This window comes from Photobacterium pectinilyticum (assembly GCF_024357955.1).
In the GTDB taxonomy this organism is placed as follows: domain Bacteria; phylum Pseudomonadota; class Gammaproteobacteria; order Enterobacterales; family Vibrionaceae; genus Photobacterium; species Photobacterium pectinilyticum.
Genome location: NZ_JANEYT010000024.1, coordinates 1 through 57,671, shown reverse-complemented (window position 1 = coordinate 57,671; position 57,671 = coordinate 1). Strand labels below are relative to the sequence as shown.

General features: G+C 50.3%; 56 protein-coding genes, 1 pseudogene and 1 riboswitch (1 of these 58 running past the window's edge). Of the genes and pseudogenes, 21 read left to right on the top strand and 36 right to left on the bottom strand.

From position 1 onward, the window contains the following. On the top strand, positions 1-642 hold the 3' end of the coding sequence (locus NHN17_RS12250) for a TrkH family potassium uptake protein (protein WP_255042842.1). It extends 804 nt beyond the left edge of the window; the window shows 642 of its 1,446 coding nt (coding positions 805-1,446); the start codon falls outside the window, past its left edge; it ends in the stop codon at positions 640-642. A gap of 94 nt (positions 643-736) precedes the next feature. On the opposite strand, the gene trhA is transcribed toward NHN17_RS12250, so the two are convergent. The 3 genes from trhA to NHN17_RS12235 all read right to left on the bottom strand — a co-directional run bounded on the left by trhA (position 737) and on the right by NHN17_RS12235 (position 3,161). Next, positions 737-1,396 (bottom strand): PAQR family membrane homeostasis protein TrhA, encoded by a 660-nt coding sequence (gene trhA, locus NHN17_RS12245; RefSeq protein ID WP_255042841.1) that lies wholly within the window; start codon positions 1,394-1,396, stop codon positions 737-739. Between the two features lie 135 nt (positions 1,397-1,531). Beyond that, positions 1,532-2,320, bottom strand: a complete 789-nt coding sequence (locus tag NHN17_RS12240) for a sporulation protein (RefSeq protein ID WP_255042840.1) — start codon at positions 2,318-2,320, stop codon at positions 1,532-1,534. Positions 2,321-2,483: 163 nt separating this feature from the next. Then, complete coding sequence (locus NHN17_RS12235) at positions 2,484-3,161, bottom strand: FadR/GntR family transcriptional regulator (RefSeq protein WP_255042859.1); 678 nt, start codon at positions 3,159-3,161, stop codon at positions 2,484-2,486. A 343-nt stretch (positions 3,162-3,504) separates the two neighbouring features. On the opposite strand from NHN17_RS12235, the gene NHN17_RS12230 reads away from it, so the two are divergent. The 5 genes from NHN17_RS12230 to NHN17_RS12210 all read left to right on the top strand — a co-directional run bounded on the left by NHN17_RS12230 (position 3,505) and on the right by NHN17_RS12210 (position 7,567). Then, positions 3,505-3,684 (top strand): hypothetical protein, encoded by a 180-nt coding sequence (locus NHN17_RS12230; protein ID WP_255042839.1) that lies wholly within the window; start codon positions 3,505-3,507, stop codon positions 3,682-3,684. 142 nt (positions 3,685-3,826) lie between these two features. Beyond that, complete coding sequence (locus NHN17_RS12225; RefSeq protein ID WP_255042838.1) at positions 3,827-4,093, top strand: YihD family protein; 267 nt, start codon at positions 3,827-3,829, stop codon at positions 4,091-4,093. Between the two features lie 271 nt (positions 4,094-4,364). After that, entirely contained in the window at positions 4,365-5,789 is a 1,425-nt protein-coding gene (gene ccoG, locus NHN17_RS12220; protein WP_255042837.1) for a cytochrome c oxidase accessory protein CcoG, read from the top strand. A 110-nt stretch (positions 5,790-5,899) separates the two neighbouring features. Next, positions 5,900-6,892 (top strand): serine/threonine protein kinase, encoded by a 993-nt coding sequence (locus NHN17_RS12215; protein ID WP_255042836.1) that lies wholly within the window; start codon positions 5,900-5,902, stop codon positions 6,890-6,892. A 72-nt stretch (positions 6,893-6,964) separates the two neighbouring features. Continuing rightward, positions 6,965-7,567 carry a DsbA family protein gene (locus NHN17_RS12210; protein ID WP_255042835.1) on the top strand — a complete coding sequence of 201 codons (603 nt, stop codon included), beginning with the start codon at positions 6,965-6,967 and terminating at the stop codon, positions 7,565-7,567. A 102-nt stretch (positions 7,568-7,669) separates the two neighbouring features. Here NHN17_RS12210 and NHN17_RS12205 read toward each other — a convergent pair. Beyond that, a pseudogene (locus NHN17_RS12205) lies at positions 7,670-9,198 on the bottom strand (YifB family Mg chelatase-like AAA ATPase). A gap of 415 nt (positions 9,199-9,613) precedes the next feature. Here NHN17_RS12205 and ilvG point away from each other — a divergent pair. From ilvG to ilvA, 5 genes are all read left to right on the top strand, one after another. After that, positions 9,614-11,260, top strand: coding sequence for an acetolactate synthase 2 catalytic subunit (ilvG, locus tag NHN17_RS12200; RefSeq protein ID WP_255042834.1), 1,647 nt, complete (start codon positions 9,614-9,616; stop codon positions 11,258-11,260). After that, positions 11,260-11,508 (top strand): acetolactate synthase 2 small subunit, encoded by a 249-nt coding sequence (gene ilvM / locus NHN17_RS12195; protein WP_255042833.1) that lies wholly within the window; start codon positions 11,260-11,262, stop codon positions 11,506-11,508. The genes ilvG and ilvM overlap by 1 nt, the downstream gene beginning before the upstream one ends. Positions 11,509-11,528: 20 nt before the next feature. After that, a complete protein-coding gene (gene ilvE / locus NHN17_RS12190) occupies positions 11,529-12,464 on the top strand; it encodes a branched-chain-amino-acid transaminase (RefSeq protein ID WP_255042832.1) in 936 nt (311 codons plus the stop codon). Positions 12,465-12,534: 70 nt separating this feature from the next. Further along, on the top strand, positions 12,535-14,376 hold the full coding sequence (gene ilvD, locus NHN17_RS12185; RefSeq protein WP_255042831.1) for a dihydroxy-acid dehydratase: 1,842 nt from the start codon (positions 12,535-12,537) through the stop codon (positions 14,374-14,376). Positions 14,377-14,382: 6 nt separating this feature from the next. Continuing rightward, entirely contained in the window at positions 14,383-15,936 is a 1,554-nt protein-coding gene (gene ilvA, locus NHN17_RS12180; protein WP_255042858.1) for a threonine ammonia-lyase, biosynthetic, read from the top strand. Between the two features lie 61 nt (positions 15,937-15,997). Here ilvA and NHN17_RS12175 read toward each other — a convergent pair whose 3' ends face one another. The 27 genes from NHN17_RS12175 to NHN17_RS12045 all read right to left on the bottom strand — a co-directional run bounded on the left by NHN17_RS12175 (position 15,998) and on the right by NHN17_RS12045 (position 40,358). Continuing rightward, positions 15,998-16,387 carry a helix-turn-helix transcriptional regulator gene (locus NHN17_RS12175; protein ID WP_255042830.1) on the bottom strand — a complete coding sequence of 130 codons (390 nt, stop codon included), beginning with the start codon at positions 16,385-16,387 and terminating at the stop codon, positions 15,998-16,000. Positions 16,388-16,615: 228 nt separating this feature from the next. Then, entirely contained in the window at positions 16,616-16,996 is a 381-nt protein-coding gene (locus tag NHN17_RS12170) for a helix-turn-helix transcriptional regulator (RefSeq protein ID WP_255042829.1), read from the bottom strand. Between the two features lie 318 nt (positions 16,997-17,314). After that, positions 17,315-19,147 (bottom strand): glutamine--fructose-6-phosphate transaminase (isomerizing), encoded by a 1,833-nt coding sequence (glmS, locus tag NHN17_RS12165; RefSeq protein ID WP_255042828.1) that lies wholly within the window; start codon positions 19,145-19,147, stop codon positions 17,315-17,317. An 18-nt stretch (positions 19,148-19,165) separates the two neighbouring features. Then, positions 19,166-19,933: a DeoR/GlpR family DNA-binding transcription regulator gene (locus NHN17_RS12160; protein ID WP_255042827.1), complete on the bottom strand. Its 768-nt coding sequence runs from the start codon at positions 19,931-19,933 to the stop codon at positions 19,166-19,168. A 196-nt stretch (positions 19,934-20,129) separates the two neighbouring features. Continuing rightward, on the bottom strand, positions 20,130-21,488 hold the full coding sequence (gene glmU, locus NHN17_RS12155; RefSeq protein WP_255042826.1) for a bifunctional UDP-N-acetylglucosamine diphosphorylase/glucosamine-1-phosphate N-acetyltransferase GlmU: 1,359 nt from the start codon (positions 21,486-21,488) through the stop codon (positions 20,130-20,132). Positions 21,489-21,692: 204 nt separating this feature from the next. Beyond that, positions 21,693-22,115, bottom strand: a complete 423-nt coding sequence (locus NHN17_RS12150) for a F0F1 ATP synthase subunit epsilon (protein WP_255042825.1) — start codon at positions 22,113-22,115, stop codon at positions 21,693-21,695. A 17-nt stretch (positions 22,116-22,132) separates the two neighbouring features. Beyond that, on the bottom strand, positions 22,133-23,539 hold the full coding sequence (gene atpD / locus NHN17_RS12145) for a F0F1 ATP synthase subunit beta (protein ID WP_107351512.1): 1,407 nt from the start codon (positions 23,537-23,539) through the stop codon (positions 22,133-22,135). 32 nt (positions 23,540-23,571) lie between these two features. Next, positions 23,572-24,438 carry a F0F1 ATP synthase subunit gamma gene (gene atpG, locus NHN17_RS12140; RefSeq protein ID WP_255042824.1) on the bottom strand — a complete coding sequence of 289 codons (867 nt, stop codon included), beginning with the start codon at positions 24,436-24,438 and terminating at the stop codon, positions 23,572-23,574. Positions 24,439-24,482: 44 nt separating this feature from the next. Next, complete coding sequence (gene atpA, locus NHN17_RS12135) at positions 24,483-26,024, bottom strand: F0F1 ATP synthase subunit alpha (RefSeq protein WP_255042823.1); 1,542 nt, start codon at positions 26,022-26,024, stop codon at positions 24,483-24,485. A 16-nt stretch (positions 26,025-26,040) separates the two neighbouring features. Then, the gene (gene atpH, locus NHN17_RS12130) at positions 26,041-26,574 is read right to left on the bottom strand and encodes a F0F1 ATP synthase subunit delta (RefSeq protein WP_255042822.1); all 534 of its coding nucleotides are present in this window, start codon (positions 26,572-26,574) and stop codon (positions 26,041-26,043) included. A gap of 16 nt (positions 26,575-26,590) precedes the next feature. Further along, the gene (gene atpF / locus NHN17_RS12125) at positions 26,591-27,061 is read right to left on the bottom strand and encodes a F0F1 ATP synthase subunit B (protein ID WP_255042821.1); all 471 of its coding nucleotides are present in this window, start codon (positions 27,059-27,061) and stop codon (positions 26,591-26,593) included. 49 nt (positions 27,062-27,110) lie between these two features. After that, positions 27,111-27,368 carry a F0F1 ATP synthase subunit C gene (gene atpE / locus NHN17_RS12120; RefSeq protein WP_005302247.1) on the bottom strand — a complete coding sequence of 86 codons (258 nt, stop codon included), beginning with the start codon at positions 27,366-27,368 and terminating at the stop codon, positions 27,111-27,113. A gap of 66 nt (positions 27,369-27,434) precedes the next feature. After that, positions 27,435-28,223, bottom strand: coding sequence for a F0F1 ATP synthase subunit A (atpB, locus tag NHN17_RS12115; RefSeq protein ID WP_255042820.1), 789 nt, complete (start codon positions 28,221-28,223; stop codon positions 27,435-27,437). A gap of 8 nt (positions 28,224-28,231) precedes the next feature. Then, complete coding sequence (locus tag NHN17_RS12110) at positions 28,232-28,621, bottom strand: F0F1 ATP synthase subunit I (protein ID WP_255042819.1); 390 nt, start codon at positions 28,619-28,621, stop codon at positions 28,232-28,234. Positions 28,622-28,800: 179 nt separating this feature from the next. Continuing rightward, positions 28,801-29,688 (bottom strand): ParB/RepB/Spo0J family partition protein, encoded by an 888-nt coding sequence (locus tag NHN17_RS12105; RefSeq protein ID WP_255042857.1) that lies wholly within the window; start codon positions 29,686-29,688, stop codon positions 28,801-28,803. A 15-nt stretch (positions 29,689-29,703) separates the two neighbouring features. Further along, positions 29,704-30,498, bottom strand: a complete 795-nt coding sequence (locus NHN17_RS12100; RefSeq protein ID WP_255042818.1) for a ParA family protein — start codon at positions 30,496-30,498, stop codon at positions 29,704-29,706. Between the two features lie 16 nt (positions 30,499-30,514). Beyond that, positions 30,515-31,135: a 16S rRNA (guanine(527)-N(7))-methyltransferase RsmG gene (gene rsmG, locus NHN17_RS12095; RefSeq protein WP_255042817.1), complete on the bottom strand. Its 621-nt coding sequence runs from the start codon at positions 31,133-31,135 to the stop codon at positions 30,515-30,517. A 9-nt stretch (positions 31,136-31,144) separates the two neighbouring features. Further along, positions 31,145-33,034, bottom strand: coding sequence for a tRNA uridine-5-carboxymethylaminomethyl(34) synthesis enzyme MnmG (mnmG, locus tag NHN17_RS12090; protein ID WP_255042816.1), 1,890 nt, complete (start codon positions 33,032-33,034; stop codon positions 31,145-31,147). Between the two features lie 433 nt (positions 33,035-33,467). After that, on the bottom strand, positions 33,468-33,911 hold the full coding sequence (gene mioC / locus NHN17_RS12085; protein ID WP_255042815.1) for an FMN-binding protein MioC: 444 nt from the start codon (positions 33,909-33,911) through the stop codon (positions 33,468-33,470). A 172-nt stretch (positions 33,912-34,083) separates the two neighbouring features. After that, positions 34,084-35,451: a tRNA uridine-5-carboxymethylaminomethyl(34) synthesis GTPase MnmE gene (gene mnmE / locus NHN17_RS12080; protein ID WP_255042814.1), complete on the bottom strand. Its 1,368-nt coding sequence runs from the start codon at positions 35,449-35,451 to the stop codon at positions 34,084-34,086. A 136-nt stretch (positions 35,452-35,587) separates the two neighbouring features. Further along, a complete protein-coding gene (yidC, locus tag NHN17_RS12075; RefSeq protein WP_255042813.1) occupies positions 35,588-37,195 on the bottom strand; it encodes a membrane protein insertase YidC in 1,608 nt (535 codons plus the stop codon). Positions 37,196-37,197: 2 nt separating this feature from the next. Beyond that, complete coding sequence (gene yidD, locus NHN17_RS12070) at positions 37,198-37,455, bottom strand: membrane protein insertion efficiency factor YidD (RefSeq protein WP_107351526.1); 258 nt, start codon at positions 37,453-37,455, stop codon at positions 37,198-37,200. Continuing rightward, positions 37,422-37,778 carry a ribonuclease P protein component gene (gene rnpA, locus NHN17_RS12065; protein ID WP_107351527.1) on the bottom strand — a complete coding sequence of 119 codons (357 nt, stop codon included), beginning with the start codon at positions 37,776-37,778 and terminating at the stop codon, positions 37,422-37,424. Before rnpA ends, yidD begins: the two co-directional genes overlap by 34 nt. A gap of 13 nt (positions 37,779-37,791) precedes the next feature. Continuing rightward, positions 37,792-37,926 carry a 50S ribosomal protein L34 gene (gene rpmH / locus NHN17_RS12060; protein ID WP_006233350.1) on the bottom strand — a complete coding sequence of 45 codons (135 nt, stop codon included), beginning with the start codon at positions 37,924-37,926 and terminating at the stop codon, positions 37,792-37,794. Between the two features lie 184 nt (positions 37,927-38,110). Further along, complete coding sequence (locus NHN17_RS12055) at positions 38,111-38,848, bottom strand: amino acid ABC transporter ATP-binding protein (protein ID WP_255042810.1); 738 nt, start codon at positions 38,846-38,848, stop codon at positions 38,111-38,113. Further along, entirely contained in the window at positions 38,845-39,516 is a 672-nt protein-coding gene (locus tag NHN17_RS12050) for an amino acid ABC transporter permease (RefSeq protein WP_255042809.1), read from the bottom strand. Before NHN17_RS12050 ends, NHN17_RS12055 begins: the two co-directional genes overlap by 4 nt. An 86-nt stretch (positions 39,517-39,602) precedes the next feature. Continuing rightward, on the bottom strand, positions 39,603-40,358 hold the full coding sequence (locus tag NHN17_RS12045) for an amino acid ABC transporter substrate-binding protein (RefSeq protein ID WP_255042808.1): 756 nt from the start codon (positions 40,356-40,358) through the stop codon (positions 39,603-39,605). A 307-nt stretch (positions 40,359-40,665) separates the two neighbouring features. Between NHN17_RS12045 and dnaA the strand changes: the two genes are divergently transcribed. The 5 genes from dnaA to ibpA all read left to right on the top strand — a co-directional run bounded on the left by dnaA (position 40,666) and on the right by ibpA (position 47,465). After that, entirely contained in the window at positions 40,666-42,093 is a 1,428-nt protein-coding gene (dnaA, locus tag NHN17_RS12040; RefSeq protein ID WP_255042806.1) for a chromosomal replication initiator protein DnaA, read from the top strand. Between the two features lies 1 nt (position 42,094). Next, complete coding sequence (gene dnaN / locus NHN17_RS12035; protein ID WP_255042805.1) at positions 42,095-43,195, top strand: DNA polymerase III subunit beta; 1,101 nt, start codon at positions 42,095-42,097, stop codon at positions 43,193-43,195. Positions 43,196-43,199: 4 nt separating this feature from the next. Then, entirely contained in the window at positions 43,200-44,279 is a 1,080-nt protein-coding gene (recF, locus tag NHN17_RS12030) for a DNA replication/repair protein RecF (RefSeq protein WP_255042801.1), read from the top strand. Positions 44,280-44,298: 19 nt separating this feature from the next. Beyond that, a complete protein-coding gene (gene gyrB, locus NHN17_RS12025) occupies positions 44,299-46,713 on the top strand; it encodes a DNA topoisomerase (ATP-hydrolyzing) subunit B (RefSeq protein WP_255042800.1) in 2,415 nt (804 codons plus the stop codon). Between the two features lie 311 nt (positions 46,714-47,024). Continuing rightward, a complete protein-coding gene (ibpA, locus tag NHN17_RS12020) occupies positions 47,025-47,465 on the top strand; it encodes a small heat shock chaperone IbpA (protein WP_255042799.1) in 441 nt (146 codons plus the stop codon). A 331-nt stretch (positions 47,466-47,796) separates the two neighbouring features. Here the strand turns inward: ibpA and NHN17_RS12015 are convergent, their stop codons facing one another. From NHN17_RS12015 to glyQ, 3 genes are all read right to left on the bottom strand, one after another. Then, positions 47,797-49,047 carry a valine--pyruvate transaminase gene (locus NHN17_RS12015; RefSeq protein ID WP_255042798.1) on the bottom strand — a complete coding sequence of 417 codons (1,251 nt, stop codon included), beginning with the start codon at positions 49,045-49,047 and terminating at the stop codon, positions 47,797-47,799. 421 nt (positions 49,048-49,468) lie between these two features. Next, entirely contained in the window at positions 49,469-51,538 is a 2,070-nt protein-coding gene (gene glyS / locus NHN17_RS12010; RefSeq protein ID WP_255042797.1) for a glycine--tRNA ligase subunit beta, read from the bottom strand. 9 nt (positions 51,539-51,547) lie between these two features. Continuing rightward, positions 51,548-52,459, bottom strand: coding sequence for a glycine--tRNA ligase subunit alpha (gene glyQ, locus NHN17_RS12005; protein ID WP_255042796.1), 912 nt, complete (start codon positions 52,457-52,459; stop codon positions 51,548-51,550). Between the two features lie 286 nt (positions 52,460-52,745). On the opposite strand from glyQ, the gene NHN17_RS12000 reads away from it, so the two are divergent. The 3 genes from NHN17_RS12000 to NHN17_RS11990 all read left to right on the top strand — a co-directional run bounded on the left by NHN17_RS12000 (position 52,746) and on the right by NHN17_RS11990 (position 54,711). After that, on the top strand, positions 52,746-53,435 hold the full coding sequence (locus tag NHN17_RS12000) for a YiaD family glycine zipper/OmpA-like lipoprotein (protein WP_255042795.1): 690 nt from the start codon (positions 52,746-52,748) through the stop codon (positions 53,433-53,435). 87 nt (positions 53,436-53,522) lie between these two features. Next, positions 53,523-53,624, top strand: a riboswitch (yybP-ykoY riboswitch). A gap of 93 nt (positions 53,625-53,717) precedes the next feature. After that, a complete protein-coding gene (locus NHN17_RS11995) occupies positions 53,718-54,275 on the top strand; it encodes a TMEM165/GDT1 family protein (RefSeq protein ID WP_255042794.1) in 558 nt (185 codons plus the stop codon). Between the two features lie 175 nt (positions 54,276-54,450). Continuing rightward, entirely contained in the window at positions 54,451-54,711 is a 261-nt protein-coding gene (locus tag NHN17_RS11990; protein WP_255042793.1) for a hypothetical protein, read from the top strand. 63 nt (positions 54,712-54,774) lie between these two features. Here NHN17_RS11990 and tusA read toward each other — a convergent pair whose 3' ends face one another. After that, a complete protein-coding gene (gene tusA / locus NHN17_RS11985; RefSeq protein ID WP_255042792.1) occupies positions 54,775-55,023 on the bottom strand; it encodes a sulfurtransferase TusA in 249 nt (82 codons plus the stop codon). Positions 55,024-55,162: 139 nt separating this feature from the next. Between tusA and NHN17_RS11980 the strand changes: the two genes are divergently transcribed. Together NHN17_RS11980 and NHN17_RS11975 are read left to right on the top strand one after the other, a co-directional pair. Next, positions 55,163-55,345, top strand: a complete 183-nt coding sequence (locus tag NHN17_RS11980; protein ID WP_255042790.1) for a hypothetical protein — start codon at positions 55,163-55,165, stop codon at positions 55,343-55,345. A 114-nt stretch (positions 55,346-55,459) separates the two neighbouring features. Next, positions 55,460-56,401, top strand: coding sequence for a LysR family transcriptional regulator (locus NHN17_RS11975; RefSeq protein WP_255042788.1), 942 nt, complete (start codon positions 55,460-55,462; stop codon positions 56,399-56,401). Between the two features lie 71 nt (positions 56,402-56,472). Here the strand turns inward: NHN17_RS11975 and acuI are convergent, their stop codons facing one another. Then, positions 56,473-57,453: an acrylyl-CoA reductase (NADPH) gene (gene acuI / locus NHN17_RS11970; RefSeq protein ID WP_255042787.1), complete on the bottom strand. Its 981-nt coding sequence runs from the start codon at positions 57,451-57,453 to the stop codon at positions 56,473-56,475. Positions 57,454-57,671 lie beyond the last annotated feature (218 nt).

Genomic DNA, 57,671 nt, shown 5'->3' with positions numbered 1-57,671 from the left:
CAGGTGAGGGGGTTTACCCTCTTGGTATTCAGCGCAGGTCTTGCCGTGGCACTGTGGCTTACCTGGCAATTAGATTACCGCTTCATTGACGCGTTTAGAGTCTCGTTATTCAACATCATATCGGTGGTAACCACTACCGGTTTTGGGCTGGATGACTTTACCGCCTGGGGGCCGTTCCCGACGATCGTGTTTGCCTTCATCATGCTGGTCGGAGGGTGCTCGGGTTCGACCGCCGGCGGGATCAAAATCTTCCGTTTCCAAGTCGCCTTTGCCCTGCTGCGCAAGCAGATGATGCAGTTGATCCACCCGTCAGGAGTGTTCATCCAGCGCTACAACGGCCGACCAGTTACCGATGGGATTGTCCGCTCAGTGGTGGCCTTCGCCCTGACGTTTGTCCTGACCATCGTGGTAGTCGCCGCGATTCTCAGCATGCTGGGACTTGATGCCATCACCAGTATTACCGGCGCCGTCACAGCTGTCGCCAATGTTGGCCCCGGAATGGGCAATGTGATCGGCCCGACTGGCAACTTTGCGACCTTGCCTGACTTGGCCAAGTGGACGTTGAGCTTGGGTATGCTGATGGGTAGGCTGGAAATCCTGACCGTCTTGGTGGTGTTCTTCCCTGCGTTCTGGCGCAACTAATCCAGCAGCAAAGGCACCATAAAGAAAAAAGAGAGCCGCTTTGGCTCTCTTTTTCATATATGAGTATGTTTTTAGTGCAGGAGACTGATGCCAATTACACCGGTTTAACGTAGAAATAAATCGCCAGAAAATGGCAAACCGTTCCACCCAGTACAAACAAGTGCCAAATCGCGTGGTTATAAGGGATACGTTTATTGACATAGAACACCACCCCCACCGAATACACGATACCCCCCGCCGCCAGCAAAACCAGACCACCGGTGGCTAGAGACATCGCCAACGGGTACACCGCAATTAACGACAACCACCCCATAGTTAGGTAAGTCGCCAGTGACAAGCGCTTGAAGCGATAGACAAAAGCAATTTTCAGCATAATACCTACCAGGGCTATCCCCCAAATCACTGCCATCAGGGTGATCGCCAGTGGCGTACGCAGGGAAATCAGGAGAAACGGGGTATAAGTTCCGGCAATCAGTAGATAAATGGCACAGTGATCAAAGGTCTTCAGTGCCCGCTTGGCCCGCTCAGACGGGATCGCGTGATAGAGGGTTGATGCCAGATAGAGCAAAATCATACTGGCACCATAAATACTCAAGCTGGTAATGCTCAGCGCATCAGCACCGGCACTAACGGCCTGAATCAGTAACAAAACCAAACCAATGATCCCAAACACCATGCCAAGACCGTGGCTGATGCTGTTTGCCACTTCCTCCGTGACCGAATACTCCGAGCCGGTCGCCAACTGCTCTGCCATTGCTGTCGTCCTCAATATAGAGTTTATGCTCAATAGATCAGCAGTATGGCACATTTGGCTTACAGGTGTAAGCTGAAACAGCTATTTTTCATCAATCGCTCTTATTACGGGAGCGAGACAGCAACTTACACCGAGTTAGGTGGCTTGATCTAAAAAGGCCAATACCCGCTCACCCGCCTGCTGCGGATGTAAGCAGGCCGGAATTTCACAATAACGCTTGAGCTCGCCACGGCCAAGCAAGCCTGACAACAGGCCGTTAAAACCACGCTGGCGACGGTCGATTTCAAACCACATCTGCAAACCCGATTCATCACGGTAGACCACCACTTCCAGCTCACGCCAGCGGCCATGATAAGGCCCGGACACCGGCACGAATTCAAACTCCTGGACAAACGGCAGGGCAAACCCTTTGGCCGCCTCACATTCGACTTGGCGGATCCGAAGCCCGGCTAGCTCCAGCGCCGAAAAAACGCCGTCCAACAGCGGGTCGGGTCTAACTGTCAGCAAATCTTTATCTTTGGCATCAAAGGCCAACGGCATATCGAGGTGGGTCTCGAGCCAAACATGGGAGTCACCGATGGTGATAGGGGTATTGAAGGGCAGCGGCAAACTCACATTGAAGTAGCGCTCTTCATTGGCGCCAATAACGAACGAGTAGGGCAGTGACCATTCGGCCAAGCGACAGGTTTGGGTGATCTTTTCCTTGCGGTGCTGGCTATCTCCCCGGCTGGTCTCCACTTCCTCTTCGTAGCGGCAACACAAAAACAGGTAAATATTATCGATGTGCTGCTCCACCTTTCCGCCATGCACCAGCACATCGACCGCCAAGGGATCACCCGGGATCAACACACCCTGCGGCAGCACAGTATCGACCCGAGCCGAACCAATGCCAAGGCTGGCCAAGCTTTTGCGGAATAATGACATCAGAGCATCTCCTTTGCTGCATGCATATAACCTTTATCATCATATGCACCCTATGAATATGAAATGATACTTATATTGCAGTGAACACCCTGTTGTCGCAAGAGCAGACTTAGCGATCTGGTGCACAAACAAAAAAACGAAGCCTTTGCTTCGTTTTCCTGGTTTAGCGCAGCAGTTCGATAGTAGCCTGTCTGGCTGCTTCCGGATCGCGGGTCATAATGCCGTCGACCACTTGCTGATGCAATTCAAGCTTGAGCAGCTTCTCGCGGGTGATCACCCTGAAATAGCTCTCGAACACCGCTTTGAACAAAATACCGAATGGACTGATAAAGTGATTACCTGAGGCAAAGTAAATCAACTGGTGATAACGGGTATCGACTTCGACCCAGCGGTCTTGGTCAAACTTTTCGCCCAAGGCGTGCATCTCTGCCATCAGGCTACATAACTCTTCGCGATCAGCTTCATTGGCATTGACAGCTGTCAGGGCGGCAGCCTCAGGCTCAAGCGATATCCTTACCCGTTGGAACTCAGAGACTAAATCACTTTGCTGTTCGAAGTTAAGCCAAGCCAGCAGGTCTTGATCCAGATAATTCCAGTTTCTCTTCGGCAATACCCGGGTACCAATACGAGGGCGGGGTAGTACCATCCCTTTGGCCGCCAGCATTTTGATGGCTTCACGGATAGCGGTCCGGCTGACACCATACATTTCGCCCAGTTCCACTTCACCCGGTAGGATTTCTCCCGGTGCGGTTTCCCCACGCAAGATCTGTTGCCCGATAGACTCTGCCAGTTTATAGGACAAGTTACGGCTGGTAACCCGTCGCTGCTGATCGTGATCCATTAACTCCCTCCAGAGGCTGTAGTTATTGTCCTGACTGTGCTTGCCAGACAGGCTCTTATTGCCAGCAATGGCTGCATTAGACCACAAAGTGAAACCAGATAAACGGCTTATCTTCACAGATGACGAGACGGGTAACATTTCGCTTGTAAGGCCCGGTAAAAAACAAGGGGTAAGCACCTTAACGGCGGTCAAATAACACTCGACTTAATGATAGGTTGTTGCTATTCTCGCCGCGAAAATTAAACACCATTTTATTTCCGCACAGGAACGGCCCTGCCAACAGTAAAGATGCTGAAATAATGTATTCAACCGGCCACGGAAGCGCCTGACCAATAGGTAAAACATGCGCACAGCCTCGTTTGTCAGGTACAACACACCTCGCAGCCCATCTCGTCTGCGTAGTACCTCGCACGCCCCAACACTAAAAAGCAAAACAACCAAAGCCGCAGTTCAGTCCCTACCGGTGATCCCAGCCCCTCATCAGGCCGACATCACCAGCAGCGACAGTGAAAAAGCAGCGTAGTAACACTTCGCATTCAGGGCAGCCTTCGGGCTGCCCTTTTATTTATATCCGCCTATTTGTATCCATCCGTGCTTTGTTATAACGTTACCCCACTAAAAATAATAACCATATAGTTAACCAGCCTTTACTAAGCGGAGTTGTTATGAAGACCCATCGCGTCAATGAAATGATCGAGCTCATCCACCCAGAATGGCTCAAAGAACCAGAAATGAACTTAGTTGAGTTCTTGCTGAAACTGGCACAAGAAGCTAAATTCGAAGGCAAACTGGAAGATCTGACTGATGATACCCTTATCTATCACCTGAAGATGCGCAACAGCGAGAAGCAGGAAATGATCCCAGGCATCGCCAAGGATTGCGAAGACGACTTCAAAACCGCAATCTTGCGTGCTCGCGGCATCCTCAAATGATCTCAGTGCTGGGCTGCTCAGGCCCAGCATTTTCGTCTTCTTTGCGACTAAGTCTTCCCTTCTTTATATTAGCCACTTCATCCCCGTGACCTCACACTCTGCGGCATCCGTTGCCTAAATTATGACCTCGCTAGAGTATTCATGCTCTCGGCTGGGATATACTTTGCCGGTAACATTTATTTACCAGTTCCAACTTTACGATTACAACGTACTGGCCGGCAACGTACTGGCCGCGCGCTGCCTGTGAGGCAGCATCCAAGGAAGTAATGTCATGACCCAAGAGAAAATAAAGATTAAGGATGTCACCCCGCCCACGGTTAATCCCAAGACCCACAAAGGGGGAGCGGATCGCTTCAATCCCGGCAACCGGATATATGTCCGGGCCGCCAAAGGGATTTACCAACAGCTGCGCCGTCGAATGGGCTGGCTGCTGATGCTGCTATTTATGGGACTACCGTGGATCCCCTACGGCGACCGCCAGGCGATCTTGCTCGATATCGGCCAGCAGCAATTCCACTTTTTCGGTACCACCCTTTGGCCCCAGGATCTGACCCTGCTGGCTACCCTGTTTATGATTGCCGCTTTTGCCCTGTTTTTTATCACTACCTTTCTTGGACGAGTTTGGTGCGGCTACTTCTGTCCCCAGACCGTTTGGACATTCATCTATATCTGGTGCGAAGAAAAACTCGAGGGACCAGCTAACAAGCGCCGCAAGCAAGACAGCATGAAACCCACCGCCAAGCTCATTGGCCGTAAAATCCTCAAGCATATTGCCTGGCTGGCCGTTGCCCTTGCGACCGGCCTAACCTTTGTTGGCTACTTCCTACCCGTCAAATCCTTGGTGATTGACTTCTTTACCTTCGGTACCAGCTTCTGGGCTGGCTTCTGGGTACTATTCTTTACCGGCTGTACCTATGCCAACGCTGGCTGGATGCGATCGATAGTCTGTATCCACATGTGCCCCTACGCTCGCTTCCAGTCAGCAATGTTCGATAAGGACACCTATATCGTTGGTTATGATGTTGCACGGGGTGAAGCACGTGGCCCCAGACCACGCAAGAAAGATCCCAAAACGCTCGGCCTCGGTGACTGTATCGACTGCAACCTCTGCGTGCAGGTCTGTCCGACGGGGATCGATATCCGCGACGGCCTGCAATATGAGTGCATCAACTGCGGCGCCTGTGTCGACGCCTGTGATGAGACCATGACGCGAATGGGCTATGACAAACGCCTGATCAGTTATACCACCGAGCATAAGCTAGAAGGGCATAGCACCCATGTTATGCGGCCCAAGCTGCTCGGCTATGGCGGTGTGATGGTGGCGATGGTCGGCCTGTTCTTCTATCTATTCGCGTCCGTTCAACCTATGGGGCTGGATGTGCTCCGCGACCGCAGCCAGCTATTCCGGATCAACAACGAAGGCTTGGTGGAAAACACCTATACCCTAAAAATCCTCAACAAAACCCAACAAGATACCCGCTATACCCTCGCGGTCAGCGGTATCGAAGAGATTGAGTGGTACGGTCCACAGCAAGTCAGTGTTACCGCCGGAGAGATCTTTACCTTGCCAGTGAGCCTGGGAGTGGACCCATACCTGCTACAAGGTAATATTGCCGATATCATCTTTACCCTCACGCGGGAAGGTGACGGACACCAAGTCCAGACCGAAAGCCGCTTTATCGGTGAACTTCGCTAGCTCGGTACCCACCTAGCCAGTGCAAAATAATGTAAAGGGGGGGCCACCAAAGGCCCTTTCTTATTATGGTGTTATAATTGCGTACAATCTGTACCTAGTGGAAAGTCACGATGACACAACAACACGGCTTCAACTTTGCCGACCTGAACCCAGACTTATTGCTTGATGCCCTTGACAGCATTGGCATCCGTGCTGAATCCGGCCTGCTTCCGCTCAACAGCTATGAGAACCGGGTTTACCAGTTTGTCGCCGAAGACGGTGCCCGCTATGTCACCAAGTTCTATCGCCCTCAGCGCTGGACCAACGAGCAAATCGATGAGGAGCACCAGTTCACACTGGAGCTGGCCGAACAGGAGATCCCCGTTGCTGCACCGATCAAGATTGATGGTCGCACACTGCATCCATTTCATCAGTACCACCGTTTAGCCTTATTTCCAAGCATGGGTGGACGCCAGTTTGAAGTCGACAACTTTGACCAGTTGGAGTGGGTCGGTCGTTTCCTTGGCCGGATCCACCAGGTTGGCCAGCGTACGGCCTTTCAACACCGCCCAACTATCGGCCTTGATGAGTACCTCTATCTGCCTCGTCAGGTTCTCGAGCAATCTGCGATGATCCCCGATCACCTCAAGCACGTTTTCTTCTCCGATCTCGATACCCTGATCCGCGAACTCGAGCAGCAATGGCATACTGACTGGACGTCAATCCGTCTCCATGGTGACTGCCACCCCGGTAATATCCTCTGGCGTGACGGCCCACTGTTCGTCGACTTGGACGATGCCCGCAATGGCCCGGCAGTCCAGGATTTGTGGATGCTGCTCAACGGCGATCGCCACGACCAACTGGCCCAGTTGGATACTATTCTGGAAGCCTATTGTGAGTTTGCCGATTTCGATCAAAAACAGTTGCAACTGATCGAGCCTTTGCGCGGTCTTAGAATGGTACATTACATGGCATGGTTGGCACGACGCTGGGAAGATCCCGCTTTCCCACACGCCTTCCCGTGGTTTGCCGATGCCAAGTACTGGGAAGGGCAAGTGCTGGCATTCAAGGAGCAGCTGGCCGCCCTCAATGAGCCGCCATTGCAACTGATGCCACAATGGTAATAATACTAATCACAATATAAGAGAAATAACCGCGTTATTTCAGATCTTTGATTTAAGGGAGTAATTTGATTCATGTTTAAGAAAATCCTAGCTTTTGCCAGCGTGGCACTGCTGTCGCTATCCGTACAGGCAGCCAAGTTTACTGAAGGGGAATATTACAAGGTATTGGAACTGCCAAAATCCAGCAGCCCAGTGGTCACCGAGTTCTTCTCATTCTACTGCCCACACTGTAATAGCTTCGAGCCGATCATCCAGCAGCTGAAGCAAAACCTGCCGGATAATGCCAAGCTGCAGAAGAACCACGTATCGTTCATGGGCGGTAACATGGGTAAATCAATGAGCAAGGCCTATGCGACCTCAGTGGTGCTTGGTGTCGAAGATAAAATCACACCAGTGCTGTTTGCCCGCGTCCATGACATGCAAAAGCCACCACGCAACGATGATGAACTACGCCAAATATTCATTGATGAAGGGGTTAGCGCAGAAGACTTTGACGGTGCTTTCAACAGCTTTGCAGTGAATTCGATGGTCAACCGCTTCAACAAGGCCTTCCAGGACAGCGGCCTGACTGGCGTTCCTGCCATCATCGTCAACAACAAGTACCTGGTTGAGGCTGGCAAGGTCAAATCCGTTGACGAGTACTTCGAGTTGGTGAACTACCTACTGACCAAGTAAGCCTGCTCAACAATACGCGATAGAAGACAAAAAGGCCTACGGGCCTTTTTTGCTTTCTATCCCTTGTTTTCACACTCTCCTTATCTCTCCCCCACTATCACGCTACACAGCCTGTGCCGTCAACTGGCGCAATAACCTGTCCATCGCTCGGTAGCCCAATGCTTCGGCAAGGTGCCTACGCTCAATGGCCTCACACCCAGCGAGATCGGCGATAGTCCTCGCCACTTTGATGATCCGGTGATAGGCACGAATAGATAACCCGAGCTGGTGCAAGGCCGTTTCGAGAAACTCAGCATCTTGCTTGCCGAGCTTACAGAAGGTATCCAGTTCGCGCGTTCCCAGCAGAGCATTGACCCGGCCACTGCGTTCAACCATGACCTCTCTGGCGGTCCATACCCGCTCGCGGATCACCGTACTGGGCTCGCCCCGATCGCCACCATCGGCCAAGGTCCCTCTTGGCAAAGCCGGGATCTCAATCGACATATCAAAGCGGTCCAGCAACGGACCTGACAACCGACTAAGATAGCGCAGTATGGCCTGGGGATTGGTGCGCGACTGGTTACCTTCATAAAAACCGGTCGGGCTTGGATTCATGGCTCCGATCAACTGAAACCGGGCCGGGAAGGTGGTCTTACTGGTGGCGCGGGAAATCACGATTTCTCCCGATTCCAATGGCTCACGCAGCGAGTCCAGCGCCTTGCGCTCAAACTCCGGCATCTCCATCAAGGAATAAGATTCCGTTGTGGGCTAGGGATATTTCACCGGGGCGAGGCACCGAACCGCCACCGACCAAGGCCGCCATCGAACTGGAATGATGGGGAGTGCGAAAGGGCCGTCGGCGCCAGTTACCTTCATGGATATGCTGTTGAGTTAGCGAGGCCACCGCCGCCGTTTCCATCGCCTCCTCGATAGACATCGCTGGCAGCAAATCACACAACCTCGAGGCCAGCATCGTTTTCCCGGTTCCGGGCGGACCAAGAAATAACAGGTTATGGCCACCTGCTGCCGCAATCTCCAGTGCTCGCTTGCCCTGTTGCTGGCCGATGATATCTTGCATATCCCGCTCTGGTGCCACCCTATCTTCCACACCGAGGGTTGCTGACTGCGCCAGAGCAAGCTCACCCTGCCCATGCAAATGGCCACAGACCGCCAACAAGCTCGGTGCCGATTTATGGCACTCTTTGCCAACCAACGCGACCTGATCACCATTGCCATCGGGCACCACCAAGCAACGCTTGGCCTGCCCGGCAGCTAAGGCTGCGGGTAGGGCCCCTTTGATCGGGCGCAACTCACCGGATAGCGCCAACTCTCCTAAAAATTCAACGTTATGAAGCTTATTGGCCGGTATTTGCTCCGAAGCGGCAAGGATCCCAAGTGCGATAGGCAAATCGAACCGGCCACCTTCCTTGGGTAAATCGGCTGGTGCCAAGTTAACCGTAATACATTGACGGAAACTCGAACCCGGCATTAACAATGGCACTGCGCACCCTGTCCTTGGCTTCCTTAACACTGGTTTCCGGCAGGCCAACTAATGTTAAGGCTGGCATACCATTACTGATATGCACCTCAACGGTGACGGCAGGGGCCTGTACCCCTACGCAGGCACGGCTGTGAATAATGGCAAGGTTCATCTGTAGTCATCCTGCTGTTATTTCAAACAAAAAAGTTAAATATTTTCACTGAATACGTTTCATCAATAGCCTATTTATGCAGTCTAATTGAAAATTAATTTTAAATTTTTTCTTGTCATGCGAGCGATGTCTGTGTTACCACTAGGTCAACACAACGTCTAAACATAAAAACCGGACAGACAGTCAATGCAATTTATGGCCAACGCCCTCCAACTCATTATCAACGTCATCGTGGTGCTTATTTCACTACGAGGGGGACAGGCAGGCGTAAATTAGCTGACAAGCACAACAAACGCAGAAAAGCCCCCTAAGCCAACAGGCCAGGGGGCTTTTTTTTGGACTATCTAATGAAATATGCCGATTAAACCAACAACCAATCAGCATGTCGCAGGCAAGGAAACAGGGGAGAGCAGCGATGACGGGAGCAGAGTTAGTCGTAACGGCGCTGCAGAAGCAGGGGATCAAAACGATATTTGGCTATCCGGGTGGTGCCATCATGCCCATTTATGATGCCCTCTATGACGGTGGCGTCGAGCACATTTTGTGCCGCCACGAACAAGGCGCAGCCATGGCCGCTATCGGTATGGCCAGATCAACACAGGACGTGGCAGTATGCATGGCCACGTCAGGCCCCGGCGCCACCAACCTGATGACAGGACTGGCCGATGCCTTCCTCGACTCTGTGCCGATTGTCGCCATCACAGGGCAAGTTGCCAGCTCGCACATCGGCACCGACGCCTTCCAGGAGATGGATGTGATCGGCATGTCGCTAGCCTGTGCCAAGCACAGCTACCTGGTGACTGATATAGACGATCTAATCCCCACCTTGGCCGAGGCATTCGAAGTCGCCAAAGCCGGCCGTCCTGGCCCGGTGGTGGTCGATATCGCCAAAGATGTCCAACTCGCCCAGGCACCTGATGGGGATTTGACACCGATCACCCCACCAGCACTGCCAGTAGCTACCACCGAGCAGGTAGCCACTGCCCAGCAGCTACTGTCTGAAAGCCAGCGCCCGGTGCTTTACGTGGGTGGCGGTGTCCAGTTAGCCAAAGCCACCAACACCGTGCGCACTTTCCTTACCATGAACCCGATGCCGTCGGTCAGCACCCTCAAAGGACTGGGCACCATTGAACGCCACGACCCGCACTACTTAGGTATGCTGGGGATGCACGGCACCAAAACCGCCAATTTGGTGGTTCAGGAGTGTGACCTGCTGATTGTCGTCGGTGCCCGCTTCGATGACCGAGTCACCGGCAAACTGGATACCTTCGCCCCTCACGCCAAGGTGATCCATATCGACATCGATGCTGCCGAGTTCAACAAATTACGCCATGCCCACGCCCCGCTGCGCGGAGATATTAATGTCATCCTGCCGCAGCTGGAGCTAAGCCAAAACATCAATGACTGGGCTGATTATACCGCCAGCCTGCGTCAGCAAAACAAGTGGCGCTATGATCATCCGGGCGACTTAATCTATGCCCCACTGCTAATGAAACAACTGTCTGACATGATGCCTGACAGCGCCATGATCTCAACCGACGTTGGCCAACACCAAATGTGGGCAGCCCAGCATATGCAGCCCCGCGAACCGCAGAATTACATCACCTCAGCCGGTCTCGGCACCATGGGCTTCGGCCTGCCGGCAGCAATGGGCGCCAAAGTCGCCCGTCCGGATGACGAATCCATTCTGATCACCGGTGACGGCTCGTTCATGATGAACATCCAGGAATTGGGTACCCTCAAACGACGCCAGATCCCGGTCAAGATGGTCCTTATCAACAATCAGCGTCTGGGTATGGTGCGCCAATGGCAGTCCCTGTTCTTCGATGGCCGCCACAGCGAAACCATCCTCGATGACAACCCTGATTTTGTGATGCTGGCCAAGGCCTTCGATATCCCGGGTAAAACCATCACCCGTAAAGAAGATGTGGAGCCGGCCCTGAAAGAGATGCTGGCAAGCAAGACGGCTTATTTACTCCATGTATTGATCTCTGAAGAAGACAATGTATGGCCCCTCGTACCACCTGGCGCAGCGAATCAAGATATGCTGGAGAATACTTAATGGACAGATATTTACTCGACATCAAAGCGGATGATAAGCCAGTATTACTAGAACGTATCTTGCGGGTGATCCGTCACCGTGGTTTTGTGATAAAACAAGTGAATGCAACTCAAAACCACGAAAGCAAAATCGCCAGTATCGAAATCCTTGTCGACAGCGACCGCCCAATAACGACGCTGATCGATCAAATCGAGAAACTTTGGGATATTCGTACCGTAGAAACCACACTCGTAGCTAACCGAGATTAGATTTTAAGGAAGGAACAAACATGGCCAACACAGCGGATTTTATTTGGTTCAACGGTGAAATGATGCCTTGGGGCGATGCCAAGGTACATGTGCTAACGCATGCCATGCACTACGGTACCTCGGTCTTCGAAGGTATTCGCTGCTACAACACCCCGAAAGGTCCAGCGATCTTCCGTCACAAAGAGCATATGGATCGTCTGAAGAACTCAGCCAAAATATACCGCTTCCCGATCCCATACAGCGCCGATGAGCTAATGGAAGTATGCCGTGAAACATTGCGAGTGAATAAGCTCGATTCCGCTTATATCCGCCCGCTCGCCTATGTGGGTAATGTTGGCCTGGGTGTCTGCCCACCAGTGGATACTGAAATGGACGTCATGGTTGCCGCTTTCCCTTGGGGCTCTTACCTCGGCGAAGAGGCGTTAGAAAACGGGGTCGATGCAATGATTTCGAGTTGGAACCGTGCTGCACCGAATACTATCCCAACCGCGGCAAAAGCTGGTGGTAACTACCTGTCTTCCCTACTTGTGGGTGGTGAAGCCCGTCGCCATGGTTATGCCGAAGGGATCGCGCTAAGTGTTGACGGCTACCTGTCTGAAGGGGCAGGTGAGAACCTGTTTGTGATCCGTAACGGCATCTTGTCAACACCACCAGCAACCAGTGCCATCTTACCGGGTATCACCCGCGATACCATCATGATCCTAGCCAAAGAACATGGCTATGAAGTCCGCGAAGAGAACATTGCCCGCGAAGCCCTGTACCTGGCCGATGAAATTTTCATGACCGGTACCGCAGCCGAAATCGTCCCGGTCCGCAGCGTCGATCAGATCACTGTCGGTGAAGGCAAGCGCGGCCCGGTGACCAAGGTACTGCAGGAAGCCTACTTCGGCCTGTTCAATGGTACCACCGAAGACAAGTGGGGTTGGCTTGACTACGTTTACCCTACCAATAAGTAAACACTGACTTAGCGGCCGGTGACCAAACCACACCCACCGGCCATGCAATACAGCAAAAGGATTTTTCGTTATGCCCAAGTACCGTTCCGCCACCACCACCCACGGCCGCAATATGGCTGGTGCCCGTGCCCTATGGCGCGCCACCGGCGTAAAAGATGAAGATTTCGGCAAGCCGATTATTGCGGTGGTGAACTCGTTCACCCAATTTGTTCCGGGTCACGTCCATCTTAAGGATCTGGGCCAGTTAGTCGCGAAGGAAATTGAAGCGGCGGGCGGTATCGCCAAAGAATTTAACACCATTGCCGTTGATGATGGTATCGCTATGGGCCACGGCGGGATGCTGTACTCATTGCCATCGCGTGAGCTGATCGCCGACTCAGTTGAATACATGGTCAACGCCCACTGTGCCGATGCCATGGTATGTATCTCGAACTGCGATAAAATCACCCCCGGGATGCTGATGGCCTCACTGCGCCTCAATATTCCGGTAATTTTTGTTTCCGGCGGTCCAATGGAAGCCGGTAAGACTAAACTGTCGGATCAGATCCTCAAGCTTGATCTGGTTGACGCAATGATCCAGGGTGCCGATCCAAATGTTTCCGACGAACAGAGCGAGCAGATCGAACGCTCCGCCTGTCCGACCTGTGGTTCATGCTCGGGTATGTTCACTGCCAACTCGATGAACTGTCTGACCGAAGCTCTAGGGCTGAGCCAACCAGGTAACGGCTCGATGTTGGCCACCCACGCCGATCGTGAACAATTGTTTATCAATGCCGGTAAACGCGTGGTTGAGCTAACCAAGCGATACTACGAACAAGATGATGAAAGCGCCTTGCCTCGCAACATTGCAACCAAGCAAGCATTCGAAAACGCCATGGCCCTTGATATTGCCATGGGCGGCTCGACCAATACCGTACTCCACCTGCTGGCTGCCGCGCAGGAAGGTGAAATTGACTTCACCATGGAAGACATCGACCGCATGTCACGCCGCGTACCACACTTATGTAAAGTGGCACCATCAACCCAGAAATACCACATGGAAGATGTCCACCGTGCGGGTGGGGTATACAGCATTCTTGCCGAGCTCGATCGCGCCAATTTGTTCCACAATGATTGCTACAACATCCTGGGTGAGCAATTCTCGGAAAGCTTCAAGCACTACGATATCGTCCAGACCCAGTCAGAAGAAGTGAAGTCCTTCTTCCGTGCTGGACCTGCAGGGATCCGTACTACCCAGGCTTTCTCGCAAGACTGCCGCTGGGACAGCCTGGATGACGACCGCGAAAATGGCTGTATCCGCAACAAAGAACATGCCTTTAGCCAAGACGGTGGCCTGGCCGTGCTTTCCGGCAACATGGCACTCGACGGCTGTATCGTGAAAACCGCTGGCGTTGATGAGAGCTGCCTAACCTTTACCGGTCCGGCAATTGTCTTCGAAAGCCAGGAAACGGCAGTAGAGGGCATCTTAGCCGGCAAAGTGAAAGCCGGCGATGTCGTCGTTATTCGCTACGAAGGACCGAAAGGCGGCCCGGGCATGCAAGAAATGCTTTACCCAACCACTTACCTCAAATCAATGGGGCTGGGCAAAGAGTGTGCCCTGATCACCGACGGACGTTTCTCCGGCGGTACCAGCGGCTTGTCGATCGGCCACGTATCACCGGAAGCGGCCAGCGGCGGCACCATAGGCTTGATTGAAAATGGCGATACCATTGCCATTGATATCCCGAACCGCAGTATCGACCTACAGGTTGATGAGGCAACACTGGCCAGTCGCCGTGCGCAAACAGAGCGACGAGGCTGGAAGCCACTAGACCGCCAGCGCGAAGTCTCGTTTGCCCTGCGTGCCTACGCCAACCTCGCCACCAGTGCCGACCAAGGGGCTGTGCGTGATAAATCGAAACTAGAAGGATAAAACATGATGAGCGAAGTAACCCTGGCCAAGGATGTAGAGCTGTTAAGCGGAGCCGATTACCTTCGCGATATTCTCCGAGCACCTGTGTATGAGGTGGCACAAGTCACCCCATTACAAACGATGGATCGTCTGGCAGCACGGATTGGCAACCACGTACAACTTAAGCGAGAAGACCGCCAACCGGTCCACTCGTTCAAGCTGCGTGGTGCCTATAACATGATGTCCCAACTTACCGAAACCCAGCGTCAGGCTGGGGTGATTGCCGCTTCTGCAGGTAATCATGCCCAGGGGCTTGCCATGTCAGGCAAGCACCTCGGGGTATCGGCAACGATTGTCATGCCACGTACCACCCCGGATATCAAAGTCGATGCTGTGCGTAGCTTTGGTGGGAAAGTGGTTCTACATGGTGGTAACTTTGACGAAGCCAAAGCCCATGCAGAAACCTTAGCCAAGCAACACGGCTATACCTTCATCCCGCCTTTCGATCACCCCGCGGTGATCGCCGGTCAAGGCACTATTGGCGTTGAGCTTGTGCAACAAAATGGTCATCTCGACTATATCTTTGTTCCTGTTGGTGGCGGGGGGATTGCAGCAGGTGTCGCAGTACTTATCAAACAGCTGATGCCACAAATCAAAGTGATCGGGGTCGAAGCTGAAGATTCTGCCTGCCTACGTGCAGCACTCGATGCCGGAGAGCCGGTAACCCTAGATCAAGTCGGCATGTTTGCCGATGGTGTTGCGGTAAAACGCATCGGAGAAGAGACCTTTCGTCTGTGCCAGCAGTACCTCGATGACTCCATCACCGTCAGCAGCGATGAAATCTGCTCGGCGGTTAAAGATATTTTCGAAGATACCCGGGCGATCGCTGAACCTTCAGGTGCCCTGTCTCTGGCCGGACTGAAGAAGTTTGCTGATCGCCACCAGCTCAAAGACAAACAGCTTGCCGCGGTACTATCGGGCGCAAACCTCAACTTCCACGGCTTGCGTTATGTGTCTGAGCGTTGTGAGCTGGGCGAAAAACGCGAAGGGTTATTAGCCGTTACTATCCCTGAGCGGCCTGGAGCATTTCTTGATTTCTGCCATATCCTTGGCGGCCGTGCCGTCACCGAATTCAACTACCGTTACAACAACGACAGCTTGGCCAATGTGTTTGTCGGGGTAAGATTGCTCCAAGGGCAAGAAGAGCTCGATAACATCATTGCTGACTTGCGCAAGGGCGGATACCCGGTAGTCGATTTATCCGATGACGAAATGGCCAAAGTCCATGTCCGCTATATGATTGGCGGCCGGCCTTCCAAGCCATTGAAGGAGCGGCTGTACAGTTTTGAGTTTCCGGAGTATCCCGGTGCTCTGCTCAAGTTCCTCAATACCTTAGGCACTCACTGGAATATCAGCCTGTTCAACTACCGCAACCATGGTGCAGATTATGGCAGGGTGCTGTGTGGATTTGAGCTGGAAGAGCAAGATTTATTGTCCTTTACCAGCCACCTGCGTGAGCTCGGTTACAGTTGGAAAGACGAAACAGACAATCCGGCTTACCAGTTTTTCCTCGCTCAGTAACTACTGAGCTTGCTGGTAACAATCGAAAACTGAAGCAAACCACTATCACACACAAGGCAGCCTACTGGGCTGCTTTGATTTCTCGACCTCCATTCACACCTAAGTATTCAACCATGACTTTGAGCTGATTAATGTGGCCGATAAGCAACTTACTACGCAATGGTTCTGCAAGTTGCTCATACAAAGCAGTTAGTTGCAGCAGTTCAGATTTTAGTTGCTCATGCTGCATCTCCGGACGCTGAATATCAAATACAAACCACCCGAGCGGTTGATCGGTCAGTTCAGCAATCCTCACCAAGGTGGAAATCCTTGGCTCTGTTTTTCCCGACTCGAGATCCAGATAAGTTTGTCTGGCAACATCCAGATGTTTGGCCATCGCAACCTGAGAGATCCCCCTCCACTCCCGCGCATCCTTGATTCTTTGTGCAATCCACGATTTTTCCTGTTCCATAGCGTCCCCATGTATACCCCCCATCTACAGAGCATACTCTGAGCAGCTGGGAGGAATATCTCACTTCCTTAATGAGTATAATGTCATTCATATGACAATTATTCATTAAGAACAATGATTTACACATCAGGCAAATTTATAAACTGTGAGCCCCTCCCTTTGTTGACCAGCTATTAAGGCACATTGCAAATCTATATGTCAGCATACTCCGACACTCATCTGGCTTCATCACGACTTATCTCGCTGGGTTAACGCTCGGGTATACTCCGCCATAAATCCGGCCAAATTAATGCTTTGCTGCAGAATAACGTTCCTCGCAGAGTGGGGTAATCGACTAAAATACTGCAGCAAACGATCAATTTCTTCCTTGTACTCACTTTCCAGTATTTCAATGCCTTCATCACCATACACAAACCAAGTCAATGGCCGTTCAGTTATCGCCGAAATTTCCGACAGCATCCGCACCTTGGGCTCGGTTTTACCCGTTTCCAAATCCAGATAGGTCTGCCGTGCGACCTTAAGTTGCTGAGCCATATGAACCTGGGTCAAGCCTTTCCATTCCCTGGCTTCTTTAATACGGGCTGCTATTTGAGCTTTCGGATCTGTCATGTCACACCTCCAATACACACAATGAATAATGCCTAGCTTTCATTACTGGATTGCACAACATAAGCCAACTTGAAGTAATTCTAACAATCAATTTAATAACAACAAGTTAAGCTCAAGCACTATTTGTAATGTTGTAATTTGGTTTGCAAATAGTAACCAGGCTGTCTGGGTTTTGTAATTCGCAAAGAAATCCTTCAGCCCTGTCTAGATAGTAGACCCTCCCGTCTTGACCCAATAAAAAAGGCACCCACTTGGGTGCCTTTTCTCACTTTTGAGACAAACTACGAAGCTGTCATCTAACAGCTAACAGCCTGATTTTTATTCTACTGTTACAGCCTTGGCTAGGTTACGTGGCTGATCGACATCGGTACCTTTGATTAATGCAACATGGTAAGACAATAATTGCATTGGAACCGTGTAATAGATAGGTGCTGTGATTTCACTGATGTGAGGCATAGTGATAATCTTCATGCCTTCATCGGCTTCAAACCCTGCGTCTTGGTCGGCAAAGACGTAAAGTAGGCCACCACGTGCACGTACTTCTTCAACGTTCGATTTTAGCTTTTCGAGTAAGTCATTGCTTGGGGCAACAACAACAACCGGCATGTCTGCGTCAATCAGTGCTAACGGGCCATGTTTAAGCTCACCCGCCGCATAAGCTTCTGCGTGGATGTAAGAGATCTCTTTCAGTTTCAGCGATGCTTCCATCGCAATAGGGTAGAACTCGCCACGACCTAAGAATAGGGTGTGGTGTTTGTCCGCGAAATCGGGTGCCAGTGCTTCAATCTCTTTATCAAGCGTCAGTGCTTGTTCGATATGCGCTGGCAGTTCATGCAGTGCCTTAACGATTTCTGCTTCTTTCTCATCATTAATGCGACCTTGCAAGCGCCCTATTGACGTTACCATCATTAGCATTGCAGCAAGTTGGGTTGTGAAGGCTTTGGTTGACGCAACGCCGATTTCGGTTCCTGCACGGGTCATGAAGGCAAAATCCGACTCACGAACCAAAGAAGAGCCAGCAACATTACAGATAGTCATCGCTGACATGTAACCTTTCTCTTTCGCTAGGCGAAGTGCGGCCAGCGTATCGGCTGTTTCACCTGACTGGGAGAGAGTCACAAGTAGGCTATTTGGACGAACGACAAAATCTCGGTAGCGGAACTCAGATGCGATTTCTACGTCACAGCTAACGCCAGCGAGCGATTCGAACCAATAGCGAGCAGCCATACCTGAGTTGTAAGACGTACCACAAGCGATGATTTGAACGTGCTCAACTTTACGTAAGATCTCTTCTGCTTTAACGCCAATCGCATTGGTGATCACAGCCGTTTCTGAGATACGACCTTCCATGGTGTTGATCAAGGCCGTCGGTTGCTCGAAAATCTCTTTCTGCATGAAGTGACGGTATTTACCTTTATCACCCGCATCGTGTTCAGCATTTGATTCAACGATTTCACGCTCGATACGCTCACCAGTGGCGTCAAAAACAGTGACGTCACGACGGGTGATCTCAGCAACATCACCTTCTTCCAAGTACATGAAGCGACGCGTGACACTAAGTAGCGCGAGTTGGTCAGAAGCAAGGAAGTTCTCACCAACACCAAAACCAATTACGATAGGGCTACCAGAGCGGGCCACCACAATGCGACTTGGATCTTTACGATCAACAGCAACGGTTCCGTATGCGCCCTCAAGTTGCTTCGCGGTTTTCTGTAGCGCTTCAACGAGAGACTCTGAAGTACGAAGTTCCCATTCAACAAGGTGAGCAATAACTTCAGTATCTGTTTGTGAAGTAAATACGTAGCCACGCGCTTGTAGGGTAGCGCGAAGCTCTTCGTGGTTTTCGATAATTCCGTTATGTACAACCGCGATATCACCGGACATGTGTGGGTGGGCATTCGCTTCAGACGGTTCACCGTGAGTAGCCCAACGAGTATGTGCGATACCAGTACCGCCCAGTACATCTTGGGAGTTAACGGCATCTGCGAGTTCTTGCACTTTACCCAAGCGACGGACTCGAGTCAGGTTCGACTCACCATCAACAACCGCAACACCGGCTGAATCATAGCCGCGGTACTCAAGGCGACGTAGCCCTTCAACCAGAATTTCCGCCACATCACGCTGTGCTACTGCACCAACAATTCCACACATAGTTTCTTGCTCCTAAATTTATTCCGCCGCCGCGCAAATAACCTGCACGCCATGCTGTTCAATCTGTTGTTTGGCTTCCATGTCCAAGCCGTTATCGGTGATCAATGTACTGATGTTGCTCCACGGCAACTCAAGGTTGGGGATCTTGCGGCCGATCTTGCTCGACTCAACCATCACGACGACTTCGCGCGATACCTCGGCCATTACCCGGCTCAAGCCCACCAATTCATTAAACGTCGTTGTACCCCGCGCAATATCTATGCCATCGGCCCCAATAAAGAGCTGATCAAAGTCATACGAGCGCAGAACTGATTCAGCCACTTGGCCTTGGAATGCCTCGGAATGCGGATCCCATGTGCCCCCTGTCATCAACAGGGTCGGCTCGTTTTCCAATGCATTAAGGGCGTTGGCGACATTAAGCGAGTTGGTCATCACAATCAGACCATGCTTGTCATTAAGCAGGCTGATCAAGCTGGCTGTGGTACTGCCGCTGTCGATAATGATCCGGTTATGGTCACGGATCCGTGCGGCAGCCGCCTTAGCAATAGCCAACTTACGAACCGAAACTTGCTCTTCCGGCTCATTGACCATTTCTGTTGGTATGGAAACCGCACCACCATAACGGCGCAACAACAAGCCATTTTTTTCTAGCGCAGCTAGGTCTTTGCGGACAGTAACTTCGGATGTAGCGAAGTGCTTAGCCAGTGTGTCAACACTGATTTCGCCCTGTTCATTGACCATGGAAAGAATGGCATGACGGCGCTGTTGGGTATTTCGCTTGGACATGAATTTACGAACTGATAACCATAAGTTTCGATTTGAAAGCAATATTAGCAGATCAAAACTTTTTTGATCAACCATGTGCAATTAATTTTTTATTCGAAAGAAGAGGGGAAAGAGACAGTAAATCTTTGCCGCAGGCATAAAAAAGGCAAGGACTACGCCTTGCCTTTGCTCATTCAAGAAGGATTACGGAGGGTAATTACTTCTTCTCTGGGCGCTTCCAGCCTTTGACGGTACGGGCAGGCGCTCGGGTGATCACCAGCTCGCCTTCACCCACATTGCGGTTGATCGTCGCACCGGCACCAATCGTAGCCCCTTTACCCACTTTCACGGGAGCAATCAGCTGAGTATCAGAGCCAACAAACACATCATCGGCTATCTCGGTCTTGAACTTGTTAGCACCGTCATAGTTACAGGTAATGGTACCGGCACCAATGTTCACACGGTCGCCAATCTCTGCATCACCAAGGTAAGTGAGGTGGTTTGCCTTCGAGCCCTTGCCCAAACGAGACTTCTTCATTTCAACGAAGTTACCAACGTGCGAGTCCCCCATCAGCTCAGCTCCCGGACGTAAGCGGGTAAACGGGCCAACAGTACAATCTTCACCGACCGTCGCGCCTTCAATCACGCTGTAAGGACGGATAATAGTATTATCATCAATCTCACAATCTTTCAGGATTGAACCGGCACCAATTATCACATTATTACCCAGTGATACGCTGCCTTCGATAATGACATTCACATCGATTTCGATATCAGTGCCGCACTGCAGTTCACCACGCAGATCAAAACGGGCCGGATCGCGCAGCATCACGCCTTGCTCCAACAAACGCTCAGCCTGCATGCCTTGGAAGGCACGTTCCAGCCGAGCCAGCTGTACGCGGTTGTTGACACCTTCAACTTCAATAGTACGCACCGGGTGAACCGCTTCTACTGCACGACCTTCGTTGTGGGCAATTTCGATGATATCGGTCAGGTAGTATTCACCCTGGGCATTATCGTTTTTCAATGATGACAGCCAGCGCTTGAGATCGCCACCATTGGCAACCATTACTCCAGTATTGATTTCCTTGATCAGCTTTTGCTCTTCCGACGCATCTTTCTGTTCGACAATCGCCACCACAGGGCCATTGCGACGCACGATACGGCCATAGCCGGTCGGGTTATCAAGCACCACGGTCAACAAGGCGATGCCGCCTTCAGGCTGGGCATCAAGCAGATTTTCCAGCGTTTCACTGCTGATCAGCGGTACGTCGCCATAAAGAATAAGCACCTTCTCGTCGTCCGCCAAGCCAGGGCAAGCCTGGTTAACCGCGTGCCCCGTACCCAGCTGCTCGGCCTGAAGCACCCAGTTAACCGGCTCGGCACTCAAGGCTGCCTGCATCTGATCGCCACCGTGGCCATAAACCAGGTGAATACTGTTGGCGCCAAGTCCGGCACAAGTATCAATAACGTGTTTGGCCATGGGTTTGCCCGCCAGTGTGTGCAGCACTTTAGGCAGGTTGGAGTACATGCGGGTTCCTTTTCCCGCGGCGAGAATCACAGCACTGAAGCTCATGAATTAATCCTCTTGGTGCATATTAAATTAGTTTCCTTGGGGCATTGTATAATGACAAAGGCAATGGCGGCAGGAAAATAGATCTTTTTTTATGAGTAATAACTCACACTTGGCACGGCAACAGAGCATGGCAAAAAACAGCCAGTGTGAGACTGGGCATAAAAAAAGCGACCCTAAGGTCGCCTTTTTACATCATGCGCCAACTTAGCGCGCTTTTCTTGTCAACTCGATAACTCGAAGCTGAGCAATCGCTTTAGCTAGGTCACTGGCCGCTTGGGCAAAGTCGATATCGCCATGCTGATTATGGATACGTTCCTCAGCCTGACGTTTCGCTTCTTGCGCTTTCGCTGCGTCCAGATCTTCACCGCGGATAGCAGTGTCAGCCAGCACGGTCACCGTGCCCGGCTGAACCTCCAACATGCCACCAGAGAGGTAGATCACCTCTTCGTCACCATGCTGTTTGGTAATACGGACCATACCTGGCGTTATAGCGGTCAGCAGCGGAGTGTGTCCTGCGTGAATACCCAGTTCACCTTCGCTACCGGTCACCTGAATGTCTTCAGCGCGGCCAGAGAACAAACGTTTCTCTGCACTGACTACGTCCAGATGGAAGGTTATCGCTGCCATGTCGCCTCCTAGTCAGCTTAAAGCTTCTTCGCGTTTTCCAACACGTCTTCAATCGCACCACAGTACATAAATGCCTGCTCTGGGATATCGTCGTATTCGCCCGCTAAAATGCCTTTGAAACTACGCAGTGTCTCTTTCAGAGATACGTAGATACCAGGGTCGCCAGTAAAGACTTCTGCAACGTGGTAAGGCTGAGTTAGGAAACGTTCAATCTTACGTGCACGAGATACAGCTTGCTTATCTTCTTCAGATAGCTCGTCCATACCAAGGATTGCAATGATGTCTTTCAGCTCTTTGTAACGCTGTAGCAAGCTCTGAACGCCACGAGCAATGTCGTAGTGCTCTTGGCCAACCACTAGAGGATCAAGCATACGAGATGTTGAGTCTAGTGGATCGATCGCTGGGTATAGGCCAAGCGATGCGATTTGACGAGAAAGTACAACCGTCGCATCCAAGTGAGCAAACGTCGTTGCTGGCGATGGATCCGTCAAGTCATCCGCAGGTACGTAAACGGCCTGAACAGATGTGATAGAGCCTGACTTAGTCGATGTGATACGTTCCTGAAGAACACCCATCTCTTCTGCAAGCGTTGGCTGGTAGCCTACCGCAGATGGCATACGGCCCAATAGCGCCGATACCTCTGTACCCGCAAGGGTATAGCGGTAGATGTTATCGATAAACAATAGTACATCACGGCCTTCATCACGGAAGCGTTCTGCCATTGTTAGGCCAGTCAAAGCAACACGAAGACGGTTACCTGGTGGCTCGTTCATCTGACCGTAAACCATCGCTACTTTTGATTCTTCAGGCTTCTCAACGTTAACAACGCCCGCTTCCTGCATCTCAAAGTAGAAATCGTTACCTTCACGCGTACGCTCACCAACACCGGCAAATACAGATAGGCCAGAGTGCTGTAGGGCGATGTTGTTGATAAGTTCCATCATGTTAACGGTCTTACCAACACCAGCACCACCGAATAAACCGATTTTACCACCCTTAGCGAACGGACAAATCAAGTCGATTACTTTAACGCCGGTTTCTAGAAGTGCGGTTTCGTTTGATTGCTCTTCGTAGCTAGGTGCTTCACGGTGGATAGAGTAGCGCTCTTTCTCACCGATCTCACCACACTCATCAATTGGCTGACCCAGAACGTTCATGATACGTCCTAGTGTTGCAGTACCAACTGGAACCTCAATTGGGCGGCCTGTATTTTCAACAGACAAACCACGACGTAAGCCATCAGAAGTACCCATAGCGATACCACGAACAACACCACCACCAAGCTGTTGCTGAACTTCCAGTACTAGCGTACCGTTTTCTTTCGCATCAACGTGTAGGGCGTCGTATACCTGTGGTACAGAGTCCTGTGGAAACTCTACGTCGACTACCGCACCGATGATCTGTACGATCTTACCTGTAGCCATCGTTAATCCTCTAAACTTATTAATTCTTTGCCTTAAACAGCAGATGCACCAGAAACGATTTCTGACAGCTCTTGTGTAATCGCCGCCTGACGGGCTTTGTTATACACAAGCTGCAATTCATCAATCAGATTTCCTGCATTATCTGTTGCTGCTTTCATCGCAACCATTCGTGCCGCTTGCTCACTGGCAAGGTTCTCGACAACGCCCTGGTATACCTGTGATTCGACATAGCGAATCAATAGGGTATCCAGCAGGGCTTTCGGCTCGGGCTCATAAATGTAATCCCAAGAATGGTTACGCTGCATTTCTTCGTCTTCTGACTTAGGCAAAGGCAGCAATTGATCGATCACTGGTTCCTGGACCATGGTGTTTACAAACTTGTTGTACACCAGGTAAAGGCGATCCAGTTGGCCTTCATCATATTTCTTCAGCATGACACCAACAGTACCAATCAGCTCATCTACCGATGGGTTGTCACCCAAACCGGATACCTGAGCCAGTACGTTACCGCCGTAGCTATTGAAAAAGCCAGTTGCCTTTGCACCAACCAGTGCAAGGTCAATATCTGCGCCTTTTTCATTCCAACCTTGAATATCTGCCATCACTTGCTTGAACAGGTTAATGTTCAAACCGCCACACAGACCACGGTCAGTAGAAACAATGATGTAACCCACGCGCTTGGCTTCACGCTCCTCAAGATAAGGGTGCTTATACTCGAGGCTACCAAGGGCGATATGACCGATCACTTTGCGCATAGTTTGTGCGTATGGACGTGATGATTCCATTGCTTCTTGCGTTTTACGCATCTTAGAAGCAGCAACCATCTCCATCGCTTTAGTGATCTTCTGAGTGTTTTTAACACTACCGATCTTGTTACGAATCTCTTTTGCGCCGGCCATCGTTACTCTCCGTTAGTAGGTGATCGCAAGCGACCACCAACCAATTACCAAGTCTGGGTCGCTTTGAAACCTTCAACCAGTTTTACAAACTGAGCTTCGATTTCATCGTTCCACGCACCCGTTTCATCAACCTGAGACACAAGCTCAGCGAATTGACCTTTGGCATATGAAAGCAACGCAGCTTCAAAATCAGCAAGCTTTGTCAGCTCAACATCATTCAAATAGCCTTTTTCCGCAGCAAAAATAACCACAGCCTGTTCAAATACAGACATCGGTGAGTACTGCTTCTGCTTCATCAGCTCAGTAACTTTCTGGCCGTGATCAAGCTGTTTCTTAGTTGCTTCATCAAGGTCAGACGAGAACTGTGCAAATGCAGCAAGTTCACGGTACTGTGCCAGTGCGGTACGAATACCACCAGACAGTTTCTTGATGATTTTAGTTTGAGCAGAACCACCTACACGCGATACAGAGATACCTGGATCAACCGCTGGACGAATACCAGCATTGAACAGCTCTGTTTGCAGGAAGATCTGACCATCGGTGATTGAGATAACGTTGGTCGGTACGAATGCCGATACGTCACCGGCTTGCGTTTCGATAATTGGAAGCGCAGTCAGTGAACCGGTTTTACCTTTCACTTCACCGTTTGTGAATTTTTCTACGTAGTGCTCGCTGACGCGAGACGCACGCTCTAGAAGACGAGAGTGTAAGTAGAAAACATCACCAGGGAATGCTTCACGGCCCGGTGGACGCTTCAGCAATAGTGAAATTTGACGGTAAGCAACAGCCTGCTTAGACAGGTCATCGTATACGATCAGTGCATCTTCACCACGGTCACGGAAGTATTCACCCATCGCACAACCAGCATAAGGCGCTAGGTATTGCAGTGCTGCTGATTCAGAAGCTGACGCTACAACAATGATGGTGTTTTCCAGTGCACCGTGCTCTTCCAGCTTACGTACCACGTTTGCGATAGTAGAAGCTTTCTGGCCGATTGCGACATAAACAGAATAAATACCAGAGTTCTTCTGGTTGATGATGGCATCGATTGCCATGGCGGTTTTACCCGTCTGACGGTCACCGATGATCAGCTCACGCTGGCCACGGCCGATTGGGATCATCGAGTCAACTGCCTTGTAACCCGTCTGAACTGGCTGGTCAACAGATTTACGGTCGATAACCCCAGGTGCAATCACTTCAACAGGAGAGTAAACATCTGCTTCGATTGGACCTTTTCCATCAATAGGCTCACCCAGTGTATTCACTACGCGGCCTAGAAGTGCAGGGCCGACTGGTACTTCAAGAATACGACCAGTACCCGTTACTTTCATGCCTTCCTGAAGGTCGACATATGGGCCCATTACAACCGCACCCACCGAGTCACGCTCAAGGTTAAGTGCTAGTGCATAACGGCCACCAGGTAATTCAATCATTTCACCTTGCATTACATCAGCAAGGCCATGGATACGAATGATACCGTCGCTTACCGACACGATAGTACCTTCGTTACGCGCTTCACTTACAACGTTGAAGTTTTCAATACGTTGCTTGATCAGTTCGCTAATTTCCGTGGAATTAAGTTGCATGCTCCAATTCCCCAAATCAAGACTGCAAAATATCGCTCAGGCGGTCTAACTTGCCGCGTACTGAGTTATCGATTACTAAGTCTCCAGCTCTAATCACGACCCCAGCAATCAGGGTCTCGTCTACACTGCAATTCAGCTTAACCTTACGGCTCAAACGCTGTTCCAGCTTCTCACTGATAGCAGCAAGTTGACTATCATCCAGAGCAACCGCAGAGGTCACAGTGGCATCGATAGTTTTTTCCAGCTCACTTTTCAGGAGCAGGAACTCGCTGCATACCGCAGGAAGTACTTTCAGGCGTCCGTTCTCGGCCATCACCTTAATCAGGTTCTGGCCGGTTTCGTTGAGTTGCTCGCCGCATACCGACAGGAAAATTTCCATCAGCTTGTCCGCCGCGTAACCACTATCCAAAATATCCTGGATGGTTTCGTTACGGGTGACTTCGGCAGCAAAGGAAAGCATTTCCGCCCATTGGGCCAGCTCACCTTTCTCAACCGCAAGGTCAAAGGCTGCTTTAGCGTAGGGGCGTGCGATAGTAGTCATATCCGACATGTGCTTGCCCCTTTAATTACAGTTCTGCAGTGACTTTGTTAAGAAGATCAGCGTGCGCATCTTTATCGATAGAACGCTCAATGATTTTCTCAGCACCAATCACAGCCAGAGTTGCAACTTGTTTTCTTAGTTCATCGCGCGCGCGGTTACGTTCTGCTTCGATCTCAGCAAGACCTTGAGACAGAATTTTTTCACGCTCAACGAGGGCTTCAGCCTTCGCTTCGTCGACGATCTGAGCTTTGCGCTTGTTAGCTTGCTCTACAATTTCAGTTGCAGTGCGTTTTGCTTCTTTCAGTTGGTCAGAAGCATTTGACTGCGCTAGGTTCAGGTCTTTGGCAGCGCGATCAGCGGCTGCCAAACCGTCAGCAATTTTTTTCTGACGCTCTTCAATCGCTTCCATGATTGGTGGCCATACATATTTCATGCAGAACACCACAAACATAAAGAAGGCGATAGCCTGACCCAGCAAAGTTGCATTCATATTCACAACGCATCTCCTTAAAAAGGGTTGCTATGGGTCCGTTCGTTTTGTGTTATTAACCAGCTAGCTGACCAACGAATGGGTTTGCGAATGTGAATAGTAGAGCGATTACGATACCGATCATTGGAACCGCATCAAGCAGACCAGCAATGATGAACATCTTAACTTGTAGCATTGGAGCCATTTCAGGCTGACGTGCTGCACCTTCAAGGAATTTACCACCAAGAAGGGCGAAACCAATCGCTGTACCCAGTGCAGCAAGACCTACAATGATGCCCACGGCAATTGCAGAAAAGCTTAGTAAAGTTTCCATCACTATCTCCAGTTTATAGTTGTCGGCTAAAGTGCCAGTAAAAATTGAATAATTTACAAATAATCGTTAATGATTGTCTTCATGCGCCTGAGACAGGTACACAATAGTCAACATCATAAACACGAATGCTTGAATTGTAATGACTAGAACGTGGAAAATTGCCCACGGTACCGAGCCCAGCCATTGTGCCCACCACGGCATCAATGCCGCGATTAGGATAAACACCACCTCACCAGCAAACATGTTACCGAACAGACGCATACCCAATGAAAGCGGCTTCGCCAGTAGCGAAACAATTTCAAGAAGCAGGTTAAACGGGATCATGATTGGGTGATTGAACGGGTGAAGAGCCAGTTCTTTCGCAAAGCCACCGAGACCTTTTACTTTGATGCTGTAGTAGATCATCAAGGCAAAAACACCCAGCGCCATTGACATGGTGATGTTGACATCAGCACTCGGTACCACCTTAAGGTAAGGAATACCCAACCAATGTTCAGCAGGATACGGAAGAAAATCAATTGGCACCAAGTCCATGATGTTCATCAGTAGAATCCAGCAGAAAATGGTAAGAGCCAAAGGAGCTATCAGCGGGTTGCGGCCATGGAAGGTTTCCTTGACGTTATCGTCAACGAACTCTACTACCATTTCCACAAAACACTGTAGTTTCCCTGGAACTCCTGATGTCGCTGTTTTCGCAGCCTTACGGAATACCCAAAGAAAGAGTAGACCGGTCAGGGCTGAGAAAAACAGGCTATCTATATGTACCGTCCAGAAACCACCATCACCAATCGACAAATTTGTCAGGTGGTGAGTGATGTAACCTGACGGCGTTAGCGCTTCACCTGGCGCAGCCATAACTCATCCTATTTGTTGTTGTTAATGAATAAAACCGGCCCAAAGATATTAATTCCAAGAGCCAGCAAATAGGTCAGTTTGAGGGGAACAAGTTCCACCTCGACATACAGGTAAACAAAGGCAAACAAGATGACTGTAATGAGGATTTTCAGCACTTCACCACCAAAGAATGACGCCATGACCAGGCGGGCCTTGCGGGCACCGCTGAACAAAAACGCACAGGTCGCAAAGACAGCATTAGCGATCACAAAGATGCCGCCGCCGATTAATGCAGAGATTCCCCAGTCAACATTGACAGCAAACACTGCCATGATTGCCGTTATCAAAACGACGCCAGATTGTAGTAACAATAACCGTTTCGCCAACTGGCGTCCCGGTCGAACTAGCGCCGATACCATGTATTCGTTCCTCGAGTCCGTTCCACTTGCACATACGATATGCGGGGAAAACAGCAAAAATTATACGTTTCACTAGATTGAATGCAATCTAATTGCAGCAAAAAAAACAGCTATATTTTACAACACAATAACCTGATCACAACATCGCAATCTTTGCAACAAAATATGCACGTTCAGTATCACATTTCATGGCCTAACATTGCAACAATTTGCTGCAATTTGTCAGCTTGATCGAAGCTTATAACGATCTTTCCTTTGCCACTTTTCTGCTGATTAATCGCCACCTGAGTGCCAAACTGCTCACTAAGCTGGTTTTCAACCGCTTCGATTTTCGGATTGGCAGCAGCTACTTTGGGCTCAAGCTCCGGCGTCAGCATTTTCTTCACTAAGCGTTCTGCATCACGTACCGTTAACATCTTAGCTACAACTATTTGTGCCGCTTCCAGCTGGCGTTCATTGGACAGAGCCAACAAAGCACGGGCATGACCCATTTCCAGCTGTTTTTGCTCCACCATGCGTTTAACAGGTGCTTCAAGCTGGTTTAAGCGCAGCAGGTTTGATACCGCTGCACGGGACTTGCCCACCGCTTCGGCGACCTGTTGGTGAGTAAGTGAAAACTCACTCTGCAACAGCTCCAGTGCCTGCGCTTCTTCTATCGCGTTGAGATCTTCACGCTGGATATTCTCTATCAAGGCAATGGCCACGGTGGCCCTGTCGTTAACATCCTTGATGATACAAGGTACTTTCTGAAGGCCCGCTTGACGTGAAGCACGCCAGCGCCGCTCTCCGGCAATGATCTCGTACTGTTGCGGAGCCGTTTCCCTCACCACAATCGGTTGGATCACTCCTTGAGCTCGGATCGACTCTGCCAGTTCTGCCAGCGCCTCGTCCGACATATCTTTGCGTGGCTGGTAGCGGCCCGGTACCAGCTGGCTGATAGCCAACTCTTTGAGGCTACCGTCAGCCGACAGTGTTTGTGCTTTATCAGCCTGCTGCAGCTTAGTGGCCGCAACAGAGCTAGTGGCCAATAGGGCATCAAGACCTTTTCCTAGGCCTCGTTTATTCATGTTCATGGTTAACCTTTATGCATCGACCGCGCTGGCATTGGCTGCCAGCTCGTCACGGCGGATAATTTCACCGGCCAAGGCCAAGTAGGCTTTGGCACCACTCGAATACTTGTCGTAGTACATAGCCGGTCGACCATGGCTCGGTGCTTCGGCAAGACGGACATTGCGCGGGATAACGGTACGATAGACCTTGTCGCCAAAATGCTTCTTGAGCTGCTGGGACACTTCGTTCGCCAGCCGGTTGCGCGGGTCATACATGGTCCGCAGCAATCCCTCAATTTTCAATTCGCTGTTGACGACAGCGGTAAGTTTACTGATGGTATCCATCAATGCCGTCAGCCCCTCGAGCGCGAAATATTCGCACTGCATCGGAACCAGAACAGAGTCTGATGCTGTCATTGCATTGATTGTAAGAAGGTTTAAGGCTGGAGGACAATCAATAAAGATGAAATCATAGTTACCACGAACACTCTCAAGGGCTGTACGCAGCCTAACTTCGCGAGCAAAGACTTCCATCAGCTTGATTTCTGCCGCCGTGACATCACCGTTAGCGGCTATCAGATGATAGCCGCCAGTGGTGTCGGTGATCACGACATCGTCGAACGGGGTTTCTTCGACAAGAAGCTCATAAGCCGTTGCATCGACTTGGTATTTATCCACGCCGCTGGCCATGGTGGCGTTACCTTGGGGATCCAAGTCAATGACCAAGACCTTACGTTGCGTGGCCGCCAATGACGCTGCCAAGTTGACACATGTTGTGGTTTTACCCACGCCTCCCTTCTGGTTGGCTACCGCTATGACTCTTCCCACAAAAAAACCTCATCCTTTAATCCTTTGCCGTCAAGATTACTAGATGGCGCTCGCCTTCCAGCTCAGGAACGTGCAAAGATTTGACTTCCGTCACAGAACACCATTCAGGCAGTTCTGTCACTTCCTGCTGATTGAATTGCCCTTTTAGCGCCAGGAAACACCCGTTGCTGGCAGGGAGGTGGTGGCACCAAGATACCATATCATTCATTGAGGCAAAGGCACGGCTGAGCACGGCATCAAAACCGATTTCAGGCTGGAATTCCTCAACTCGGCTCTGGACCGGGGTGACATTGCTGATCTTCAGTTCATGGATCACCTGGCGGATAAAACGGATACGCTTACCCAGGCTGTCCAATAACGTGAACTGTTTGTCCGGGTTCATGATCGCCAGAGGGATCCCTGGCAGGCCCGGACCGGTACCGACGTCGATAAACCGTTCACCGTTAAGGTGAGGGCTTACCACAATACTATCCATAATATGTTTCACCAACATCTCATACGGATCTCGTACCGATGTCAGATTATACGCCTTATTCCATTTATCCAGCATGGCTACATAGCCGACAAGCTGGTCAATTTGCTGATCTGTGACTGTGAGATCAGTTTGCGCTACCAGTTGCAACAGACGTTGTTTCACAAATTACTCCTATTCGCCTTTTTTCAGCAGGCCTTGCTTCTTGAGATACACCAACAACAGGGAAATAGCTGCCGGGGTGATGCCTGAAATACGTGATGCCATACCGATAGTTTCCGGTTTGGCATCATTTAGCTTGGCAATCACTTCGTTAGACAAGCCTTTGACCACACTGTAATCAAGATCCAGCGGCAGCTTGGTCTTCTCATGGCGCAGGGATTTTTCCACTTCGTCTTTCTGGCGGTCGATATACCCTTGGTACTTAACCTGGGTTTCGACCTGTTCGCTGGCCTGGCTATCTTCGTGGGCCGGACCGAACAACTCGATGTCGGTAAGCTGGTTGTAAGTCACTTCAGGGCGACGAAGCAAATCTTCACCACTTGCCTCACGGGCAATAGGTGTCTTGAGGATCTGATTGACCGACTCAACGTTCTCCGAAGTCGGGTTCACCCAAATATTTTTCAGCCGCTGGCGCTCCTGTTCGATATTTTCCAGCTTCTGGTTGAAACGCGCCCAGCGCTCGTCATCAACTAAACCAAACTCGCGGCCAATTTCGGTCAAACGCAAATCGGCATTGTCTTCACGCAACAGCAAGCGGTATTCAGCACGGGAAGTGAACATTCGGTACGGCTCTTTGGTACCCATAGTCGACAAATCGTCAATCAGTACGCCCATGTAAGCCTGATCGCGACGCGGGCTCCAGCCTTCACGGTCCTGAGCCAGCAGAGCGGCATTCATCCCGGCCAACAAGCCTTGGGCTGCAGCCTCTTCATAACCGGTGGTGCCGTTGATCTGGCCGGCAAAGAACAAGCCATTGATAAACTTAGTTTCGAACGTCTGCTTCAAATCACGTGGATCGAAGAAATCATACTCGATGGCATAACCTGGACGGACGATATCGGCATTCTCGAAGCCTTTCATCGAACGGACAATCTGCATCTGGACATCAAACGGCAAGCTGGTGGAAATACCGTTAGGGTATAGCTCATGGGTTGTCAGACCTTCAGGCTCGATGAAGATCTGGTGGCTGTCCTTGTCGGCAAAACGCATCACCTTGTCTTCGATCGACGGGCAGTAACGCGGGCCGATCCCCTCGATCACTCCGGAATACATCGGACTGCGATCCAAGTTATTACGGATCACATCGTGGGTTTTCTCGTTAGTGTGGGTAATAAAGCATGGGATCTGGCGTGGATGATCCGAGGCTTTTCCCATAAATGAGAACAGTGGTGTTGGGTTGTCACCATGCTGGGCCTGCAGCTGGCTAAAGTCGACACTACGTGCATCAATACGCGGAGGTGTACCGGTTTTGAGACGATCAACACGGAATGGCATTTCACGCAAACGTGATGCCAAAGTGATCGACGGTGGATCCCCAGCGCGACCACCGTTGTAGTTCTCCAGACCGATGTGGATCTTACCACCGAGGAATGTCCCTACGGTCAAAACGACTGCTTTGGCACGGAACTTTAGTCCCATTTCAGTCACGGCGCCGACGACTCGATCATTTTCGATGATCAGATCATCAACCGCCTGTTGGAATAGCTTTAGATTCGGCTGGTTTTCCAGCACTTCACGCACAGCAGCCTTGTACAAGGCGCGGTCTGCCTGAGCGCGTGTTGCCCTCACCGCAGGGCCTTTTGACGAGTTCAAAGTGCGGAATTGGATCCCGCCTTTGTCGATCGCCCGGGCCATTAAACCACCAAGGGCGTCAACTTCTTTAACCAGGTGTCCTTTCCCGATCCCGCCGATTGCTGGGTTACATGACATCTGTCCCAGCGTATCGATGTTGTGTGTCAGCAGTAGGGTTTTTTGTCCCATACGGGCTGCCGCCAGTGCAGCTTCAGTCCCTGCATGGCCGCCACCTACGACGATGACATCAAAATTTTCCTGGTAAAACATGAAACTACCTCGGATATTCAAAATTGGCAGTGAGTTATCTTTGAGCGAAGGAGCAATATTCTATCCTGTTTCAGTCGTGGAGAGAACTTTTCCTGACGATCATTTGATCCTAGGAGGATACCGCTTTTGAATATAGATAAGATCTTTTAAATAGATCTTCTGTTAGATCTATTATATAGATCCGCCGATCGTGTGGATAAGTGATAAATGATCCTAATGATCATGCTGTTATGTCGGATCATTTGCTGTGGAGTGGCATGGATCAACGCAAGGATTAGCTGGGATCAAAAATGCCACTTATCAACAGCTGAATATCTGAAGATAAGTTATTAAATGGATAACTATGGGTTGATCACCGTTTAGATCTATAGTTATCCACAGAAAAAAGTTTAAAGATCGGCAAAAATTGGGTAAAAAGCTGTCTATTTTTTATTCAAATTAGGTTTTTTTTCCAGTTTTCCAGCCATAGTTCTGCAGGATCCTCCGGTACTGGATCCTGTGAGACATCAATTTCGAGCCTTTCCCCAAGGCGGATCGCTCCCAGGTTTGTCAGCTGTTGATCAATTTTTCTGGCTGCTGCACAGAAGGTATCGTAGCTGGAATCACCCAAACCGATAACTGCATAGTGTAAAGCGGCGAGATCCGGTTGCTGGCTGAGCAGTTGTTCGGCGAAGGGCTGGAAATTGTCGGGATATTCACCTGCGCCGTGGGTGGAGCAGACCACCAGCCAGATATTACCGGTAGACAGCTGTCCGAGATCGGGCTGGTTGGTTATATCGGTACTATGGCCGGCTTGTTCCAGTAGGTCGCTCAAGTGGTCGGCAACGTATTCGGCGCCGCCAAGGGTGCTGCCGGTGATCAGGGTAATGTGGCTCATGTCCTTAAATCCGTGTAGATATTTACAAAGGGTTTATGCACAGCATTGTACTGGCTTGGACGCAGGAAGGAAGCTTGATCTTATTGGGAAGGGATCTTTTATCGGCAGTTTATACACAGCCTGTTACGAGGATCCGAAACAGGCTGTGGAAATGATCGCGAGTGGGGATCGGCTATTTGCCGATACAGAACGAGGTGAAGATCCGGCCGAGTAAATCATCGGAAGTGAATTCACCGGTAATTTCACTCAGGTGCTGCTGGGCAAGGCGCAGCTCCTCGGCAAGGATTTCTCCTGCCATGAAACCTTCCAACTGCTCTTTGCCTGTTTCCAGGTTGTTGGCTGCGCGTTCCAGGGCGTCAAGGTGGCGACGGCGGGCCATAAAGCCACCTTCGGTGGTGCCGGCAAAGCCCATGCACTCCTTGAGGTGTTCACGCAGCGGATCAACCCCTTCACCGGTTCGGGCTGACAGGCGGATAAGGGTAGGATTGTTAACGTGGCAGATCCCGGTGCTTTCCCCGGTCAGCTCTGCCTTGTTACGGATCACGGTAATGCCCAATCCTTGCGGTAAACGTTCGACGAACTCCGGCCATATCTCCGCCGGATCAGTGGCATCAGTGGTGGTGCTATCGACCATGAACAGCACACGGTCGGCCTGCTGGATTTCTTCCCAGGCCCGTTCGATACCGATGCGCTCCACTTCGTCAGAGGCCTCGCGTAGGCCTGCGGTGTCGATGATATGCAGTGGCATGCCATCAATGTGAATATGTTCGCGCAGTACGTCGCGGGTCGTACCGGCAATATCGGTGACAATCGCGCTGTCCTTGCCGGAAAGGGCGTTGAGTAGGCTTGATTTGCCGGCGTTTGGACGGCCTGCAATCACGACCTTCATCCCTTCACGCATGATAGCGCCCTGGTTGGCTTCACGGCGCACAGCCTCTAAACGGCTGATAATGCCATTGAGATCGCCGGAGACCTTGCCGTCGGACAAGAAGTCGATTTCTTCTTCTGGGAAGTCAATCGCAGCTTCAACGTAGATGCGCAGGTGGATAAGGGCCTCAACTAATTCATTAATGCGGGTCGAGAAGGCACCCTGAAGCGATTTAAAGGCACTTTTTGCCGCTTCCTCTGAACTTGCATCAATCAGGTCGGCAATCGCCTCAGCTTGCGCCAGGTCGAGTTTGTCATTCATGAACGCACGCTCGGAGAATTCCCCCGGGCGCGCGGCACGGATGCCATCAATTTCCAAGATACGGCGGATCATCATATCCATCAGTACCGGACCGCCATGGCCCTGAAGCTCAAGGACATCTTCACCGGTAAAGGAGTTCGGGCCTTTGAAGAACAAAGCTATACCCTGATCCAATGCTGTGCCATCTTCATTTTTGAACGATAGGTATTCGGCATAGCGCGGTTTGAGCTCACGGCCGGCAACGGCAAGGGTGACCTCTTTGGCTTTCGGGCCCGAGACGCGGATGATCCCGACGCCGCCACGCCCCGGAGGGGTGGCTTGGGCAACAATGGTATCTGTATGTTCAGTCATAATTTTGGCTTAGCTTGATAAATACGTTGCAATTGTAAACAGAGTAGTGGCGATTGCCCAGCAATGGCAAGCGCTTGGGATTGGGATAATAAAAAAGGCGGCCTGCAGGCCGCCTTTTTCTTAACTCAGGACTGCATTATTTGCTATGCAGGCCTTTCTTTTCCAGTGAACGATAAATCAATGTCTGCTGGATAAGTGTTACGACGTTAGATACTAGCCAGTAAAGGACTAGACCTGACGGGAAGAACAGGAAGAAGAAGGTGAACATCACTGGCATGAAGGTCATGATCTTCTGCTGCATTGGGTCAGTAACCGTCGTCGGGCTCATCTTCTGGATCATGAACATCGTCGCACCCATCAAGATCGGTAGGATGTAGTACGGGTCCTGTGCTGACAGGTCGTGGATCCAGCCGAAGAATGGCGTATGACGTAGCTCAACTGATTCCATCAGTGACCAGTAAAGCGCGATGAAGATAGGCATTTGTAGCAAGATTGGTAGACAGCCACCCAGCGGGTTCACTTTCTCTTTCTTGTACAGCTCCATCATTTCCTGGCTCATGCGCTGGCGGTCGTCGCCCAGACGCTCACGCATTGCTTGCAGTTTTGGCTGCAGCATACGCATTTTCGCCATTGAGGTGTACTGCGCTTTAGTCAGCGGGTACATCGCACCACGAACAATGAAAGTCAAGATGATGATTGCCAGACCCCAGTTCACCACGATGCCTTGGATAAACGACAGTAGGCTGTGCAGCGGGCTTGCAATAAACCATAGCCAACCGTAATCAACTGTCAGGTTCAGGTTCGAGGCCGTTGCTGCCATTTGGTCTTGTAGCTTAGGACCTACCCATAGCGTAGCTGTTAGTGACTGCTCACTGCCAGGTGCAATGTTAGCCGTTGGCATGCGAACACCAATGTAGCCCTGGCCATTACCGGTACGGGTGTATAGGTTGGTGGCTTCTTCTGTGCGCGGGATCCATGCTGTCACGAAGTAGTGCTGCATCATGGCAGCCCAGCCTTGATTCATATCCAGGTTCAAATTTTTGTCCTGCATATCATCGAAGCTGTACTTCTTGTATTTCACGTTGTCAGCCGAGTATGCACCACCGCGATAAGTTGGCATGGTCAGGCTGCCACCATCATCCATCAGGTTCTGCTTCAGCTGAGCATACATTTGCACGCTGGCAGGCTGAGCTGATTGGTTATCGATGCTGTATTCAACATCAACCGCGTAGCTGTTGCGTTTAACGATGAAGGTTTTGGTGTAGCTGATACCGTCTTGCTCGTAAGTAAGCGGTACGCGCAGCTCGTCTTGGCCATCGGTTAGGGCGAAGCTGTCAGCGGTTGCTTGTAGTTGAGCGCGACCGGCAGCTGTATCGATACCTTGTGCACCGATCAAGCCTGATTGAGCCGTGTAGCTGTGGCCCTGGTCGTTTTTAAGGAGAACGAATGGGTCTTCCGATTCCAGTTCGTTGTCGTAGGCCAGCAGTTTGGCTTCGATGATGTCACCACCAAGCGTATCGACAGTAAGCGCCAGTACATCAGTGTTAATGGTGATAAGGTTGTTTGACGTGCTTTGGTCAGTGATAGTCTGGCCGTCAGCGGAATGCGAAGGCACATCACCACTGTTGTTGATTTGTTGCGCTACACCCTGCGTTTGCGGGTTGCTGTCAGTATTCCACTGTTGGAACAGTAGGAAAGAGACAAACAGTAGGGCAATTAACAGAATATTGCGTTGGGAATCCATCGTTAATTATCTCTGTCGTTATGCTTGGTTGGCGGAACGGGGTCATAACCACCGTCGGTTAAAGGATGACATCTTAATAGACGTTTCGCCGCGAACCAACCACCTTTTATCGCTCCATGCGTTTTTATCGCCTCGATAGCGTATTGGGAACATGTAGGGGTAAAGCGACAGCGGGGGCCAATAAGCGGACTTATTGCTAGCTGGTAAAAGCGGACTAGTCTGATGACTAGCCACGCGAAGGGCGAGACAGGCGATGCCATAATTTCTCTAGAAGCTTGAAAAGTTCTTCGTTGCTCAACTCACTAGCACTCTTCTTGGCGATAACGACAAAATCCTTAGCTGGCAGATCATGTTGCTGGAGGCGGAAACTCTCACGTACGATACGTTTGAATTTGTTACGGCCAACGGCGGTTTTGATCTGTTTCTTAGGGACTGCCAAGCCAAGACGCGGATGGTCGAGGTTGTTATTGCGGGCAAGAATAGTTAAATGGGGAGAGCCAGCACGATGAGCTTGCTGGAAGACTTTTTTATAATGTTCGGGAGTTAACAGACGTAACTCCCGAGAGAAAGCGTTCTTACTCAAAATAATCTGATGATTACTTAGAAAGACGCTTACGGCCTTTAGCGCGACGAGCGTTGATTGTTGCGCGACCGTTCTTAGTAGCCATGCGTGCACGGAAACCGTGGCTACGCTTGCGCTTTAGAACTGAAGGTTGAAAAGTGCGTTTCATGGGTTTTACCTTAAATTAACTGATCAGTTTTTAAGTTTGGTTAGAGTTTAGCGACTGATTTCAGTCGTTGCCTCTAATCAAAGAGGCGGAATTGTAATCACTGACTCTTAAATAGTCAATAATTATGCCCGCAGAAACTACGGGCGCTGAATTATACTTCCTATTTGCCTGAGTGCAAGGATCCTTAACGGATCCCCACTTGGCTTAGGAACTTCTTCAGCCTCGGATCTTGCGGGTTACCGAAGATCTGATCCGGAGTGCCTTGTTCGACAAAGCCGCCATCGGCCATAAAGATCACCCGATCGGCCACTTCGCGAGCAAATTGCATTTCGTGGGTGACCACCAGCATAGTTTGGTGCCGGGTGGCCAGTTTTTGCATCAAGCTTAATACCTCACCGACCCACTCGGGATCCAGTGCTGATGTCGGTTCGTCAAATAACAACAGCTCGGCTTCGAGTGCCATTGCACGGCCGATCCCGACCCGTTGTTGCTGGCCTCCTGACAAGGCGGCAGGGTAATGTTCGCCCTTGTCGCCAAGGCCGATGTCGTCAAGGATCTGCTGAGCTTTGTGGTGAGCTTCCTCTTTGTTCCAGCCTTTGACGGTGATCAGGCCCTCCGCGATATTTTGTCGTGCTGTCAAGTGAGCAAATAGGGCGTAATTCTGGAATACAAAACCGGTCTTGCGGCGCAGTGCCAGCACCTCTTTTTTGCTGGCCTGCTGGCTGTCGACCGAGACATCGCCAAGGGTGAGGTGTCCTTCATCGGCGGTTTCAAGAAAATTTACGCAGCGTAGCAGGGTCGATTTGCCAGTCCCCGATGGGCCGATCACGACGACGATTTCACCTTTGCTAATAGTTAAATCTAGTCCGGAGAAAATGGTCGCATCACCAAAGCGCTTGGTTAGATTTTCAATTTTAATCATCGTGTATAAGCCCTATTGAGTTTGGCTTCTGCCCAGTTTTGGAGCCGGGTTAGGACAAGAACGATACCCCAGTAGATAAGGGCAACGGCAAGGAATGCCTCGAAGAACTTGAAGCTTGAAGAGGCCTCCATTTGGGCCATCGCCATGATTTCTGCTACCCCGAGGGTGAAAGCCAGGGAGGTTGATTTGATCATGTCGATGAAGTAGTTCATCAATGATGGCAGGGCGACCCGCGTAGCCTGTGGCAGGATGATCCGGCGCATGGCTTGCAGTTCGGTCATGCCAATGGACAGGCTAGCTTCGCGTTGGCTGCGGTCGACACCGAGGATGGCTGCGCGGATACTCTCGGCCATGTAAGCGGCGAAATGCAGGCTCAAGCCAATGACCGCGGCAGTAAAGGCATCGAGCCCAACGAAGACTGGCATCACTTGCGGCAAGCCGTAATAGAGCAAGAAGAGCTGTACCAGCAGTGGCGTACCACGGAAAAAACTAATATAGAGCTGGCTGAGCTGATCGAGCACCGGGATACGGTAAGTTCGCAACAATGCCAGTACCAATGCGATGATCAGGGCGAAAACTAAGCCCCAGAGTGCCATTCCCATCGTGGTGCCGAGATATTTGAACAAGGTCGGCATCAGGGAAAGCATGTAGTCAAAATCAAAACCCATATGGTGTCTTCTTTTTACGGTGGTTTTTCAGCGACAAAGACCCACCCGAAGGTGAGCCTTGTGATTATGAAGAATAGCAGGTGTTATTAGTGGGTGATGTCGGCATCAAACCACTTGATGGATATCTCGGATAGGGTACCGTCTTTGCGCATTGCATCGATTGCTACGTTGACTTCGTCACGCAGTTTTTCACCTTTCTCGTTTTGTACGAATGGCCAGGCATTCTCGATGGTCTCGAACGGTTCACCGGCCAATTCCAGTGGCAGCTTGGCTTTTTTGATCAGCTCGAGCGACGACAGGCGATCCATCACGAAGGCATCAGTACGGCCAAGGGCAACATCGTGTTCGATGCCGGTGTCGTAGGTTTTGATATTGATATTGCCATCAACATCAAGCTTGCGTAGAAGCTGCTCGTAGTTTGAGCCCAGATTAACCCCGACGGTCTTGCCAGATAAATCAGCTGTGCCTGCGATGGTGTCATTGCCTTTGCGTACGACCAACTGTGCCCCATCGACGACATAAGGCTGTGAGAACAGGTATTTGGCCTTGCGCTCATCGGTCATGGTGATTTGGTTGGAAATCGTATCGATGCGACCTGTTTCCAGCAATCCGAACAAACCGGAGAAGTTAGCGGTAACAAATTCGACGTTGTAGTCATTGCGTTTGCCGATCTCGTTCCATAGATCGACCTCAAAGCCTTGTAGCTGATCTTGCTTGACGAAGGTAAAAGGGAAATAGCGTCCTGACATCCCTACTTTTACATCGGTGGCTGCCATCGCGGTTTGGCTAACCGATAAAGTTAGGGCGATTGCAGTCAATGAAGTTGTTACCCAGCTTTTCATCCTGTTTACTCCTCAGGTTGCTGTGATGATGTTCTGTTGGAATTATCCTATCTGTTAATAATAGGTTTCTTTAAATAACTTGGAGTTATTTTAAATAACCTTCAGTAATGACTGTGAGCGGGCAATGTTTATAGATTTGTGGGTAAGCAGGGGTAAAATTGTGGTGATCGCGAGTATAATTGTGCGATCCATGTGAATAAGTCAGATCTTATTCACTTGATCTGCGATCTCTTTGCTGGCGATCCTGAGCCAGCAGGTATAAAATTGCATCCCTTTTCGTGTTTAGTTATTCAGTGTGGAGTCGAGCTTGTCATCTTCGCTTTGGTTGCAGTGCCTTCAACGCCTTCAAGAAGAACTCCCTGCAACAGAATTCAGTATGTGGGTTCGACCGCTTCAAGCCGAGTTGAGCGACAATACGTTGACCTTGTTTGCGCCCAACCGCTTCGTGCTGGATTGGGTCCGCGATAAGTACCTCAACAACATCAACCGTCTGCTCAATGAGTTCTGCGGTAACGATTTGCCGATCCTGCGGTTTGAGGTGGGTAGCCGTCGTGTTATCGCGCCGTCACCACAGCGTGTTTCGCCACCGCCGACTCTGGCACCGGCGCCTGCTGCTGTCGTAGCGGCACCGACACCGAGAGCTGTAGACGATACACCTTCGCGTACCTGGGAGCCTGCGCCGTCGCCGGTGCAGCCCGAGTCGCAGTCTGGTTACCGCTCCAACGTGAACCCTAAGCATAATTTCAACAATTTTGTTGAGGGTAAATCCAATCAGCTGGGGTTGGCCGCTTGTCGACAGGTGGCCGATAACCCGGGGGCTGCGTATAACCCGTTATTCCTCTATGGTGGAACCGGTCTGGGTAAAACCCACTTGTTGCACGCGGTGGGTAATGCTATTGCCGATCGCAAGCCCAATGCCAAAGTGGTGTATATGCACTCCGAGCGTTTTGTTCAGGATATGGTCAAGGCACTGCAGAACAATGCCATCGAAGAGTTTAAGCGCTACTACCGCAGCGTTGATGCGCTATTGATCGATGATATCCAGTTCTTTGCCAACAAGGAGCGCTCGCAGGAAGAATTCTTCCACACCTTTAATGCGCTACTAGAAGGCAACCAGCAGATCATCCTGACGTCTGACCGTTATCCACGTGAAATAAACGGGGTAGAGGACCGCCTTAAATCGCGCTTTGGCTGGGGCCTGACGGTGGCTATTGAGCCGCCGGAGTTGGAAACCCGTGTTGCTATCCTGATGAAGAAGGCTGAAGATCACAATATCCGTTTGGCCGATGAAGTAGCGTTCTTTATAGCCAAGCGTCTGCGTTCTAATGTCCGTGAGTTAGAAGGGGCTTTGAACCGGGTGATCGCCAATGCCAACTTTACTGGCCGTGCCATTACGATTGATTTTGTCCGTGAGGCGCTGCGAGATTTGCTCGCCTTGCAGGAAAAGTTAGTCACGATCGATAATATTCAAAAGACCGTGGCTGAGTACTATAAGATTAAGATGGCTGATATGCTATCCAAGCGCCGATCCCGTTCGGTTGCCCGCCCGCGCCAGATGGCGATGGCACTGGCAAAAGAGTTGACCAACCACAGCTTGCCGGAGATCGGCGATGCTTTCGGTGGCCGGGATCATACAACGGTGCTGCACGCGTGCCGCAAAATAGAGCAGCTGCGTGAGGAAAGCCATGACATCAAAGAAGATTATTCTAACCTAATAAGAACACTGTCATCTTAATATGAAATTTACAGTTGCACGCGAACAGCTATTAAAACCCTTGCAGCAGGTCTCTGGTGCGTTGGGTAGCCGACCTTCATTGCCGATCCTGGGCAATATTCTGTTGGTTGTCGAACAGGGTTGCCTGTCGATGACTGGTACCGACCTTGAAGTCGAGATGATTGCCAAGTTGGCTTTGGAAGGCGATGTTGAAGAAGGGGCTGTAACAGTTCCATCGCGCAAGTTCCTTGATATTTGCCGTGGCCTGCCTGATAGCGCTAATATCGCTATCTCTCTTGAAGGGGATCGCGCGATTATCCGCTCTGGCCGTAGCCGCTATACGCTGTCAGTGCTGCCAGCGGCAGATTTTCCGAATATCGAAGATTGGCAGAGTGATGTTGAAATTACGCTTCCTCAAGGTCAGATGCGCCAGCTTATCGACAGCACTCAGTTTTCGATGGCCCACCAGGATGTGCGTTACTACCTGAACGGTATGCTGTTTGAAACCGATGGTCAGCAATTGCGTTCGGTTGCTACCGATGGTCACCGAATGGCGGTGTGTGCGGTCGCAACTAATGACGTCCTGCCAGCCAAGCAAATCATTGTCCCACGCAAAGGGGTGATGGAGTTGATGCGTCTGCTCGATAGCCCTGAAGATGAGGTCCGCCTGCAAATTGGTCAATCCAATATCCGTGCCGAAGTGAATAGTTACATTTTTACTTCCAAATTGGTTGACGGTCGTTTCCCTGATTATCGCCGCGTGATGCCGCAGAACAGCAATAAAGTCGTTGAAGCGAGCTGTGACGAATTGCGCAAAGCTTTCTCTCGTGCCGCCATTTTGTCGAATGAAAAGTTCCGTGGCGTGAGAGTGAATCTTTCTCCGGGCGAGATGCGCATTACTGCCAATAACCCTGAGCAGGAAGAAGCCGAAGAATTTTTGGATGTCGATTACCAGGGTGAAGCTCTCGAAATTGGTTTCAACGTCAGCTACGTGTTGGATGTGCTCAACACCCTCAAGTGTGAGCAGGTACGCTGGTCGCTGACCGATGCCAATGCCAGTGCCTTGTTGGAAGACAGTGCCAACGGTGATGCCATGTACGTGGTGATGCCAATTAGGCTATAGGGTCATGTCGTTAACACGTCTGATCGTTAAAGATTTTCGAAATATTGAAGCCTGTGACTTGTCGTTGTCACCAGGCTTCAACTTTCTTGTCGGGGCCAATGGCAGCGGCAAGACCAGTGTTTTGGAAGCGATCCACTTTCTCGGCCATGGCCGCTCTTTCCGTAGCCACCTGACAGGCCGGGTGATCCGCCATGAACAGCAGGAGCTGTTTGTTCATGGTCGGCTGAAGTCGTTTTCGGCTATCGAAATGCCTGTTGGGATCAACAAAAAGCGCGATGGCACCACCGAGCTTAAAGTCGGTGGGGAAGGGAGTCAGAAACTGGCTCAGCTCGCCCAGTTGCTCCCCTTGCAACTGATCACGCCGGAAGGCTTTGACTTATTAATTGGTGGGCCGAAGTTCCGCCGCTCTTTCATTGATTGGGGTGTGTTTCACGTGGAACCACAGTTCTTTCATGCTTGGGCGCGAGTGAAACGACTGACCAAACAGCGTAATGCCTTGCTCAAAACCGCACGGCATTATCGCGAGTTGAGCTACTGGGATCAGGAGCTCAGTGTCTTGGCTGAACAGATTTCGCAATGGCGCCATGATTATCTCGAGGCGGTAAAGTTAAAAGCCAAAGAGATCTGTGCCGTCTTTTTGCCTGAATTTGATATCCAACTCGGGTATTACCGGGGTTGGGAAAAAGACACCCCCTATGCTGAATTACTTCAGCGTAATTTCGAACGGGATAGCCAGTTGGGTTACACCGCCAGCGGGCCGCACAAGGCGGACTTGCGGGTGAAAGTGGCCGGCACCCCAGTAGAGGATGTGCTTTCCCGAGGTCAGCTCAAGCTGATGATGTGTGCTTTGCGCCTTGCGCAAGGATTGCACCTGACCGAAGCAACGGGAAAGCAGTGTATATATTTAATTGATGATTTTGCTTCCGAGCTGGATAGCCATCGTCGGGCACTGTTGGCGCAGCGGTTGAAAGAGACCGGAGCGCAAGTTTTTATCAGTGCAATCAGCATTGAGCAAATAGCGGAAATGCATGATGAAAATGGTAAGATGTTTCATGTGGAACACGGTAAAATAACCGCAGGATAATTTAAGCGAGAGTAACTCAATGTCCAACAACTACGATTCATCAAGTATCAAGGTACTTAAGGGCCTTGATGCGGTACGTAAGCGCCCAGGGATGTATATTGGCGATACCGATGACGGTACAGGCTTGCACCACATGGTATTTGAGGTAGTCGATAACTCTATCGATGAAGCTCTTGCTGGCCACTGTGAAGATATCATTGTCACCATCCACGAAGATGGATCTGTATCTGTCAGTGATGATGGTCGTGGTATCCCGACGGAATTGCACCCTGAAGAAGGCGTGTCGGCAGCGGAAGTTATCATGACGGTACTTCACGCTGGTGGTAAGTTTGATGACAACTCCTACAAGGTATCCGGTGGTCTGCACGGGGTAGGTGTATCAGTGGTGAATGCCTTATCTGAGAAAGTGGAGCTGACGATTAACCGCGGTGGTTCTGTACACCAGCAGGTTTACCGTCATGGTGAGCCTGAAGCGCCTTTGGGTGTGATTGCTGATACTGATAAAACCGGGACTCGCATCCGTTTCTGGCCGAGTGCTGAAACATTCACTAACATCGAATTTCACTATGAGATTCTGGCCAAGCGCCTACGTGAACTGTCGTTCTTGAACTCTGGTGTGTCTATCCGACTGATCGACGAGCGTGAAGAAGACAAGCAAGATCACTTCATGTACGAAGGTGGTATCCGTGCTTTTGTTGAGCACTTGAACCGCAATAAAACGCCTATCCACCCGAAAGTCTTCCACTTCGATTTCACCCGTGAAGACGGTATCGGTGTTGAAGTGGCGATGCAGTGGAATGATGGCTTCCAGGAAAATATTTACTGTTTCACCAATAACATCCCACAGCGTGATGGCGGTACCCACCTGGCTGGTTTCCGGGGTGCATTGACCCGTACTCTGAATAACTTCATGGATAAAGAAGGCTATTCGAAGAAAGCCAAGACAGCAACGTCGGGTGATGATGCCCGTGAAGGCCTGACGGCGGTTGTGTCAGTGAAAGTGCCGGATCCTAAATTCTCAAGCCAGACTAAAGACAAGCTGGTATCGAGTGAAGTTAAGCCGGCCGTTGAATCAACCATGGGTGAGAAGCTGAGTGAATTCCTGCTAGAAAACCCATCGGATGCTAAGACCGTTTGTTCTAAGATTATCGATGCTTCCCGTGCACGTGAAGCGGCGCGTAAAGCGCGCGAAATGACTCGCCGAAAAGGCGCGCTAGATCTTGCCGGCCTGCCGGGCAAACTAGCCGATTGTCAGGAAAAAGATCCAGCACTCTCTGAACTATACATAGTGGAGGGTGACTCTGCAGGCGGTAGTGCCAAGCAGGGTCGTAACCGTAAGAACCAGGCTATCCTGCCGCTGAAAGGTAAGATCCTGAACGTTGAGAAAGCACGCTTCGATAAGATGCTGTCTTCTCAGGAAGTTGCAACGCTTATCACTGCAATGGGCTGTGGTATCGGCCGTGACGAGTACAACCCGGATAAACTGCGTTACCATAACATCATCATCATGACCGATGCCGATGTCGATGGTTCCCACATCCGCACGCTATTGCTGACGTTCTTTTACCGTCAAATGCCTGAGCTTATCGAGCGTGGCCACATCTATATTGCCCAGCCACCACTGTACAAAGTGAAGAAAGGTAAACAAGAGCAATATATCCAGGATGACGAAGACATGGGCCAGTACCAGGTGGCCTTGGCATTGGACAACGCAGCACTGTTTACTTCAGAAGATGCACCTGCGATTTCTGGTGAAGCTCTGGAGAGCTTGGTTAAGCAATTCAATGGTGCGGCCAAGCTGGTTGAGCGCATGAGCCGTCGCTACCCGACACTGATGCTCAATGAGTTTATCTACCAACCGCGTTTGTCAGCCGATATGCTTAACAGCGAAAGCGACGTGGAAGGTTGGGTGAAAGCACTGATCCTTGCACTGAATGCTAAGCAGTCTGGTGAGAGCCAGTACAGCTTCGAGGTTGTGCGTGATGAGGAAAGCAGCCTGTGGTTACCTAAAGTCATCGTTCGTACCCATGGTGTTGAACATGAATACTTGTTAAGTGCTGATCTGCTTAATTCGAAAGAGTACAGAAAGCTAGCGGATTTATCTGAAGCGTTGTTTGAGCTACTTGACGAGTCTGCTTATGTTCAGCGTGGTGAACGCAAGCAGCCGATAACCAGCTTCAAAGAAGCGCTAGACTGGCTGATCAAAGAGTCACGCCGTGGTCTTTCTCTACAGCGATACAAAGGTCTGGGTGAGATGAACCCAGATCAGTTGTGGGAAACAACGATGGATCCTGAAACCCGCCGTATGATGCAGGTCAACATCAACGATGCGGTTGCTGCTGATGAGCTGTTTACGACGTTGATGGGGGATCATGTTGAGCCTCGTCGTAACTTTATTGAAGCCAACGCCCTGAATGCAAACCTGGATATTTAACATTTAATTACTGATATCCACTTGCAAGAGCAAGATTGAAAACGCCGCACATTCGTGCGGCGTTTTTTTGGAACTCAGGTTGTGATGCATATAGTGGCCGTTATGCGTTCAAGGTTAGTGTTTAGGCGAGGTGGATAGGAGACGAAAATAATTTTTGCGACAGGGGTTGGAATGAGATTTGGCCGCCCCTATATCTAGTAATGAAGAGCACGGTGCCACAGGTTGGGCCTGCAACCGGCTTGTCCGCAGAAGGAAAGCCACTTCGACAATTCAATCGTAAATTATATTGCTTCTAAAGAAGGATAAACCCTATGCGAAACCTAGATTTCACTCCTCTATACCGCTCTGCAATCGGCTTTGATCGTCTGTTCAACCAAATGGAAAAATCAGCACCGAATGCCAACGCTGGCTATCCTCCGTATAACATTGAGCAACAAGACGAGAACCATTACCGCATTACTATGGCAGTGGCTGGCTTTGCCGATGAGCATCTGGATATCACCCAGCAACAAAATAAACTGATTGTCCGTGGTACCCGTGAAGCTACTGGCGAGACTGAGCGCCAGTATCTATATCAAGGTATCGCTGAGCGCGACTTTGAGCGTAAATTCCAGTTGGCCGACTACGTAAAAGTCGTTGGTGCCGAAATGGAAAATGGCCTGCTTCATATTGACCTCGAACGTGAGATCCCTGAAGAGCAGAAGCCTCGCAAGATTGCCATTAATGGCAGTCGTCTGCTAGAAAGTGAGTGATCGGGATTTGTCCTGATTAACTGATAGAGTAGTGAAAGGTCAGCCAGGAGGCTGGCCTTTTTTGTATTCCTTGTCAGTGACAACTTATCCTGTATTAAATTGGTAGCGAACCAGCCTTTCCATGTTTCACGAGAAACTCTGTTGGCATCGAGCCTGTTATCTCTCATCAACCAAAGTATGTACGTAGGCAATAGCTTATGGAGAAGATGACGCAAGCCAGTGGGGGGGATTTTATGGCTCGGTCTGTTTTGTACGGACGGACAAATAAAAACAGGCTACTCTGGTAGCCTGTTTGGGTGAGCGTTCCTAATTAGGTGAGGGGCTATGCCTATTACTTGTGTAGGTAGGCCTTTTCTACTTCCTCTGCAATGATATCGATGCCCCTGCGCATCACATCATCCTCTTGAACATAATTCATACGCAGGCACTCATGGCCATGTTGCCAATCTTCGTCAAGACCAATAAAGAAGTACTCGCCAGGTACAATCAGCACACCACGGGCCTTGAGCCGGCGGTATAGTTCCATGGTATTGATGGGTAAATCTTCGAACCACAGCCACAGGAACATAGCCCCTTCGGGCTTGTGGATCCGGAACCTTGGATCGATGATGGCCTGCTGCAACATTTCTACGGCATGCTTAGATTTACGCAAGTAGAAAGGTTTTATAACGTCTTCGCTGAGGCGCATCAAATCGTTTTGTTCAATCATTTTGTAGACAAGTGCAGGACCAACACTACCGGGTGCGAGGCTGAGTACTCCGTTCATATTGGCAATGGCCGTTGCTATCTCCTCCTTGGCAATGACAATACCGCAGCGAACACCGGGCAACCCAAGTTTGGACAGACTCATACACAAGATAGTGTTGTCATTCCAAAGTGGGGTAACATCTTCAAAGATGATATCTGGAAATGGCATACCATAGGCGTTGTCGATGATCAGTGGAATGTCATGCTCGCGGGCTAACTGATCCAGGTGGAGGATTTCTTCATCGGTCAGGACATTGCCTGTAGGGTTGGTTGGACGTGAGGCACAGATAGCCCCAATACTGTCATCGACCACCAAGTGGTTGAAGTCGACATGGTATTTGAACAATCCGTTATCAAGCAGGCTGATTTCCGGTTTGTATGAAATAAACATATCATCACTCAGGCCGGAGTCACCGTAACCGATGTATTCCGGCGCCAGTGGCAATAAGATTTTTTTCTTTTTACCGTTCTCGAATTTACCAGCAAGCAGATTGAACAAGTTGAAGAAGGCACTTTGGCTACCGTTGGTCAGGGCAATATTCTTGGCGCTGATGTCCCAGCCATAGCGTGAGCTAAGTAGCTTGGCGAGGGTGTTGATGAAGACATTCTTGCCTTGCGGGCCGTCGTAGTTGGTCAGTGCTTGAGTAAGCTCTCCTGTGGTCGCCATTTGGCTGCACAGTTGATTGAAGTACTCTACCATTTCAGGGATCTGGGCTGGGTTACCGCCGCCGAGCATGATGGCATCGGGGTTACGTAATCCGTCGTTCAAATCATCCATCAATTGAGTGATACCTGAGTAGCGGGCGAACTTGTCACCAAATATAGAAAACTCCATCTTTACATCTGACCTCGGTGTGCTGTATTTATATTGCTCGATATGGTTATGGTTAATGTTGTACTGTTCGTCAACATACCTCAACAAAGCAGTTTATTAAACCCTTTGTAGCTGCTGATTTTTTTACCAGAATTTAGCTCTTATTATCGTTGTGGTATCAAGTGACTTATAAAGTGTAGTGGGCGCGAGTATGGTCTTTTGATTGGCTGTTTGTTTCACGTGACACCGAGGCTTTAAACTTCGTGTGATGTTTCGGGAGAATGTTTCACGTGAAACAGAGATGAGATTTCGGGGCGAAAGATCTGGCGATGTCTGCTCGGGGTGAAGATAGGGGTCAGGACGCCGGAGGGGGCTTGATGGCTGGCATAAAAAAACCCCAGTATAAACTGGGGCTTCAGTGTCGGTGTTGGCTAATACGTAATTATTTCTGTAGAAGCGAAATATCGGCGACTTTCAGGAACTCGTTACGAAGCAGGTTAAGCATCGTTAGGCGGTTCACTTTCAGCTGCTCATCATCAGCCATAACCATAACGTTATCGAAGAAAGCATCTACGGCTTCGCGTAGGGTAGCTAGCTCAGATAGCGCTTGCTGGTAGTCACCGTTGTCAAAGACAGGTGATAGTGAAGCCAGCATGGTTTCAACGTTCTCTGCCAACGCTTTTTCTGCATCTTCAACCAATAGCTCGCGGTTGATTTCAGCTGACAGCTCACCATCGAACTTCGCTAGGATATTACCGACACGCTTGTTTGCTGCAGCCAGTGATTCTGCGGCATCTAGTGCGCGGAAGTGGCTAACGGCTTTAACACGCTTGTCGAAGTCAGCAGGCTGGGTTGGGCGACGTGCCAATACTGCCTGGATAACATCAACACTGTGGCCTTCGTCTTGGTACCAAGCACGGAAACGGCCAAGCATGAAGTCGATAACTTCTTCTTCAACGTTTTGGTTGGTCAGTTTGTCAGCCAGTAGCTCACGCGCTTTGCCAATCAGATCGATAAGGTCAAGGTTGTAACCCTTCTCTACGATGATGCGTAGGATACCCAATGCGGCACGACGAAGGGCGAACGGATCACTCCCTTTCGGCGCCTGACCGATACCGAAGATACCCACTAAGGTATCTAGCTTATCAGCCATTGCAACGGCAGCAGAGACATCACTGCTTGGTAGGTCATCGCCGGCAAAGCGAGGCATGTACTGTTCATTCAACGCAACCGCGACTTCTTCCGCTTCACCGTCGTGGCGGGCATAGTGCATGCCCATCACACCCTGGGTGTCGGTGAACTCAAATACCATAGAGGTCATCAAGTCACACTTAGACAGCAGGCCTGCACGTTCAGCATGCTCGACATCCCCACCGATTTGCTGGGCAATGTAGCCAGCTAGGGCGGTAATACGATCTGTCTTGTCACGTAGTGAACCAAGTTGTTTCTGGAACAATACACCGTCTAGCTCAGATAGGCGTTCGATCAACGGGCGCTTACGGTCAGTGTTGAAGAAGAACTCCGCATCCGCCAGGCGAGGGCGAACCACTTTTTCATTACCACTGATGATCTGGCTTGGGTCATTCGAGATGATGTTAGATACGAAGATAAACTTCGGCAGCAGATTGCCATCAGCATCGTAGACTGGGAAGTACTTCTGATCACCTTTCATGGTGTAAACCAAGGCTTCAGAAGGTACATTTAAAAAGTCCTGCTCGAATGAGGCTGTCAGTACGACTGGCCATTCAACCAGAGAGGTCACTTCTTCAACCAGTTCATCTTCAAGGTCGGCAATACCGCCAACTTCCTCAGCCGCTTTCTTGGCACCTTCAAGGATGATTGCTTTACGTGCATCGTAGTCAGCCATTACCATACCGCGCTCTTCAAGCAGAGTTGGGTATTGATCGGCATTGTCGATAGTAAACTCGGCTTCACCCATGAATCGGTGACCACGGATCACACGGTCAGACTCAACACCCAGAATGGTACCCGGGATCAGCTCTTCACCCAGTAGCATGGTCAGTGTTTTCACCGGACGGATAAACTGCGTTTCTTTGTCGCCCCAGCGCATTGGCTTAGGGATCGGTAGCTTAGCTAGGGCTGCAGCTGCGAGATCACACAGCAGTTCTTGAGCTGGCTTACCTTTGACTTCTTGCTTGTAAAGTAGCCATTCGCCTTTGTCTGTTTTCAGACGTTCTGCTTGATCAACGCTGATACCATTACCGCGAGCCCAGCCTTGAGCTGCCTTGGTCGGGTTACCGTCAGCATCGAATGCGGCAGCAACAGCTGGACCACGCTTCTCGACAATTTTGTCCTGCTGACCAGCAGCAAGCGCAGAGACTTTCAATGCCAGACGGCGAGGAGCCGCAAACCACTTTACACCTTGATGAGCAAGGTCAGCCGTTTGAAGTTCTGCTTCGAAGTTCGTTGCAAATGCTTCGGCAAGGGTACGCAGAGCCGTTGGTGGTAGCTCTTCGGTACCGAGTTCAATCAGGAAATTCATATCGCTCATGCCGTATCCTTACTTGTTTGTTTTACACATAGGGAAGCCTAGGGCTTCACGAGATGCGTAGTAGGCTTCTGCAACCTGCTTGGTCAGATTACGGATACGCAGGATGTAGCGCTGGCGTTCGGTAACCGAGATGGCTTTACGCGCATCCAGAAGGTTGAAGGCATGACCGGCTTTCAGAATTCGCTCGTACGCTGGAAGCGACAGTGGCGTCTCAAGCGCAAGCAGTTCTTTACACTCTTTTTCGCACTGGTCGAAGAAGGTGAAAAGGAAATCAACATCAGCGTGTTCGAAGTTGTAAGTAGACTGTTCCACTTCGTTCTGGTGGAAAATGTCACCGTAGGTAACTTTACCTAGCGGGCCGTCGGTCCATACCAAATCGTACACAGAGTCAACGCCCTGAATGTACATGGCCAGGCGCTCGATACCGTAAGTGATCTCACCGGTCACCGGCTTACACTCAAGACCACCGACTTGCTGGAAGTAAGTAAACTGGGTGACTTCCATACCGTTTAGCCATACTTCCCAGCCAAGACCCCAGGCTCCCAATGTTGGGTTTTCCCAGTTATCTTCTACAAAGCGGATGTCGTGCACTTTGGTGTCGATGCCCAGTGCTTCCAGCGAACCCAGGTATAGCTCCTGGATGTTGTCTGGTGATGGTTTGATGATCACCTGGAACTGGTAGTAGTGCTGAAGGCGGTTTGGGTTTTCGCCGTAGCGACCGTCGGTCGGACGGCGAGATGGTTGAACATACGCCGCTGCAATTGGTTCTGGACCCAGAGCACGAAGACATGTCATTGGGTGAGAGGTACCTGCACCTACTTCCATGTCCAGAGGTTGCACAATAGTACAACCTTGTTGGCCCCAGTAATCCTGCAGCGCGAGGATCATGCCCTGAAAGGTTTTAATATCGTATTTCTGCATTGTCAGCTTCGCGTGATTAATGGATTGAGAGATTTTTAGTAACTATCCAGTATACCTCGCCATCCCCTAGGCTAGTAGGGCTAGTGCATGTTTTTTGGTCATCTTTGTTTAATTTGCTTAAATTAATGTGTCTGCTCTGGTAGGGCATGGGGATTTTTGACATTGTTCTGATATCTACTGTTGGTAGACAGATACAATACGGTCGCCAATGAAACAGCTTTGGGTTGCCAAAGACGTTGCACACAAAGACATCGGCTTAGAGCCGAGAAGACATAAGGTAAACAATATGGATTTGACAAATTGCGCTAAGTCTAGCAAATGGATTCGTAACTTGGTGTTTGCTACGGCAACGGCTGTGGTTGCGACAGGGTGTTCTACAACCAACCCGTATTCCGGTGAAGAGCAAACGGCAAAAGCGACCAGTGGTTCTATCATTGGTGCTGTTGCTGGTGCGGCGATCGGTGTGGCATCTTCGAGTAAGAGTGACCGTGGCAAAGGCGCCTTGATCGGTGCTGCCTCTGGTGCTGCGCTGGGTGGTGGCATTGGTTACTACATGGACGTGCAGGAAGCTGAACTACGTAAACAATTGCAATCAACGGGTATCAGTGTCACCCGTGATGGCGATAATATCGTGCTCAATATGCCAAATACGATCACCTTCGGTATCGATGATACGGCATTAAGTGGTCAGGCTAAACAGGCGTTGTCCAGTGTGGCGTTAGTGGCTAAAGAATATAATGAGACCATGCTCAACGTGTATGGTTTTACCGATAGCACTGGTGCAGCCTCTTACAACCTTCGCCTTTCACAGGTGCGAGCTAGCGAAGTCAGTAACGAGCTACTACGCGGCGGTGTCGCAAGTAACCGTCTAGTGACTAAAGGTATGGGTGAGTCGCATCCGATCGCGTCGAATGATAACGAGCAAGGCCGTGCACAAAACCGCCGTGTAGAGATCGTTCTATCACCGCAAGGTTAATTTATTACCTTGATTGGTTAAAAGGAGCCCATGGGGCTCTTTTTTTGTACCTTGCTATCGCGGGGGGCTGTGTGTAGAATTGCCGCTCCTTTGGGGAGTAGCCTCTTGTCCTGACAAGACAATCGTCAACATAATTGAAGCAAAATCTTCATGGCGTTTGTGACTCACGTTTATCCTACTAGTGAGTTTGGCGAGACCATCGGTAAACCAGCATGAACCGGGGTGGGGCGTGTGCGTTTACCCGTGGTTTTTTATTACTATCCTCGCCCCAAAGAGCATGTCGTGAGTGTTTTAGCTATTTCTATTACTTCTGTTGCCTTGGCGGAAATTGGCGATAAAACCCAATTGTTGTCATTGCTGTTGGCCAGTCGTTACCGTAAACCTATTCCTATCATTTTAGCGATCTTCTTTGCCACTATTGCCAACCATGCCTTGGCTGCCTGGCTCGGTGTTGTAGTGGCGGATTATCTAACCCCTGAAGTGCTTAAGTGGGTCTTGGTGGTGAGCTTTGTCGCCATGGCCGGTTGGATTCTGATCCCCGATAAATTGGATGACGACGAAGCCGTGTCGAACCGTGGCCCGTTCGTAGCCAGCTTTATTGCGTTCTTTATTGCTGAAATTGGTGACAAAACGCAAGTGGCGACCACCATGCTGGGAGCCAAATACAGCGATGCTCTGGTGTGGGTTGTACTGGGAACGACCATAGGTATGTTGTTGGCGAATGTGCCGGTGGTGTTGATCGGTAAACTGTCTGCAGAGCGTATGCCGTTAGGTCTTATTCGCAAAATTACAGCATCTCTGTTCTTCGGTTTGGCTGTGGCGGCTGCGCTGGGGCTGTAATTTCAGACGCTGTGTTTCACGTGAAACTGATAGGTTCTTTAGCCCAATTCACAAGCCCATATGACTCATTAATAACAAGGGCTTAAAGTGTGAGCATGGCAGCAGAGCCGGGAAGGTTAGCGTGATATGTTGAAACCAGAATTTATGGACGGTTGTCGCTGTACAGGAGGGGGTTATGAACCGTTTTCTTGCAATATCACCCCAGAGTCAATTCTGGTTGTTCCATTTCGCGTTGGCGCTGAATATTCTTGGGATGGTGCTGACAGATATGTGGTTACCTATGGTTGTCGGGGCAATTGTGACGACTTACCTATCGGTGGATGCGTTGGTGCGTTTGCGCTATGTGTTACCGATGAAAAAGGAGATCCGCGATTTGCGTCATGAGCTTGAGAAGGCCAACCGACAATTGCGTGACTCTTATCGAAATGATGACTAGCGACTAGCAGGTACCCAAATAGTAAAAAGGCAGCTCATCGAGCTGCCTTTTTTAATTGGGGGGTTAGTTGGTGCCTTTTCTGATCAGATAACGGTAAGGCAGGCTTTCCGTTTCGGCTGCGATCAAGGTGTGATCCATAAATCGGCAAAAACTTGGAATATCCCTTGTTGTTGAGGGGTCATCGGCAGTAACGAGCAGGGTATCGCCTTCGGCCATTTTCCTTACGGTTTTACGCACCATCATCACCGGCTCAGGGCAGCGAAGTCCTTCTGCTTCCAAGCTGTGGGTGGGATTGTCAAAAATAGCAGTCATAGCATCTATATCTTCTGTTGAAGACCGTGATCATACTTACGGGCAAGAATTAATCAATAAGGCTTGGCAAATCAAAGTAAAATGTGTAACTTATTTAACAGGTCGTTAACGTTTGTCTTCTGAAGGATTAGGAGGAGCTATGTTGACTCAAATGGATCGCCTGACTATCTACAGCGTACTGTGCTTCATTACATTTTGCTCACTGATGCTACGTGCGCCCGATAACACCAGCTTTATGGCGCTTAGCGGTTTGATTGCCGCCGCGCTAGGACTTTGGCTCGAGCTCACCAATTCTCCCGAGCTTGAGGAAGAAGAAAGCTAATATCACACATCTACTACACTCCCCCAGTTTTCTTGGGCTTCCCCGCTTTAATAGCGGGATTTTTTTTATCTGCACGATAGAATAATACCAAACCTCCTCCCAAGGTAGCGCATTGTGGAATTAGAAGACATCTATCGCCGTGATTTGAATTTGCTGGTGGCGTTGCGGGTACTGATAGAAGAAAGCAGTGTCAGCAAGGCCGCAAGCCGTTTGAATCTCAGTCAATCGGCAATGAGCCGAGTGTTGGGCCGGTTACGTGATTTATTGGGTGATCCGCTGTTTACCCGACAGGGCCAGCATTTGATCCCGACCGAAAAGGCATTGGAGTTTGATCGGGCATTGGGTGATCCGCTGGAGTCTCTGCGGCAGTTACTCTCTCCGATTGAGTTCGATCCGCGTTGCTGCGATCAAACCTTTACTATCGCGACAACGGACTACGCCATGCAGACCATTTTGCCGTTTGCTTTGCCGCGGATTTACGAGGAGGCACCGGAGGTGTCGTTCGAGTTCTTGCCGCTGCAGCATGACCGGTTGGCGGATCAACTGACCTATGAAGGGGCAGACTTGGCCATATGCCGACCGACCGGACCCGTTGAACCGTTGCGCAGCGAAATACTCGGCCGGGTCGGTGTGTTGTGCCTGCTCTCGAAGCAGCATCCGTTGGCTGATAAAGACATGAGTTTGACGGATTACCTGGCGTATCCCCATGCGATGATTGCGATCAGTGATGGAGTGAAGGCATTGATAGAGCAATCCTTGGTGGGGCTGCCCAAACGCAAAATGGTATTGCGGGCGTACCACCTTGAGGCAGCTTTGGCTATTGTCGATACCATGCCGCTGATCATTACTGTCCCGGCCGATTTGGCCTATTTGGTTGCTGAACGTTATGACTTGGCAGTGAAACCTTTGCCGTTTGCCTTTACGCCGTTTGATTATTCAATGATCTGGCACCCTCGCTGTGAGCATTCGCCTGCCCAGGAGTGGTTGCGGGCGATTGTTAAAGAAGAGTGCAGCCGTTTGATCGCCAAGCGAATTGATGACATGGGGCTGGGCTGAAATTACAAACAAACAGGCACAAAAAAGCCGGGACTAATCCCGGCTTTTGCTTGTGATATTGTCGTGGCAAATTACAGCTTGATCACAACACGACCGGTTACTTGACCGTTGGTAATATCGTCAGCATATTTAGGCGCTTCGTCGAGTTCAACTTCGGTACAGGCTTGCTGATAGAAACTTTCTGGCAGTAATTCAACCAATTTCTCCCAAGCCGCGATACGCTTTTCTGTTGGACACATTACCGAGTCAATACCCTGCAGGCGGACATTACGCAAGATAAATGGCATAACTGTTGTTGGCAGATCAAAACCGCCTGCTAGACCACATGCTGCAACTGCGCTGTTGTAGTCCATCTGTGCCAGTACTTTCGCTAATACCTTGCTACCTACCGTATCGACGGCACCTGCCCAAATTTGCTTTTCAAGCGGACGGGCTGGTTCTTCGAATTCAGTGCGGTCAATAATGCGGCTCGCACCTAATTTCTCTAGTAGCGGACCGTTCTGCTCAACACGGCCGGTTACTGCTGCCACTTTGTAGCCTAGCTGTGCGAGTAGAGTAACAGCGACTGAGCCGACACCACCACTGGCACCGGTTACCAGAATTTCACCTGATTCAGGTTTAACATCGGCATCGAGTAGCGCTTGTACACATAGCATGGCGGTGAAACCAGCGGTCCCTACCATCATCGCTTTCTTGCTGTCAAAACCTGTTGGTAGTGGAACCAGCCAATCAGCTTTTAGGCGAGCACGTTGTGCCATACCGCCCCAATGGTTTTCACCCACACCCCAGCCAGTCAGAACCACTTTGTCGCCGGTCTGGTAGCGGTTATCTTCAGAGCTGACGACAGTACCAGCAAGGTCAATACCCGGCACCATAGGGAAGTTACGGATGATTTTACCTTTACCTGTGATGGCCAAGCCGTCTTTGTAGTTCAGGGAAGAGTAATCGACATCAATCAGAACATCACCTTCAGGAAGATGGCTGTCGTCCAACTGCTCGATAGTTGCGATGGTTTTTTTCTCTTCTTGGTTTAGAACTAGTGCCTTAAACATTGGGATGCTCCAAATTATACCAGCGTCTTAATTGGCTATGAGTGTAGACCTGAAATAACTATGAATAAAATGAAAGTTAATCATTTTATCTATGTTTATTACGCATAGTGGGTATAGATCAAAAAAAGCCCGCAAATGCGGGCTTCAGATTGATGACAAAGGCCTGGCTTTTAAGCTAGGCCTTTGATCTAATAGAGGTATCGAAATATGGATATCTC

What these genes read in the sequence shown, in the direction of transcription:
- trhA (WP_255042841.1), bottom strand. Translation starts at nt 1,396, where the DNA reads ATGGCAGAGCAGTTGGCGACCGGCTCGGAGTATTCGGTCACGGAGGAA.
- NHN17_RS12240 (WP_255042840.1), bottom strand. Translation starts at nt 2,320, where the DNA reads ATGTCATTATTCCGCAAAAGCTTGGCCAGCCTTGGCATTGGTTCGGCT.
- NHN17_RS12235 (WP_255042859.1), bottom strand. Translation starts at nt 3,161, where the DNA reads ATGGATCACGATCAGCAGCGACGGGTTACCAGCCGTAACTTGTCCTAT.
- NHN17_RS12230 (WP_255042839.1), top strand. Translation starts at nt 3,505, where the DNA reads ATGCGCACAGCCTCGTTTGTCAGGTACAACACACCTCGCAGCCCATCT.
- NHN17_RS12225 (WP_255042838.1), top strand. Translation starts at nt 3,827, where the DNA reads ATGAAGACCCATCGCGTCAATGAAATGATCGAGCTCATCCACCCAGAA.
- ccoG (WP_255042837.1), top strand. Translation starts at nt 4,365, where the DNA reads ATGACCCAAGAGAAAATAAAGATTAAGGATGTCACCCCGCCCACGGTT.
- NHN17_RS12215 (WP_255042836.1), top strand. Translation starts at nt 5,900, where the DNA reads ATGACACAACAACACGGCTTCAACTTTGCCGACCTGAACCCAGACTTA.
- NHN17_RS12210 (WP_255042835.1), top strand. Translation starts at nt 6,965, where the DNA reads ATGTTTAAGAAAATCCTAGCTTTTGCCAGCGTGGCACTGCTGTCGCTA.
- ilvG (WP_255042834.1), top strand. Translation starts at nt 9,614, where the DNA reads ATGACGGGAGCAGAGTTAGTCGTAACGGCGCTGCAGAAGCAGGGGATC.
- ilvM (WP_255042833.1), top strand. Translation starts at nt 11,260, where the DNA reads ATGGACAGATATTTACTCGACATCAAAGCGGATGATAAGCCAGTATTA.
- ilvE (WP_255042832.1), top strand. Translation starts at nt 11,529, where the DNA reads ATGGCCAACACAGCGGATTTTATTTGGTTCAACGGTGAAATGATGCCT.
- ilvD (WP_255042831.1), top strand. Translation starts at nt 12,535, where the DNA reads ATGCCCAAGTACCGTTCCGCCACCACCACCCACGGCCGCAATATGGCT.
- ilvA (WP_255042858.1), top strand. Translation starts at nt 14,383, where the DNA reads ATGAGCGAAGTAACCCTGGCCAAGGATGTAGAGCTGTTAAGCGGAGCC.
- NHN17_RS12175 (WP_255042830.1), bottom strand. Translation starts at nt 16,387, where the DNA reads ATGGAACAGGAAAAATCGTGGATTGCACAAAGAATCAAGGATGCGCGG.
- NHN17_RS12170 (WP_255042829.1), bottom strand. Translation starts at nt 16,996, where the DNA reads ATGACAGATCCGAAAGCTCAAATAGCAGCCCGTATTAAAGAAGCCAGG.
- glmS (WP_255042828.1), bottom strand. Translation starts at nt 19,147, where the DNA reads ATGTGTGGAATTGTTGGTGCAGTAGCACAGCGTGATGTGGCGGAAATT.
- NHN17_RS12160 (WP_255042827.1), bottom strand. Translation starts at nt 19,933, where the DNA reads ATGTCCAAGCGAAATACCCAACAGCGCCGTCATGCCATTCTTTCCATG.
- glmU (WP_255042826.1), bottom strand. Translation starts at nt 21,488, where the DNA reads ATGAGCTTCAGTGCTGTGATTCTCGCCGCGGGAAAAGGAACCCGCATG.
- NHN17_RS12150 (WP_255042825.1), bottom strand. Translation starts at nt 22,115, where the DNA reads ATGGCAGCGATAACCTTCCATCTGGACGTAGTCAGTGCAGAGAAACGT.
- atpD (WP_107351512.1), bottom strand. Translation starts at nt 23,539, where the DNA reads ATGGCTACAGGTAAGATCGTACAGATCATCGGTGCGGTAGTCGACGTA.
- atpG (WP_255042824.1), bottom strand. Translation starts at nt 24,438, where the DNA reads ATGGCCGGCGCAAAAGAGATTCGTAACAAGATCGGTAGTGTTAAAAAC.
- atpA (WP_255042823.1), bottom strand. Translation starts at nt 26,024, where the DNA reads ATGCAACTTAATTCCACGGAAATTAGCGAACTGATCAAGCAACGTATT.
- atpH (WP_255042822.1), bottom strand. Translation starts at nt 26,574, where the DNA reads ATGTCGGATATGACTACTATCGCACGCCCCTACGCTAAAGCAGCCTTT.
- atpE (WP_005302247.1), bottom strand. Translation starts at nt 27,368, where the DNA reads ATGGAAACTTTACTAAGCTTTTCTGCAATTGCCGTGGGCATCATTGTA.
- atpB (WP_255042820.1), bottom strand. Translation starts at nt 28,223, where the DNA reads ATGGCTGCGCCAGGTGAAGCGCTAACGCCGTCAGGTTACATCACTCAC.
- NHN17_RS12110 (WP_255042819.1), bottom strand. Translation starts at nt 28,621, where the DNA reads ATGGTATCGGCGCTAGTTCGACCGGGACGCCAGTTGGCGAAACGGTTA.
- NHN17_RS12105 (WP_255042857.1), bottom strand. Translation starts at nt 29,688, where the DNA reads ATGAATAAACGAGGCCTAGGAAAAGGTCTTGATGCCCTATTGGCCACT.
- mnmG (WP_255042816.1), bottom strand. Translation starts at nt 33,034, where the DNA reads ATGTTTTACCAGGAAAATTTTGATGTCATCGTCGTAGGTGGCGGCCAT.
- mioC (WP_255042815.1), bottom strand. Translation starts at nt 33,911, where the DNA reads ATGAGCCACATTACCCTGATCACCGGCAGCACCCTTGGCGGCGCCGAA.
- mnmE (WP_255042814.1), bottom strand. Translation starts at nt 35,451, where the DNA reads ATGACTGAACATACAGATACCATTGTTGCCCAAGCCACCCCTCCGGGG.
- yidC (WP_255042813.1), bottom strand. Translation starts at nt 37,195, where the DNA reads ATGGATTCCCAACGCAATATTCTGTTAATTGCCCTACTGTTTGTCTCT.
- yidD (WP_107351526.1), bottom strand. Translation starts at nt 37,455, where the DNA reads ATGGCATCGCCTGTCTCGCCCTTCGCGTGGCTAGTCATCAGACTAGTC.
- rpmH (WP_006233350.1), bottom strand. Translation starts at nt 37,926, where the DNA reads ATGAAACGCACTTTTCAACCTTCAGTTCTAAAGCGCAAGCGTAGCCAC.
- NHN17_RS12055 (WP_255042810.1), bottom strand. Translation starts at nt 38,848, where the DNA reads ATGATTAAAATTGAAAATCTAACCAAGCGCTTTGGTGATGCGACCATT.
- NHN17_RS12050 (WP_255042809.1), bottom strand. Translation starts at nt 39,516, where the DNA reads ATGGGTTTTGATTTTGACTACATGCTTTCCCTGATGCCGACCTTGTTC.
- NHN17_RS12045 (WP_255042808.1), bottom strand. Translation starts at nt 40,358, where the DNA reads ATGAAAAGCTGGGTAACAACTTCATTGACTGCAATCGCCCTAACTTTA.
- dnaN (WP_255042805.1), top strand. Translation starts at nt 42,095, where the DNA reads ATGAAATTTACAGTTGCACGCGAACAGCTATTAAAACCCTTGCAGCAG.
- recF (WP_255042801.1), top strand. Translation starts at nt 43,200, where the DNA reads ATGTCGTTAACACGTCTGATCGTTAAAGATTTTCGAAATATTGAAGCC.
- gyrB (WP_255042800.1), top strand. Translation starts at nt 44,299, where the DNA reads ATGTCCAACAACTACGATTCATCAAGTATCAAGGTACTTAAGGGCCTT.
- ibpA (WP_255042799.1), top strand. Translation starts at nt 47,025, where the DNA reads ATGCGAAACCTAGATTTCACTCCTCTATACCGCTCTGCAATCGGCTTT.
- NHN17_RS12015 (WP_255042798.1), bottom strand. Translation starts at nt 49,047, where the DNA reads ATGGAGTTTTCTATATTTGGTGACAAGTTCGCCCGCTACTCAGGTATC.
- glyS (WP_255042797.1), bottom strand. Translation starts at nt 51,538, where the DNA reads ATGAGCGATATGAATTTCCTGATTGAACTCGGTACCGAAGAGCTACCA.
- glyQ (WP_255042796.1), bottom strand. Translation starts at nt 52,459, where the DNA reads ATGCAGAAATACGATATTAAAACCTTTCAGGGCATGATCCTCGCGCTG.
- NHN17_RS12000 (WP_255042795.1), top strand. Translation starts at nt 52,746, where the DNA reads ATGGATTTGACAAATTGCGCTAAGTCTAGCAAATGGATTCGTAACTTG.
- NHN17_RS11990 (WP_255042793.1), top strand. Translation starts at nt 54,451, where the DNA reads ATGAACCGTTTTCTTGCAATATCACCCCAGAGTCAATTCTGGTTGTTC.
- tusA (WP_255042792.1), bottom strand. Translation starts at nt 55,023, where the DNA reads ATGACTGCTATTTTTGACAATCCCACCCACAGCTTGGAAGCAGAAGGA.
- NHN17_RS11980 (WP_255042790.1), top strand. Translation starts at nt 55,163, where the DNA reads ATGTTGACTCAAATGGATCGCCTGACTATCTACAGCGTACTGTGCTTC.
- acuI (WP_255042787.1), bottom strand. Translation starts at nt 57,453, where the DNA reads ATGTTTAAGGCACTAGTTCTAAACCAAGAAGAGAAAAAAACCATCGCA.